Origin of the sequence: Candidatus Poriferisodalis sp. (assembly GCF_965237655.1) — a bacterium.
Lineage (GTDB): Bacteria > Actinomycetota > Acidimicrobiia > Acidimicrobiales > Poriferisodalaceae > Poriferisodalis.
Genome location: NZ_CBDEGB010000002.1, coordinates 1656613 through 1714283, shown reverse-complemented (window position 1 = coordinate 1714283; position 57671 = coordinate 1656613). Strand labels below are relative to the sequence as shown.

Sequence of the window (57671 nt, the reverse complement as noted above, 5' to 3'; positions counted from 1 at the left end):
GGGTGTGTCGGCGAATCCGGCGCGGCCGTCCAACTTCGTCGCGACCTACCTGCTCAGCTCCAGCACCGACTTTGACGTGTATTTCGTCAACCCGGTGGCCGATGAGATCTTGGGCAAGCCGTGCTACCCGAGCCTCGCCGACCTGCCGGTCATGCCCGATCTGGTGGATGTCTTCCGCCGACCGGCCGACCTGCCTGGCGTGGCGGCCGAGACAGTCGAAATCGGTGCCAAGGCCTTCTGGGTGCAGCTCGGCCTGTGGAGCTCAGAAGCCGCCAAGCTGGCCCACGACGCCGGCCTCGACGTCGTGATGGACCGCTGTCTCAAGATCGAGCACGCCAGATTCCATGGCGGCCTGCACCGCGCCGGGTTCGACACCGGCGTCGTGGACTCGCGCCGCGCTGTTCGCAGGGCCTAAAGGCGATGCGGGACGCCATGGGAGGCGTCGCTCGCAGGCCCCGCAGCTCACCTCGACATCGCTGGGCCCAACGCAGGTCGGCGCGGAGCTGGACCGCCGCGGCTGCCGCGGTGCTGCTGCTCGCAGGTGCCTGTGCCTCCCAAGAGGCCGGTGAACCAACGACCGCGACGACCGAGGTTGCCGAGAGCAGCACGAGCACATCTCAGCCGGCAACAGGCACCCCGGATGAAGAGGCGGATTCGGCAACTGCAGCGACGACAACCACCGAGGCCGGGCCAGTACCGCTGACCTACGAGGGAAACGTTGCCGCGCCGGAATTCCCAGCGGGTTACGACTGGTTCAACGTCAGCAGGCCGCTGTCGATGAGCGGCGATTTGCGTGGCAAGATCGTCATCCTCGATTTCTGGACCCAGGGCTGCATCAACTGCATCCACATCATCCCCGACCTCCATCGACTTGAGCGCGAGCACCCCGACGAGATCGTCGTTGTCGCCGTGCACTGGGCGAAGTTCGACACCGAGCGCACGTCCGAGGCTGTGCGCGAGGCATCGATCCGGTACGGCCGCCAGCACCCCATCGTGAACGACAACCTGGAGCTGCTGCGGACTGCCTACGGCGTGAACGCCTGGCCGACCGTGGCAGTCATCGACCCTACGGGCAAGGTGGTCGGCACGGTCGCTGGCGAAGGGGTCTACGACCGTCTGAAACCGGTCATCGCCACGATGGCCGCCGAGTATGGCCACAACGGGCTGATCGACCCCACTCCGCTCGGCGAACTGCTCAACATCACTCCCGCGTTGCCGACAGTGCTCAGTTTCCCTGGCAAGGTGCTTGCCGATGAAGCGGGTGACCGGCTCTTCATCGCCGACACGGGACGCCACAGGATCCTCGTAGCGAAGCTTGACGGCGAGCTCATCGATGTGATCGGCACAGGGGGAGAAGGCCGAGCCGACGGCGGGTTCGCCGCGGCCACGTTCCGAAGGCCGCAGGGCATGGCACTGGATGCCGACGGCAGCACGCTCTACATCGCGGACCGTGAGAACCATCTCATCCGGGCTGCCGACTTGCGTACTCGCCAGGTGACCACGGTGGCCGGGACCGGTGATCCCGTCACCGCCTTTGGGCCCGGCCCCGCAACCGGAACGGCCATAGCGTCGCCATGGGACCTGCATCTGCGAGGCGATCTTCTGTACATCGCTGGTGCTGGACGCCACCAGATCTGGTTGCTCAACTTGACGCGGGGCGCACTCGACTTCTTCGCCGGCACCGGGGCTGAAGGTCTCGACGACGGCTACCGGCTGACGGCCACCCTCTCGCAGCCATCAGGACTCACTTCAGATGAGGCCTCGCTCTACTTCACCGATCCCGAAGCAAGCGCGGTGAGGGAGGTCTCATTCGGCCCAGAAGGCCAGCTGGACACACTTGTCGGCCGACACCTCTTTGTGTGGGGGGACGAGGTCGGGAGCTTTGAAGAGACGCTCCTGCAGCACGCCATCGGCATCGAGTACGTCGGCGACGCTCCCGGGCGGGGCCTGCTCTATGTCGCAGACACGTACAACCATCGCATCAAGGTGCTGGACCTCGACACGATGACTTCGTCAGTCGTCGCGGGCGACGGGACGGCGGGGCTGCGGGACGGCAGCGGGACCCAAACCCAACTGGCCGAGCCGAGCGGTCTCAGCGCCACCTCGGACACGCTGTACGTGGCCGATACCAACAACCACCGCATACGGATGCTCGATCTCGCGACGGGAGAGTTGACCACCTTGGCGTTGTCGAACCTGGAGATCGCCGCAGTGACTGCCACCGGTGTGATCGACGACGAGGTCGTGCTGTTGCCACAGCGAGTCGCGCCGGGGCCCATCGAGATCGTGCTCGAACTCACGGTGCCCGAGGGCTACAAGTTCAATGTCGAGGGACTGTTCGAGTTCGAATGGTCACCAGACGACACTGCGTTGGTCCATCCACAAGGGAGCGCTCGCTACGAGGCCCGGGGTCCGGAGATGCCTGTGCGGCTCGCCGCCACAGTAGAAGCAGACTCGGGCACAGCCGTGCTCAGCGCCACCGCTGTCGTGTTCTACTGCCCGGCTGAGGACGAGACGTTCTGCCTTATCCGCGATGTGAACTTCACCGCACCGATCGAGGTGGATCCCGACGGCGCCAGCAGTGTCGAGTTGGGGCATCAGCTGCTGTCGGCCGAGGAGCTGGATCAACGCCTGTCGTCGCAATGACGCGTTGCGGCATCAGCGCGCCGGAGCAACCGCCGCCCGCAACTCGGCGGCAGCCGCCATCACGTTCGATGCGGGCAGCGCTCGGCCTCGCAGTGCTGGTCAGCGCGGTCAGTTGGCTGACTGCGCCGCCGGGTGCCGCAGCGCAGTCCAGCAGCGATTCCGAATTGCCGCCGCTGGTCACGGTGGCGCCCGAACAGGAGATCCCTGGGTCAGACGGGGCGCCAGCGGCGCCCCGGATCGTGTCAGTGCTGCGGGGACCGGGCGGCGTGGGCTACTGGGTGATCGGCGCCGACGGCTCGATCGAGCCCATCGGCACCACGATCCTGCCGATTGTCGGAGATCAGCCCCCGATCCATACCAATGTCGTCGGTGCGCGCCTCGGTGCGCCCGGGGCCCTGGGCGTGTGGTTGCAGCTCGCAGACAACAGCGAGGTAGCGATCGGCGATCCGGGACCGACCGTGCTCACCGGTGAGGAACGACCGTTGGGTTGGCTCTCGGGCGTCGGGGTTCGCCAGCTGCTCTCGGGGGCGTGGTGGACCGATGTCGATCAATGGTGCACAGCAGAGCTGTCGCTGCCGGTCCGGATCGGACAGACGATCATGACGGCGCTGGGCGAGCGCTCGCTTGGTTTCGCCGTCGAAGAAGCACGTGACCGTCGCATCGGCGGCATCCTGCTCCAGGGCCCTGTCACCGAGCATGTCTGGCGCCGTATTGCCGAGCTCCAGGACTTCGCTGACCGTATCCCGCTGATCTTCGCCGTCGACGAGGAGGGCGGCCGAGTGCAACGACTCGCTGGCGTCGTTGGTCGGTTGCCCTCAGCGGCTGCACAGACCGACAAATCCCCGGCTGAGGTAACCGACCAGGCAGCGAATCACGCCCGCAAAATGGCAGCGCTGGGCTTCACCATGAATTTTGCACCGGTCATCGATGTCGGAGCCGGGGAAGGCATCGGGGACCGGTCATTCGGCAACGATCCCGCCACGGTCACCGACTACGGCATGGCGACCGTGGAAGGCCTCAGTGCCGGGGGAGTGGTTCCCGTCGTGAAGCACTTCCCAGGTCACGGCGGGGCGACTGCGGACACTCACGAGGAACTCGCATCCACCGCGCCGCTGTCTGAGCTGCGCCAGCGCGACCTGATTCCCTTCGCAGCCGTCGTCGGGGCAACAGATGCGGCCGTCATGGTGGGACATCTCAACGTCCCCGGACTGACCGGCGGGATGCCGGCGTCCCTGTCGCCGGCGGCGATCAACGGCCTGCTGCGCGACGAGCTGGGTCATAGCGGGCTGATCGTGACCGACTCGCTGGTCATGGGCGCAATCCGCAGCCAGTGGTCGGTGAGCGAAGCTGCATTGCTGGCGATCACCGCCGGCGCAGATCTGGCTCTTGTCGGCGACCTTGAGGATGCTGCCGCCGCATTTTCCGAGATCGAGGCGGCGGTCGCCGAGGGCCGACTCAGCCTCGAACGCCTCAACGATGCAGCCACCCACGTGCTGCGTGCAAAGGGCGTTTTTGCATGCACGTTGGTCGGCCGCGACGGTCTTGGCAGGCCGGTGCTGTATGACCCGACTCTCGTCGGTCGTTGAGGAGCTGAGATCAGCGAACAACGTTTCGAGAGACGCCCAATTTGGGTCCGCCGCGACCATATAGTCGCGAATTGATGAGGTCGGGTCGGGCGCGGGCAACCGTGGTGCGAATGATGTCCATTGTCGCGGTCGTGCTCGTGGTCGCCGTCGTTCTGTACTGGCGATCACAGGTGACGTCCTCGTCGGCCAATGCTGCGGCTGGCGTTGTCGTGAGCGCGGGTGCGCCACCTGGAGCCGATATTCCTCAGGTAACCGCAACGGGCCTGTCCTTGGGGCCGGCGCAAGCACTCTCAGCTGAACTGCCGTCGCTCGAGCCTGCGGCGGTCCCGCTCGTCCAAAAGGCTCCAGCGATGGTGCCCGAGCACGAGTCCCCCCGGGACTCGCGAGCCGTTGTCGAGACGGACTCGGGAACAACGGCGGTGTGGAGCAACGACGAGATCGGACCGGCAGACGTCGAATCGGCTGGCGAGGAAACCAAGGAGCCGCCGCCGGAGCCACAACAGCCGACGTTGGGCCAGATGTACACGTGGGAGGACGGCGATCGCACCTTGGAGGTGTGGCGCGATCCGAACCTGGTCGTCCAACCCGACGGCGACGTCATCTCACGGGAGGACATCATTGCCACCGCCGGCGACGACGTGGTGGTGCGAGGCGCAGCCACAGAGGACTTGCGTGCCAAAGGCAACCCCGTCTTCTGGTCGGAGTCGGGCGAGCTGATGGCACTGCCCGGCGGTGCGGTGCTGGTGCTCGACCCGAGTTGGGACTATTCGGCGATCGACGCCTTCTTCGGGCGCAATGGGATCGACGCAGGCCGTCTGACCGAACTCGACTTTGTGACGAACGGCTACTTCATCGAGACCGAACCGGGCTTCGCGTCGCTCGACCTGGCCAATTCGCTTGCCGGCCAGGACGGCGTGGAGCTGTCGAGCCCCAACTGGTGGATCGAGCGCGTCACCAAGTGAAGACACCAGCACGGCGCCCCTCTCGTTCAGCGATAGCCCGGCTGGGGCGATCAGCGCTGGTCGTGTGCCTGGGGGCGGGGATGCTCTCATTGCCGGGGCTCGGGCACGGCCTCGCCGCAGCCCAGACGCCCGCAGCGCCCTCGATCACTGCGGTGGCATCCGGCGATCAGGCTCTGACGGTGGCCTGGGGCCACCCCGACGGTGTCACAGTTGCCGACATCACGGCCTATGACCTGCGCTACATCGAGACCAGCGCGAGCGACACCGACAAAGCCGATGACTCCGAGTGGACCGTCCTCGACAATGCATGGTCCGAAGGAGACTTGCGGATCATCGTGAGCCCGCTCACCAACGGCACCTCCTACGACGTGCAGGTGCGCGCTGTGACCTCGAGCGACGGGGCGTGGGCGACGAGCGTGGCAGGGACGCCGGGGGATCCGGGTTCATCACGCGGGACAGCGACGGCAATCGTGAACGAGCTGCCGGTGCGGGGCGTGCTCGACTCCGCCAGCGACGTGGACTACTTCCGGTTCCCGGTCAGCGGCACTCGGGAGTACTTCATCCTGACGACGGGCACCACCGACACCCACGGCAAGCTGTATCGCAGCAGCGGCAGCCTCATCGACAGCAACGACGACTCGTACCTCTCCAGCGGCCCCGAGAACTTCAAGCTCGACGGCAAGCTGACCGGCGGCACCTACTACATCGAGGTCACCGGTTACGGCGGCTCCACGGGTGCCTACACGCTGCACCTGCAAACCGCCGCCGACACGACCGGCCTCAGCGATGCGACCGACATCGAGCTCGGCAGCGTCACCAGGGCGGTCCTGCACGACACCGGGGCGAGGTCCCTGCTCGACGACGGCGACATCGACTACTTCAAGCTCGAACTGGCAGCCGAGACCACGATCACTGCACGTGCCAGCGGCTTCGTGGCCGACACCTACGGCGCAATTCTGAACGCCGACGGCTCGATCGTCGCGACGAACGACGACGCGTACTTGGAGCCGACTCGCCTCCAATTCGCCCTGCGCGAGACGCTCGCCGCGGGCACCTACTACATCAGGGTCGAGCCGTTCTTCGGCGACGACTCCGGCCTGTACTACCTGTTCGTCTACGAATCGCCGGAACCGGGCAGCTCTCGGGCGACAGCACACGAAATCGACATCAGCCAGACCGCCGGCGGTGAGATCAGCGCCACAGGCGACACCGACTTCTTCAGGTTCACGCTCGACGAATCCACCCGCGTGGCGCTGGTCGGGTCCAGCCGTGACCTGGATATCGAGGTAACGCTGCAGAACTCATTCGGCGCCGATCTCAACGTGAACAGCTACAGCATCTCGATTGGGTCAATCGACACCTTCGCCACCTACGACACGCTGTCGGCTGGCACCTATTACCTGCAAGTGCAGGCCGACCAGGCGGGCGACACCGGCACCTATCTCGTGCTCCTGCGGCCCGACGGCACCTTCGGACGGTTGACAGAAACCTGCCCCGCGGCACCGGCCGGCATTGACGACACGTTCTACGGGTGTCAATGGCACTTGAACAACACCGGGCAGTTCGGGGGCACGGCCGGTGAAGACATCAACCTCGGCACTGTGTGGGACACCTACAAGGGCACCGGCATCAACGTCGCCGTCGTGGACCAAGGCTTGGACTACTTCCACGAGGATCTGGCGGCCAACGTCGACAGGGCCAAGAATCACAGCTTTCGCAGCGTCGATGACGTCTTCGGCGAGCGGTCGAGCCACGGCACTGCGGTGGCGGGCCTCATCGCAGCGCGCGACAACAGCATCGGCATGCGCGGCGTGGCGCCCCGAGCGACCATTTACGCCTACGACCTGCACAGTGCATTCAGCTCGTTCAACGCTGTCAGGGCCGCGTCGCAAGGGCGCGTCACGACGTCGATTTCCAACAACAGCTGGGGACCCTCAGAGGGTCCGCGGGCCTCTCGTGTGGGACGGCTGTGGGAACGCGCGATCGACGCCGGCGTGACCGAGGGATCCGGCGGCCACGGCATCGTCTACATCTGGTCAGCCGGCAATGGCGACGACGACGGCGACTGGGCCTCGCTGGACGAGGTCGCCAACTACTACGGCGTCACCGCGGTCTGCGCCGTGGACAACGACGGCAAGCGCTCGGACTACTCCGAGCAAGGACCGAACCTGTGGGTCTGCGCGCCCTCCGACAGCACAGACAAGGTGTACCCGGGCATTGCGACCACCTGGCGCTACAGCCGCTACACCGACCGCTTCGGCGGCACGAGCTCGGCTGCTCCCATCGTGTCCGGCGTCGCTGCGCTTGTCCGAGATGTCGATTCCACGCTGTCGTGGCGCGATGTCAAGCTGATCCTGGCGGCATCGGCCCGCACGAACGACGACACCGACACGGGCTGGGAGACAGGCGCATCAAAGTACGGAACGACAGGCACCTACAGCTTCAATCACCAGTACGGCTTCGGTGTGGTGGATGCCTCGGCTGCGGTCGCGCTTGCCGGGAGCTGGTCCAAGGTGCCCGCGATGCGCACCGCGACCGCGTCGTACGACACTGCGCGCAGCATTCCCGATACCGGCAGCGCCGTCGCGAGCACTGTCCGTCTCGAAGGCGAGGCGGACTTCACCGAGTTCGTGGAGGTCAATGTCGACTTCAACGCGCCGAGTTTCCGCAATCTGGAGATCAAGCTGGAATCCCCGTCGGGCGCAACCTCGGTGCTGACGGTCCAGAACTCGACTGACTGCACCTCCAATCGCCCATGCCCGCTCACCGGCGTGTTCAGGTTCGGCTCGGCCAGGCACCTCGGCGAGGACCCCCGCGGCACCTGGACGTTGCGCGTCACCGACAAGGCGCGAGGCGGCGCCAGCAACACCGTGAACTCGTGGGACATCAAGGTGTACGGCCACCGCCAGTCTCCCGATGCCGTACCGCTGAGCTACGTGCAGCCCGGCTCCGGCTCGCTGACGGTGGCGTGGGAGGAGCCCGACTTCACGGGCGCTTCGGCGATCACCGGTTACGAGGTTCGACACATTCGCAGCGATGCGGCCGACAAGTCGGACGCTCGGTGGTCCTCTGACATGAGTTCGTGCACCGCCAGCAGCTGCACACATGTCCTGGACGGCTCGGAGGTGAGCGACGGGATCCGGCTCGACGTGCAGGTCCGAGCGCTGACCGGTGTGGCCGACCGGAAGGGCGACTGGTCGGTGACCGCACGAGGAACGCCAGGCGCAACCAACAGCGAGCCGTTCTTTGCCGACGGCGAGCGCACCACGCGCTCGATTGCAGAGAACTCCGGTTCGGGTGCAGCGGTCGGCTCAACCGTGCAAGCGCGTGACGCAGAGAACGACACGTTCACGTACACCCTGGGCGGGACCGACGCGGGCTCGTTCGCGATCGACTCGGCGGCGCAGATCACAACCGCGTTCGATCCCGACTACGAGGATCGCTCCACCTACACCATCACAGTGTCGGTCACTGACACCAAGGCAGACGACGGCACGGTCGACACAGCGGTCGACGACACCATCGAAGTGACCATCGAAGTGATTGATGCCGACGAGCCCCCAAAGGTGGTGCACTGCACGGAGCCAGGGGTCTGCGTCGACTTAGCAAGCCCGCACCAGATCGAATACCCCGAGGGCAACTACGCGGTGATCTTCGACTACGACGTCGACGACCCTGACACCGACATCGTCGAAGTCGACCTGGTGGGCACCGATGCTGCGGAGTTCGACATGGACAGCCTGGGCAGGCTCCATTTTGACGGCGTCCCCGATTATGAAGCGCCCACCGACAGCGGTCGCAACAACGTGTACGACCTGATTCTCGAGGTGTTCGATGGCACGACCACCGTCGAGTTCGAGATCGAGGTAACGGTCACCGACCAGAACGAGAAGCCGACGCTGACCGGCGACGGCATGGCCGCTGTCGACGAGAACAGCACCTCGACGGGGCTGTTCTTCAGCGCCGACGATCCTGAGAACGACAGGATCACGTGGACGCTTTCAGGCGATGACCGGCTCGACTTCGAGATCGCCGGGGGTTCCTTGAGGTTCAAGGATCCGCCGAACTATGAAATGCCCGACGACCGCGACCGCGACAACAAGTACCAGGTCGACGTCGAGGCCTCCGATGGCGAAAACGCCGACGTCGTCTCGGTGGAAGTCGAGGTGGAGGACGTGAACGAGCGACCGGACATCACCGGTCCATCCACCAGGAATTTCGCTGAGAACACCACAGGAAGCGTTGCGGATTACGAGGCGAACGACCCCGAAGACAAGGAGCGCGTCACCTGGACGCTTTCGGGCAGCGACCAGGTCGACTTTGAAATCGACCGCAACGGAGTCCTCAGATTCATGGACCTACCGGATCACGAGGCCCAGAGCGGGTATCGCGTCACTGTGGAAGCTTCCGACGGCAAAGACGCCCAGGGCAATGCTGACACGGCAGTCGATGACAGGTTCGACGTCTCGGTCACGGTAACCGATGTCGATGAAGCGCCGATGATCACGTTAGGGCCGACCAGCGAGAGCGTTGTCGAAGGTCACGCGGGTCAGGTGGCCAGGTTCGAAGCAGAAGATCCCGAAGGCGAGGATGTGATCTGGACGCTGGTTGGAACCGACCGCGAGGATCTGAGCATCGGGCGCTCTACGGGCGTCGTCACCTTCGCAGCCATGCCGGACTTCGAGGCTCCGGTGGATTCGGGGCGCAACAACTCCTATGTGGTGACCGTGCAGGCCTCCGACGGCCGGCTGACAGCAACCCAGCCGTTGACCGTGACGGTCACGAACGAAGACGAGGACGGCACGCTGTCGTTCTCGTCGCCCCCGCCGCAAGCCGGCACAACCCTGAGGGCGACGCTCAGCGACCCTGACGGCGGTGTGAGCGGCACAACATGGTTGTGGGAGCGCTCGCTGAACGGCGGACCTTGGGCGGCCGTCAGCGGGGCGACGTCATCGTCGTATACGCCCGCTGATGGCGATGTCGGCTACGACCTGCGCGCCACTGCGTCGTACCGGGATCGACACGGTCCGAGCAAGACGGTCAGCGCCGAGCCTGACAATGCCCTCCGTATGGCACCGCCAGGCAACCGAGCTCCGACGTTCCCATCGACGGAAAAGGGCGCTCGGTCCGTGGACGAGAACACGGCACCCGATCGTGACATTGGTCTGCCTGTTGCGGCGGACGATCTCGACAACGACGACCTGGCCTATGCGCTCGGGGGCCGCGATGCCGCATCGTTCGACATTGATCCCGGAGGCGGTCAGTTGCGGACGAAGGTGCTGCTCGACCACGAGCGCAAATCCTCCTACCAGGTGACCGTCACAGCGCGCGATCCATCGAATTTGACGGCGACTCAACGGGTGACCATCGCCGTCGAAGACATCGACGAGGCGCCGACGGTTACGGGTCCGCTGGTGCCGAGCTATGCCGAGACCCGCACCGACGCGGTTGCGAAATACACGGCACGTGACCCCGAGGGCGAGGAGGTCACCTGGTCGCTTGCCGGACCCGACCGGACCGATTTCGAGATCGACGAGGATTCGGGCGTGCTGAGCTTCAGGAACCAGCCGGATTTCGATACTGCATTCGACAACGACTACGAGATCACCGTCCGTGCCGACGACGGCACCCAGTCGCAGCACGGGACGCTCGACGTGACGGTCCGAGTCACCGGCGTGAACGAGCCGCCGGTGGTGACCGGGCAGACGAGCTTCACCTGGACCGAGAACAGTGATGGTGAGGTCGACCGCTACTCGGCGGTCGATCCGGAAGGTGTGGCGGTCACGTGGTCGCTCGCGGGAGCCGACCGTGGCGATTTCGAGATCGACGACTCCGGCGAGTTGAACTTCTTCCAGCCGCCCGATTACGAGCAACCCGCCGATTCGAACCGCCGCAATGACTACGAAATCACCGTGCGTGCCTTCGACGGCACCCACTACGGCACGCTTGCGGTGACGGTGACGGTCGAGAACGAAGACGAGCTCGGTATGTTGGAGCTCTCGGCGACGTTGCCTGGGGTGGGCTCGACGCTACGAGCGGTCCTGACTGAGCCCGATGTCCCGGTGACCGATCACGAGTGGATGTGGTGGCGTTCCGATGACCGGAACGACCCGAGCAGCTGGGAGCTGATCGACAGCGCCATGTCGTCGAGTTACCGGCCTGTCGCTGACGATCTGGGCTACTGGCTGAGAGTCCGAGTGAAGTACATCGACGCGTTTGACTCCAAGATCCTGGAGACCGTCTCGATCAACGCCGTGCAGGCGATGGCAGGTCCGACCCGCCCGGTCCGCCCGACAACTCCTACTGGCCCCACCGGTCCCAGCGGCGGCGGCGGCGGTGGCGGTGGTGGTGATTTTGATGTTGGCGTCGCGACGTTTGTGGTGGCGAATGGGTGGAGTCCTGCTGATGTGGGGGTGGCCTCGGTGATGGCGTCCCGAACCGATGGCGCGGTGGTGGTCTATACCGCGGGCGGCGAGCTGTCCGATGAAACGAGAGTGCTGCTGAGAGAGGCCTCGCCTGCAGAGGTGATCATCGTGGGCGGCACAGCGGCGGTGTCGCGCGATGTTCGCACCCAGATCCGCGCCGCATCACCCGATTCGGACATCTCGCGCGTCTCGGGGGCGGATCGCGCCGACACGGCGGCGGGCACGGCGCGTCGCATCCTCGGGGCGCCTTCGGGTGCGGGCCGGGTCACGCTGATCGTGGCCAATGGCTGGTCGCCGCCTGACATCGGGGCCGCTGCGGCGCTGGCTGCGCGCAGCGGCCGCTCGGCGGTGATCTACACCGAGCGCGACAGGCTGCCCGAAGCGTCGGCGGCGCTGCTGCGCGACTACCAGGTTGCGCGGGTAGTCCTCATCGGGGGCACTGCGGCGATCAGCGAGCAGGTGCACGACGAGATCGTCGCGGTGGCCAGCGGGGCCAGCGTCTCCCGTCTGACTGGCGCTGATCGCATCGACACTGCCGCGCAGGCAGCGCGGCGAGTGCTGGGCAACCCCGCCGCAGCCCCCGACGGCGTCACTCTGGTGATTGCCAACGGCTGGTCCGCTCCTGATGTGGGCGTCGCGGCGGCTTTGGCAGCAGCAACCGAGAACTCTGCGGTCGCCTACACCAACCAAGGAACGCTGCCCGAAGCGACCGCGGCGCTGATACTGGACTACCGACCTGGCCAGGTCATCATCGTGGGCGGCCGAGCAGCGGTCGCCAACGACGTGCGCGCAGCCATCACCGAAACCGCGCCCGACAGTGCCGACGTGCGGCGCATCACCGGCCGCACCCGCACCGACACCGCCGCCCGCGCCGCACGACGCATCCTCGCCAACCTCTGACCAGCCGCTCCGCGACGCCCTAGTTGTCGGGCAAGGTCACCGTCACCTCGGGCTCAGGTGGGGGAGGGCCAGTCTGGAAGTTCCGCACGACCTGACTCCAGGTGAGTTGCCACACCTTCCAGTTGGCGCCCACGTAGGCAGGATCGGGCCGATACGGGTGCACTCTCACCCCGAATTCCTGCCATTCCGGTGTGCTCACGATGTCGCTGCGCGCTGGGCGCGAGCCGAAGCGATCGCTCACGCCGAATTGGAAGAGCGGTTCACCCATGGCGTCGATCAGGCGCCCGCCGAGGGACTGGTTCTGCGCTCCGGCGACGACTCCGGCATAGAACCCGATGCGAACGCAGTCATCGGTGACCACCGCTATGTCGAGTGCTTCGGGCAGGCCGGGTTGGTACTCGGCATAGACCGACGGCAGCCCCGCTGTGCCCCACGTCATCGGCAGACGACCCCGCAGCGACTCCAGCGTCACAGGATCGGGAACATCCTGGCTGATCGGCCGCGGCGGGGGAGGCTCCCCGCCGGCAAAGCGCTCGAAGGTCGCGATCTCCCAACTCGGTGCGAGCTCGACGCCCCAACGCAGCATCTGGTCGAGAATCTGGGGCCACGGTGTCACCTCGTCACCGCCGCGTTCGGGATACAGCCGCTCGAGCGCAACCAGCAGGTACACGCCCATCCGGCTCGTTGCGGCGTCCGGGATCACCGCAGTTCCGGCGTGGGCCGGATCGTGGAGGGCGCCGAGGCCGCGCGGCACCGGTGGCGGCAGGCGTTCAGCGTCGGGCAATTCGTCAATGCGACGCTCGGGCACGACGTAGAACGACGGCAGATAGTTCAGGCAGGCATCGAGATAGCTGATCGGCGTCAATGCGTGGGCGTTGACAGCGAGGTCTTCGACCAGCGGACCGGGCGCCAGCGGCGCATAGGGCACGGTGAGGCCACTGTCGATGACGTACTGCAGGTCAAGCGTGTCGATGCCCACCACAACATCGGCCACGGGATGGGTGCGGCTGCGTTCCAGCAAGTCGATGACATCGTCGGGCGTGTCCTCCCGGAACACCACGATCTCGATGCCAGTCTCGGCGGTGAACGCTTCGAGGGCGTCGGCGGGCAGGTGGAAGTCGCGATATGTCAGGACGCGTACCGCAGCGGATCCCCGGTCCGTGTCCGCGCAGCCAGCGGCAAGGACGACCGCTGCGCACGCGACAGCGGCGAAGATCCGAACTCGCCGGGCCTCACTCCCGGCGAGTCGCTCACGGAAGCGGCTTGCCATGTGTCTGTATCGCAAGAACGGTGCCCGCTTGTACTCCAAGGCGGGCCGAAGGTGCAGTGAGTTCGTTGCTCAGTCCGAGCGACGCCGCGCTGGGGAGTGGCATCGATCCGGTCAGGTTCCATCGCAGCCCAGTCGTACGCAGACTGGCGGCTCCGCCCACGGCAAGCAGTGTCAGCAGGTTCCCATCGCTTGACGGCAATGCAATGGTCATGCCGGTGGTTGCAGCGCGTACGACGCTCGCGCCGACGTAGGCCACGAGCGGTAGCGCGGCATAGCGAGGCCGTGCGAGCATTGTCACCGAGATCACCATGTGGTCGAGCCTGCCGCCGGCACCGCTCGCCAGCGCGATCTCGGTGGGGTCGAGCCCCCACGCGAAGCTCAGGGCCAAGTCCAGATCGCTGTGCGCCTTATGACGATGGTGTCGCTGGACTACGAGGTCGGGCCACTCGTCACGCGTGCGCGCCAGCATTCCGGCATCGACCGAGTCGAAGTCTCCGACGGCAACGTGGGGTCGCAAGCCCAGCCGCAGCGTGTGGGCCAAGCCACGATCCACGGCAATCACGCAGGTGGGCTCGCCGGGCGGGAGTCGGCGAGGCGCGCTGGGACCGCCGTCGATGATCCAGACGCAGCGGGCATCGAGGTGTGCCCCGTCGGCGGACCACTCGCCAGATGCAGCCGGACTCATGGCACCAGTGTGATGCCCAGCGGCCGGCTTGTGGCGCGCCGGGCACGCGATGTCGGCCCGGTACCTTGCAGTTCAACGTGGACATCGCCCGCCGGCTGGCCCGGCTGCCCCTACTCGCCGTGATGATCGCGCTCTGCGCAGCCGTCGTCACGATCGGCGCCCGCGCCTCCGCGCCCCATGTCGCAAGCACCCTCGACGCCGTCGAACGCGACCGCGATCACATCACGATCGACTTGCGGCCCGGGGCTCAGCGGACCCAGGTATTTGACTCCGACGGCAATCCGATCGGCATCCTGCTGAATGACATCGACCGTGAGATCATCACGCTCGACCAGGTGCCCGACGAAGTCCTTGCCACGATCGTGGCGGTGGAGGACAGCAAGTTCTGGCTCCACAACGGTGTGGATCTGCGGGCGACTGCACGCGCACTGGTGTCGAACGTGTCCGCTGGCGGGATTGCGTCAGGTGGCTCCACGATCACCCAGCAGATCGTCAAGCTCCGTGTGGTGGGCAGCGAGCGCAGCTTCAACCGCAAGATCCGCGAGGCGGTGATTGCGGCCCGGCTCGAGGAAGATTTCTCCAAGGAACAGATCCTCGAGTTCTACGTCAACGAGGTGTATCTCGGAAACGGGGCGTACGGACTGCAAGCCGGGGCCGAGACCTACTTCGGCAAGGACGTTTCGACGCTCGACGTGGGCGATGCAGCATTCTTGGCAAGTCTCATTCGCAGCCCCGGCCTGTTTGACGGGTTCGATCAGAACATCTCCACGATGACCCGACGCCGCAGCAGGTCGCTGCAGCAAGCCGTCGATGCAAGGATCATCACGGAGGCCCAGCGGAACGCATTCGAACGGCGGCCGCTGCCAAGTCGCAACCTGTCGCCGCGTCGCACCGACGTGACGCTTCGACGTGACTACTTCTTGGTCGAAGTGCGGCGGGCACTGCTGGCCAACCCAGCTCTCGGAGACACCTACCAGGCCCGCTTCAGCCAGGTGTTCGGCGGCGGTCTGAGAGTGTGGACGACGCTGCGTCCCGAGTTGCAAAGGGCTATGCGCACCTCCGTGGCGGAGGTCCTGCCGGAGGGCACAGGCGAATTCGAGGTGTCCATCGTCAGCGTCGATCCATCGACCGGAGCGGTGCTCGCGTTCATCGGCGGCCCTGCCTTCAGCGATTCGGAATTCAACCTCGCCACCCAAGGCCGGCGCCAACCCGGATCGTCGTTCAAGCCCTACGTCCTCGCGGCCGCGATCGAGCGCGCCGGCCTCTATCCGTTCGACACGATCAGCGGGCAGGGGCCATGCGTGTTCCCCAATCCACCGCTCGAGGACTACAAGGTGAGCAACTTTGCCAACAGCCCAGGTCGGGTCGCCACGCTGGCCCAGCAGGCAACCGCCAGCTCGAACTGCGCGTTCGTCCGGCTGGGCCTGGTCACCGGTCTGGATGAGGTCGTCGGGATGGCGAATCGCCTCATCGGCCGGTCGGGCGAGGACAGCTACCTGCCGTATCCGTCCATCTCGCTGGGCGCGCAGGAGATCACCCCCCTCGAACAGGCCTTGGGTTTCGGCACGTTCGTCAACGGCGGAGTTCGGATGGAGCCGTTCTATGTGACCCGCATCGAGAACAACTTCGGGGAGGTGCTCTACGAGCATGCGCCGCACGGACGGCGGGTGGTGTCGTCGGTCACAGCCGATTGGGTGACTTCGGTTCTCGAGGAAAATGTGCGATCTGGCACCGGGACGCGGGCGCAGCTTGCGAGCGGACAGGCCGCCGCCGGCAAGACCGGCACGACGCAGTCATTTCATGACGCCTGGTTCGTGGGCTTCACGCCGCACATGTCGACCGCAGTGTGGATGGGCCATCCCGACGAGCAGGTCCCGATGGGCGAAATCCAGGGTCGGCGGGCCACCGGGGGCTGGATCCCGGCGCGCATCTGGTCCGCCTACATGGAGCGGGCTCTGGAGAACACCCAACTACGAGGATTCCCGCCGGCGCCGCCCCCGTCTCGAGCCAGCCAGTACCTGTTCCTGTCCGGGGATACCTGCTCGATCGCCGTAGCGGTGACGCCGTCGGAGCCTCCGCTCGAATTCGACCTGCCATGCAGCATGGTTCGCCCAACCGAGGACAACGAATTCGAGCCTCTGCCCGATGCACTCTGCAAAGTTGCTGTGCCAGCAACCGATGGCGAGACGAGGTTCGAGTGGATCCGCTGCACCCAGATCGCAACCGAGCTCAGGGCGCGAGCGACCGAACCCGTGGGCGATACTGACGAATCCATCCCGCAGGACAGCACAGATCAAACTGGTGGAGATCCCGGCGGGGACGGAACACAAGACGACCAGGCCTGAGCCCGATGCACGTTCACTCGACCACTGGACACCGATGACGTCAGACGCTTCCGAGCCAGGTGCTCAGACCGGTGAGCCCGGCTCCCGGTCGAGCGGGCTGGCAGCACTCGGCCGGCTCGCGGACCTCGACGTTCGACTGAATCAGATCGATCACCAGGTCAAGCACCTGCCGGAGCGCGAGACCCGCGCCGGCATCACGGCCGAGCTTGCCGAACTGGTATCTGAGGCAAGGCTGCTTGACGCTCAGATCCGGGACCTGGAACGCCAGCAGCGCCGGCACGAAGATGAGGTCGCACGCATCGAGGCCAAGCGTGCGCACAACTCCGAGCGACTGTACGACAGCCACCTGACGTCGCCCAAGGAGGCGGAAGCGCTCACTGCAGAGGCAGAGTCGCTCGGACGACGTCAGATAGAGATCGAGGACCAGATCCTCGAATTGATGGAACAGCTTGAGCCGCTCAGCAGCGCCCGAGCCGATCTGGCAAGGCGCCACGCAGCAGCGACGGAACGCATGGCAGCAGTGGACGCTGCAATCGCCGCCGCGGAGAGCGAGGCCAGCACTCAGCACAACGACGTGATCGCCGAGCGGGAGGCGCTCGTCGGCTCAGCCGATCCCGATCTGGTGTCGGTCTATGAGGAGCGCCGGGCGATTGCCCGGGGCGCTCCTGTCGTCGGCCGGCTCGTCGGCACCACCTGCAGCGCGTGTCACCTCGAAGTCCCCTCGGTCGAGTTCGAGCGCATCGTGCACCTCGAACCCGACGTGTTGGCCGAGTGTCCCCAGTGCGGGGCACTGCTCGTGCGCTGAGCCGGTGGATCCACTGGCTCAGCTACGCAGGGGAACGGACTGATGTTGCTGTGGTTCGTGGCGACATCACTGGTGGCAATGCGCTGGTGCTTCGGCGATCCTGCCATCGACCATCGCCTTATCGTGGCGGGGGCGCTGCTGCCCGACGTCATGCATGCTGCGACTGGCGGAGCGCCCTTCACTCACTCATTGGCGCTGCCGGCCAGTGGACTTGTGGCAGTGATGCTGGCGACCGTCGGGCGTCGGCGGACGCGTCGCCGCTGGCTGGCGCTGCCGATCGGTGTCTTCTGGCATCAGGTGTTCGAAGGTGCGTGGATCCAGCCCGCACTGTTCTGGTGGCCCGTGGGAGGCGACACGGCAGGCGCGACGTTGCCGCTTGCCGCTCGGAGCGTGTGGCTGATCGGCACCATGGAACTCGTAGGTCTCGCCGGCTGCTGGTGGATCTGGCGCGCCAGCGGCATGGCGCACAGCTCGGCGGCTCGGGCCGATTTCTGGCGAGCTGGACGTTTGGCCTACCGTGGCGGACCGCAGTACCGGCGAGGCGGAGGTGGCCCATGCTGATCCTCGTACGCCACGGGCGCCCATGCTGATCCTCGTGCGCCGGGCGCCCATGCTGATCCTCGTGCGCCATGGGCGCACGAGTGCCAACGCGGCGGGACTGTTGCAGGGGCGCGTCGACAACGAACTCGACGAGGTCGGCGTTCAGCAAGCCGATCAGATCGCTGCTGCGCTCTCGCGTGGCGATCACCGGCCCGACAGGATCGTGTCCTCGCCGCTGCTGCGAGCTCGCCAGACCGCAGATGCCACCAGTGAGCTGCTGGGGCTCGAGATGTCCATTGACGAGCGTTGGTCAGAGCTGGATTACGGCGAGTGGGACGGGATCCCAATCTCGGAGGTGCGAGCCGAGATGTGGGGGCAATGGCGTGCCGATCCCGGATTTACCTTGCCAGGAGGCGAGTCGCTGGCAGCTCTCAATGTTCGGGTCGCTGCAGCGTGCGATGTCGTGGCCGCCGAGGCAGCAGAGCTGAACATCGCGGTCTTCACGCACGTCTCACCGATCAAATCGGCGGTTCGGTGGGCCCTCGGCACCGCCGAAGAGATCGGCTGGCGCATGCATGTCGCCCAGGCCCAGATCACTCGGATCGGCTTCCGGTCAGGTGCGCCAGTGCTCAGTGCGTTCAACGACACGTCGCACTTGGAACCCGGCGGGCCTCGTACCAGCAGCTGAGCGTCGTAGCTCTCCGCTGGCCAGTGGGGGCGGTGAGCCGGCCTGTAGGCGGGATTCTGTCCGTCGGCTGACGCCGTCGGGGTGGCCATCCATCTGAGCGGCCTACCCGGAATCATTGGACGGGCCGTCCGATCCCTGCTTGGCCTTGCTCCGGGAGGGGTTTGCCGATCCGCCGGAGTCGCCCCCGGCGATGGTGCGCTCTTACCGCACCGTTTCACCCTTGCCTGTGACCGGACGGGTGGCCCGGTCCATCGGCGGTTTGCTCTCTGTTGCACTTTCCGTCGCCTCGCGGCGCCTGGTTGCGAGCCAGCTCCCTGCCCTGTGGAGTCCCGACCTTCCTCGGGCCAGCTTCGGGTCAATGACGCGATGCCGGACCGCGGCCACCCGGCCGACTCACCGCAGCCAACAAGGCTAGTCAGGGCCCGAGCGGCCCGTGAGCGCAGGGAACGAGAGCGGGCAATGGGCCACCATGGGGCCGGTCAGCGCTTACGCGAACGGCGTGACTCCTCTGGATCCAGCAACGAACGTCGACGCTGTCGCACGATGCCGGCGAGCACGCCGCCCAAAGTCGCCAGCGACGCCGCCAGCAGCATCACGAGCGGGAGCCCCAGGGGTGCAACCGTCTCGCCGGAACCGAAGCGACGGATCAGTTGCACCACCACGGCCAGGACCATCACGGGCCCCGAGGTCAGGATCGCCGACAACAGGTGATTGTCTCGAGCCTTGGCCGCAGCGACAGCGCCCCCGGCAATCAGTCCGACGAACAGCAGACCGTTGACGGCGTACGCCGCAGCAGTCCGCTCCGGCACCAGACTCCCGAGGGCGACGCCCACCACAAGCGCGGTACCAACCGAAACGAGCGCGCCAGGCACGACCGCTCGACGCTCGACGCTTTGACCGAAGACTTGCAAGAAACTGCGCATGGTGTGGCTTTCCGCCTGCGGCGTGAGGTATCAGGTTGTCGAGGGCCAAGGGTGTGTCCAAGGGCGTCGGGGATCAGTCTGCGCCCTCAGCGCAAGCCTCACGCATCAGGGTCCTTGAGGGCTACTGAACGCTCGATAAGCCCTTGACAAGACGCAATGCATCGGCAAGATTGCGCGTGATATGCCTTCTGTCACAGCAACAGCCCACGTCAGCCCACGGGCCGCGAGATCACAACCCGCGAGCACGGACCCCATCCGGGTCGTCGTGGATCAGCACGGTGGCCTCGCCACCGACTTGCTCGCATGGCAGCGTCACGCGGCGTGTCGAGGCCTCGAAGCCGAGATCTTCTACCCGCCTGACAGCGACGCAGCGGGCGACGAAGAGGGTGCCTTCGAGGCGAAAGCGGTCTGCGCGGCGTGCGCGGTATCGGGCGAGTGCCTCGAATACGCGCTTGCAGTTCGGGAGAAGGAGGGCGTCTGGGGCGGGCAGACGGCCGCCGAACGTGTACGCATCATTCGCCGGAGGCGCCGCGCCGCGGCGCGCGCTCGCAACGCGCAGGCGGCTGCCAGCTCGAACTGAACGACCTGATCCAGACCGCCGCGCCCGTGCCGCGCGCGGCGAGAGGCGCGACCAGGCGCTTTTGGACACATCGCTAGTCTCCGAACCGTGAACACTGACACCACAGAGACTGACGCTTCGGACATGGATGATCCTGACGGGGTCCCTGCACATCCGCTCGCACACTTCGGCGGCTGGAAGGCCGTCCTCACAGATCTGGTGGCAGGCATAGACCTGAGCCCAGAAGTGGCGCGCGCAGCGCTCGGCAGCATCCTGCGCGAGAGCGCCACCGATGCCCAGTTGGCCGGCTTCATCATCGCTCTGGGAATGAAGGGCGGTTCGGTCCCCGAGCTCACGGGTCTCGTGGACGCCATGCACGATGCGGCAGTCCCGCTGACGGCCCCCGACGGCGCGATCGACATCGTCGGCAGTGGCGGAGCCCCGGGACGGCAGCAACACGCACTCAGCGTGTCCACCATGGCGGCGTTCGTTGCGGCGGCCGCCGGCGCGGTGATCTGCAAGCACGGCTCGGTGGCAGCCACATCGTCGTCGGGTTCGTTCGACACCCTCAAAGCGCTGGGCCTTGCGATCGATCTGGACGGGCCCGCGGTCGAACGGTGTATCTCGGAGATCGGATTGGGATTCGCATTCGCCAAGAAATTTCATCCGGCAATGCGCTTCGCAGGGCCGGTGCGCACCGAGCTCGGTGTGCCCACCACATTTAACTTCCTAGGACCGCTGGCAAACCCCGCCCGCGTGAAACGCCAGGTGCTCGGGGTCAGCGACCCGGTGATGGCGCCACGCGTCGCCGGGGTGCTCGCGGCCCAGGGTGCGGAACTGGCGCTGATTGTCCATGGCGCAGACCGCCTCGATGAGATCACGTTGACGGACCTCACGCGCATTTACGAAGTGCGCGAGGGAGAGATCACCGACGAATTCCAGTTCGATCCGACGTCGATCGGCCTCGAACGCGTCAATCGAGCCGCTCTGTGGGGCGGCACCCCGCAGCAGAACGCAGACATCCTGCGGGCGATCGTTGCCGGTGAAGAGACCGGACCCAGAGCTCAGATCGTGGAGCTCAACGCCGGTGCGGGATTGATCGTCGCGGGGCTGGCTGAGGGTTTCGCGGAAGGCTTCGAGTTGGCCCGCGACGCTGTGGCTGACGGGCGTGCAGCCGCGAAGCTCGAAGCGGCGATCGAGCTCACGACGCGGCTGGCGGCAGACGGCGCCTAGCGTGGTTGTCGGCCTCTCGCTCCCTTTCGGCGTCGGTGACGTCGTTCGCTTGGCGGAGACAGCCGACGAGCGCCGTTCCTGCTTGGTCGGACGAACGGGCACTGTGGTCGGCGTACGACCGGGGGACCGTCGGGTGATGGCGATCGTCGCATTCGACGGCGGCCCACCGCAGACGGTGTTGGTGTACGGCGTCGACGAGGCGGAGCTCGTCGAGCGCTACCGCCACGGGGTCAGCTGAGTCCTCTGAGGGGCCGCGTGTGCCCGCTGCGGAGGCGGCAGTTATCCGCTCATGCCCCTATGCCCGGCTTGTCAGCCGGCGTAGGAGCCCCCGGCGGCGCTCGCCTTCGTGCTGGGGGATTTCCACTGCTGCCAGCGCAGCGGCGAGGTCGGCACCGCTCGCGAAGCGATCCTCGGGCGATTTCGCCATGGCGGTCAGGATGATCTCCGAAAGCGCGGCCGACACGCCACGTTCAGCGGGATCGGGCGGCGGTGTGCGCACGTGTGCGTGCAGAAGGTCGTTCCGCTCGCCGTAGAACGGCGCCGAGCCCACAGCCAGGACATACAGCGTCGACCCGAGACCGTAGATGTCGGTGCGAGGATCCACAGGTTTCGCCAACGCCTGCTCGGGGGAGAGGTACATCGGCGAGCCGTACACCCGGCCCGGTGGCGACGGAGGCCCGTCGAGGTCGTATGCCAGCCCGAAGTCGAAGAGCACCGCACGGTCGCTGCCGTCGGGCCGGGTCTCGAGCATGATGTTCGACGGCTTGACATCGCGATGAACGATCCGGTGCTCGTGGACGTGGTCGAGGGCCGCGCAGATCTGCTGGATCACGGCGATACCCGCGGTCAGGGTCGGGGGGTGGCGGCTGCCGCAGCGGTCGGCCAGGGTCTCGCCGTCCACAATCTCCATTTCCATGAAGTGAGCGCCGCCGATCACTCCGGCACCATGGACGGCGAGCACGTGCGGATGGTCCAAACGGGCCATCAGCTCGTATTCCTGCTCGAACAGCGACCGGATTTCCGCCCGGGCCTCAGCAAAGGGCATCAACACCTTGAGACCGATCTCGTCTCCTCGCATCGTCGTTGCCCGGTAGCAGTGCGCCACAGTGCCGCGACCCAGCAACCCCGTGATCTTGTAAGGGCCGTACTGGCGGCCAACCCAGACGTCAATTTGGTCTTCGTACATCGCACCGGCCGCGGCTTGAGCGCCGCTTCCAGCATAAGAGAACCGGTCTGAGCCGGGCCGCGACCCTGATCGGCGGCGTTCGGCGTGCAGCTCACGGCACACTTGAGAGATGGCTGCAGCCGCCGACCGAACCTTGCTGGCGCGGGTTCAACGGGCTGGCGCCGATGCCGGCCTCGATGCACTCGGCGTGACCGATGTCTCGCCGTTCGTCGAGGAGCGGCATGCAATCTCCGAGCGCAAGGCGGCCGGCCTGCATGCAGGCATGTGGTTCACCTACGGACGGCCCGAGCGTTCCACCACGCCGGCGGCCATCTTGGCGGGCGCACGCAGCGTCGTGGTGTGCGCACGCACCTACAGGCCACCCGACGAGCGCGGCGCACCAGATGATGCACCCTTGGCAGGCGTCCGCGGATCGGTGGCTGCTTACGTGGCGACCGATGCCTACGGCGCGCTGCGTGAAGGTCTTGAGCGCGTGAGCGAGGTCCTGCATGCCAGCGGCTTCGAGGCGGTTGCGGTCTACGACGACAACCGCTTGGTGGATAGAGCTGCCGCAGCCCGTGCGGGTCTGGGTTGGCTGGGCCGCAACACGATGCTGCTGTCTCGTGAGCTCGGCTCGTGGACCGTGCTCGGCTCGGTGGTCACGACTGCCGAACTCCCGATCCCGGGTGAAGTCGAGCCCGACGGCTGTGGCACCTGCCGTCGTTGCCAGGTGGCGTGCCCCACCGGTGCGCTGGACACCGCTGGGGTGCTCGATGCGAACCGCTGCCTGGCATGGCTGATCCAGGCCCCCGGTGCGTTCCCGACCGAGTTCCGCGTTGCCCTGGGGGACCGACTGTACGGCTGCGATGACTGCCAGGTTGTCTGCCCGTTCAACGATCCGGCGACGGGTACATCCCAGTCACGGCGCGTGGCGGTGTCGCTCGGAAACGCCCGCGCTGCGCGCAGCAGCTACGTCGATGTCGTCGAAGTGCTCCGGATGACTGACGATGCCCTCATGGCAACGTTCGGTCACTGGTACATCCCGCGCCGGCGACCCGAGTACCTGCGACGCAATGCGCTGGTTGTACTCGGAAACGTGGGCGATCCCGACTCGGCGGCCGTGCAAGACGTGTTGTGCCGATCCCTGGCGTCGCCGTCGGCTGTCGTCGCCGGCCATGCGGTGTGGGCAGCCCGCCGGCTCGGGCGGGAGGATCTCGTCGACCGTGCACGAGCTGAGGGCCTCGGCGAGCACGATCCGGACGGGCTGGTGGCTGCAGAGCTTGCGTCGGTGGTGCAGCCACGGCGCGTTGGCGGCTGATGCGACCTCATCTGCTGGTCACGAACGATTTTCCGCCCAAGATCGGAGGTATACAGAACTACCTGTGGGAGCTGTGGCGCCGCCTTCCGGCGGACGCCACGACGGTGCTCACGACACCCCACCGCAACGCGGCCCCATTTGACGCTGCCCAGCCCATGCGGATCGTGCGTACCCCCGACCCTGTCCTGCTTCCGCATCCGGGCCTTGGGAAGCGGATCCGTGCCCTGGCCGAAGAGGTCGGCGCCGAGATCGTGCTGCTTGACCCCGCCTTGCCCCTCGGCGCGCTGGGCCCGCGTCTCGGCATGCCCTATGGCGTGGTGCTCCATGGTGCCGAGGTCACCGTGCCGGCACGACTGCCCGGCCTGTCTGGCGTGCTGGCCCGCGTACTGCGATCGGCCTCGATGGTGATTTCAGCCGGCGGATATGCAGCAGCGGAGGCACAGCGATGTGCGTCGCGAGAGCTGCCCGTTACCGAGATTCCCCCCGGAGTCGATACGAATCGGTTCGTGCCGCTCGGGCCCGATGAGCGCCAAGCCGCTCGCCGCAGCTTCGGTCTGGGCTCGGGGCCACTCGTGGTGGGTCTGAGCAGGCTGGTGCCGCGCAAGGGCTTCGATGCAGTCATCGAAGCGGTGTCAGGCTTGGGCTCGAAGCATCCCGGACTCCAGTTGGCGATTGCGGGCGCGGGGCGAGATCGACCGCGGCTGGAACGGCTCGGGCGTCGCCTCAATGCTCCGGTCACGTTCCTGGGTCGCATCAGCGCCGATGCCGTGCCGCAGTTCATGGCGATGGGAGACGTCTTTGCTGCGCCGTGCCGCAGCAGGTGGGCAGGACTGGAGCAGGAAGGGTTCGGCATCGTGTTCGTCGAGGCGGCCGCGTGCGGCGTGGCAGCCGTTGCCGGTCGTTCGGGTGGCAGCCACGAGGCGGTCGCTCACGGCCGGACAGGACTCGTCGTTGATCGGCCTGCGAGCATCGACGAGGTGACTGCCGCCATCGACGAGCTGCTGTCGTCTCCCGCTCGCAGAGCGGAAATGGGTGCCGCCGCGCGTGCGGAGGCGGAACAGCGCTTCTCCTATGAACGTTTGGCAGCAGAACTCGAGGCGGCCCTGCGGTGAGTTTCGTGCCGCGAGTGTCAGCGGCCACGTCATCCTGCGAGAATGAGCCACGGTGGGGTTGGACCCTGAGACAATGGGAGCCGACAGCGCGCGAGACCAGGGACGCACAGATGATCGATGAGATGACAATGACCACAGTTGTGGCTGCGTCCCCCGAAGCCTGCTATGCGCTGATCACCGACATCGAGCGCTACCCCGAGTGGGCTACCGACATTTCTTCCGCGACCGTCATCGAGAGCGATCCGGTCGGCCGGATCGCGCAAGCCTCGTTCCGCGTCGAGGCGCTGGGGCGGACGGCCAGGTACACGCTCGCCTACGACCACGGCGGGGCTCCCCACCAGATCTCGTGGAAGCTCGTCGACGGCGATGTCGTCAAGCAGCTCGACGGCAGGTACGAGTTCAACCCCATGACCGAACCCGGTCGTACCGAGGTGCTGTACCAACTCGCCCTGGAGCTGGCGGTTCCCCTGCCCGGCTTCGTCAAGCGTCGTGCGGAGCGCCGTATCGCCCACACCGCGCTGGCTGACTTCGCGGCGCGGCTCGAGACCGGCCCCGTGGCCTAAGGGCCGAAGGTCCTCACACGCATCATGGAGTTTCGCCGCATCGGTGGCCTGCCGCCGTACGTCTTTACGATCATCGACACGCTGAAGATCGAGCGTCGGCGCGCAGGTGCCGATGTCATCGACTTGGGCTTCGGCAACCCTGATCTGCCGTCACCCGAGCGCGCCGTGAAGAAGCTGGCGGAGGCCGCGCTCAATCCACGCAACCACCGCTACTCGGCCAGCCGCGGCATTCCCAAGCTGCGCGCTGCGGCTGCCGACATGTACCAGCGCAAGTGGGGAGTCGAACTCGACCCTGACACCGAGGTCATCAACACCATCGGTGCGAAGGAGGGATTCTCTCACCTCATGTGGACACTGCTTGCGCCTGGCGACGCCTGCCTGGTACCAGCACCCTCCTACCCGATTCACATCTTCGGGCCGCTCTTCACGGGGGCCAGCGTGCGGGAAGTACCGCTCGACGTCGGCGAGACCTTCTTCGAACGCCTGGTGGAGCGCTTCGAGTACTCATGGCCTCGGCCACGGGTGATCGTGCTGTCGTTTCCGCACAATCCAACTACGGCGTGCGTCGATCTCGAGTTCATGCAGCGGATCGTGGACTTCGCTCGTGAGCGCGAGGTGCTGCTCGTGCACGATTTCGCATACGCCGAATTGGGCTTTGATGGCTACGAGCCACCCTCGATCCTGCAGGCCGAAGGCGCGAAGGAGGTCGCAGTCGAGTTCTACAGCTTGACGAAGTCGTTCTCGATGGCCGGCTGGCGAGTGGCGTTCTGCCTGGGAAACGCCGAGATGATCGCTGCGCTCGCCAAGCTCAAGAGCTATCTCGACTACGGCACCTTCCAGCCGATCCAGATTGCCGCCACGGTCGTCATGAACGAGGACCAAGACTTTCCCTCACAGGTGCGCGAGACGTACCGCGAACGGCGAGACGTTCTCGTGCGCGGCCTCGGCCGCATCGGCTGGGACATCGCACCGCCAAAGGGAACAATGTTTGCCTGGGCCAAGATTCCTGAGCCCTATCGCCACCTCGGATCGGTCGATTTCTGCAAGCTGCTGGTATCGGAGGCCAACGTCGCTCTGTCGCCGGGCGTGGGCTTCGGACCGGGGGGCGAGGGCCACGTACGGTTCGCACTCGTCGAGAATGAGCACCGCATTCGTCAGGCAACCAGCCAGCTACGCGTCGCCTTGGACAAGCTGACTCCCGCCGGCTGAGCACCTCCGGGGACGTTGCGGCCTCCGCCACGTCCCGTGCCGCTTACGAAGATTCCTCGCCGGGCGACCAGCGCAATGACCGTCCGAGTGCCTGCCGCCACAGCGCATGAAGTCTGTCTGGGGCCGCCCGGTCAACCGAAGGCTCGAAGCGCTGGTCGAGTCGCCACAGCGATGCAGCCTCGTCAGGCGAGGTCCAGACCCCTTCTGCCAGCCCGGCCAGCATTGCCGCCCCCAAGGCGGTGGTCTCGGTCACCACTGGTCGGCTGACGGGGACACCCAGCTGATCGGCTTGGACACTGCACAGCAGATCGTTGACTGCTGCCCCGCCGTCGATTCTCAGCTCGGCGATGTTCTCGGCCGGCACCCGCGCTCATTGCCTCGACGACGTCTCGGGTCTGCAACGCCATGGACTCGATCGTGGCGCGTGCGATGTGGGCCGGCTTGGCTGCGAACGTGAGGCCCATGATCGCTCCACGTGCGCTCGGATCCCACCAGGGGCTGCCGAGGCCGGCGAAGGCCGGCACCACGACGACCCCGGCGCTGTCGGGCACGCTGCGGGCCAGCGATTCGGTCCCCGCCGGATCGACCGCTCCGGCGAGGATCTCGGTGAGCCAGCTCACAGCGGCTCCGGTAGCGAAAATCGAGCCTTCCAGCGCATAGGTGGGACCCTCGCCCAGGTCCCAGGCCACGGTGGTCAGAATCCCCTCGATCGGCTCCGGGCACGCGCCGCCGATATTCATCAGCACGAACGATCCTGTGCCGTAGGTGTTCTTGGCCATACCGACCTCATGGCAGCCTTGGCCGAAGAGTGCCGCCTGCTGGTCGCCGGCGACGCCGCTCACCGGAATGCCCGGGCCGAGCGGAGTGGTGTCCGCAGTCCGGCAGAACCGACCTACCGATGGGCGCACCTCGGCCAGAACGGCTGTGGACACGGACAGCAGATCGCACATTGGCTGTGACCATCCGTTAGCTGCGATGTCGTACAGCAGGGTGCGCGAGGCATTCGTGACGTCTGTCGTGAACGCAATTCCGCCGCTCAGCTTCCATATCAGCCAGCTGTCCACAGTGCCCATGGCCAGATCACCGCTCGCTGGTAGGCCGCCGTGGCGCAGCAGCCATTCGATCTTGGTGCCACTGAAATACGGGCTGAGCACGAGACCAGTGAGGCGCCGAACCTCGGCGAGGTGTCCAGCAGCCTCCAGCTCGCCGCAGCGCGCCGCGGTGCGGACGTCCTGCCAGACGAGGGCCCGGGCGAGCGGTTCGGAGGTTCGACGATCCCATGCAACGACCGTCTCACGCTGGTTGGTGATGCCGATAGCGGCAACTGGGGGCATCTGCCCGTCACCAAGCGCTCGAAGCCGCGTGCACAGCTCATCGAGAGCGGCAACCGTGGCTTCCCAGATCTCATTCGGGTCGTGCTCGACCAGACCCGGCCCGGGATAGTGCTGCGGGAACGACCGGTAGGCGTAGGCCACTTCGTCGCCGGAATCACCTACTGCCATGGAGCGCACACCGGTTGTGCCGGCATCGATCGCTACCACGAGTGCCATGTCGTTCTCCTGCCCGTGATGTCCCTGCTCAAGATGAACGCCCCTCAGCATGCCCCGAAGTAGGGTCGCCAATTGTGAGGATTCTCGTGGTGGGGGCCGGCGAGGTCGGGAGCTACATCGCGGAGCGCCTGAGTCGAGAAGGAAATGACGTCATCGTCGTCGACCAGCATTCGGATCGGCTCGACGCCCTCGGGGCCGAATTCGACCTGCTGACTGTTCACGGAAGCGGTACCAACCCGGGAGTACTTGCTGAAGCCGGACTCGATCGAGCCGAGGTGGTCGTCGCGGTTACCGATTCGGACGAGGTGAACCTGCTTGCCTGCATGCAGGCAAAGCAGCGTGGTGTGCCAGCGACTGTGGCACGCCTGCAGGACAGCGATCTACGAGGCACAGCTGGCCGCAGCCTGCGCAACGCCATCGGGGTCGATCTGGTGCTCGATCCTGACGAGCAGACCGCCGACGCCATCATGGATTTGCTGGTGTACCACGGCGTGTCGGACATCAACGAGCTCGCGAACGGGGAAGTGCACGTCATCGGCGCACGCCTCGCCGAAGATGCTCCGCTGGTCGGCAAGACCATGGCCGAGGTCGGCGCGTACTACGAGCCCGAATGGGATTTCATTTTCGGCGTCCTCTCACGGGACGGCGAGGTCAACGTGATGCGGCGCGAAACGACACTGCAGCCTCACGACCTGTTGAGGGTCGTTTGCCGCCGCCAAGGCCGGCGCGAGCTCATGGAAATCATGGGATTGAGCCGCTCCGACCTGCGCCGGGTCATGATCCTGGGCGGCGGCCGTACCGCCGGACTGCTGGCAGGCCGCCTGCTCGAGCGCCACATCGACGTCGTCATCATCGAGCTTCTCCACGAACGGTGCCTCGAATTGAGCGAACGCTACGCCGGCGCGCTCGTGCTGCATGGAGACATCACCGACATCGACGTCCTCGCTCGTGAGGACATCGGCAGTTTCGATGCGGTCGTAGCCGTCACCGGCGAGGACGACGCGAACGTGCTGGCCTGCCTGTACGCCAAGTCCGAGGGCGCCAGCGAGACCATCGCGGTGGTGCATCGCCTGTCGCTGCTGCCACTGCTGGAGCAGGTAGGCATCGATGCAGCACTGTCGCCCCGCACTGCCAGCGCCAACATGGTGCTGCGGATGGTCCGCGGCGGTGTCACGGCCGTTGCGACGTTCCTCGAAGGCAATGTCGAGGTGCTCGAATTCGCGGTGAGTGCGGGTTCGAGGGCCGACGGATCGCTGGTCCGGGATCTTCACCTGCCCGGCCAGATGCTGCTGGCAGCCATCGTGCGCGACGGCAAGGCCCGAATTGCCCGGGGCCGTAGTGAACTCAGGGCGCGGGACCACGTGGTCGCCTTCGTGACGCCTGACTGCGTGGACGAGGTCAAGCAGGCCTTTCGGTGACACCCCGTCCGGCTCGCCGGGCCCCGCAGCGCCAGAGAATCCGCCGCCTCGTCGTGCGGATGGTGCGCGCCGCCAACGGCGCGCTCCATCGGTGGGCGTGCGGGCCGTACGAGTCGACGCTCGCAGTTACTGCCCTCGTAGTGCTGGCCACCTCACTTCCAGTATTCGTCGCCTGCGCTGGATTCGACCTGCTGTTCGGGGGGCGCGTGGCCGCGAGCGGCGAGTCCGGCTCGGATGCGCTGGCGCTGCTGATCTCGGGCTGTGCCATTGCGGTTGTCGCCTTGGCCCTGCTGAGACTGTGCCGGTTCGAGCGGCGCATCACCGAACGCCAGTCGCTGACCGCGCTCGTGTTGGGGTCGTTCGCCGCGGTGTTCATGATCGCTGTGGCTCATATCGCAACCGGTGCAGTAGAGCCCACTTCGGTCGCCACTGCATTTGCAGAGGCTGCAGCGACGGTTACCGGGACGAACAGCACGTCGATTGCTCCGGCTGATCTCGGCGGCGGGATGCTGGCGTTGCGGGCGGCAGGGCAATGGCTCGGCGGTGCTGCCTTCATCGTCGTGCTGGTGCAGGTGCTGCCGCATCTGGGCGTCGGGGGCCTTGACTCCGACGGGGGAGTGGCGACCCGGTCGGCCCGACGGCTGGCACCGCGCAGCGCCGGCACTATGGGCCGCCTGCTGCTCCTCTACGGAGCCCTCACCGTTGTGATCGCCGTCGGATACGCGTTGGCAGGAATGCCGCTGCTGCAAAGTGGGTTGCATGCGCTGACCACCGCCTCGACGGGCGGCTTCTCCACGCAAGCGGGTTCGCTGGGTGCGTACAACTCTGCCGCTGTCGAGTGGGTGGCGATCTTCGGCATGGCAGCTGGAGGTGTGAGCCTCCCGCTCATGTTCCTGGCGATCCGGCGTCGAGATCCAGCTCGATTCTTGCGCAGCTACGAATTCCGTCTCTATGTCACCCTGATTGTGTTGGCCGCAGCGTCAGTGGCGTTGTGGACAAGCGGCGACTTCGGTCTGACCCATGTGCGTCGGTCACTGTTCGCCGTGGTGTCGATGATCTCGACAACCGGTTTCGAAGCGGCTCAGATCGTCGACTTGTCGACCGGCAGCCAAGCGGTCCTCATGGTGCTCATGCTTGTGGGCGGCATGAGCGCGTCCATGGCCGGCGGCTTCAAGGTCGTGCGCATCCTGACGCTCGTGTCGTACATCGGGCGCGAGCTGCGTCGCGCTGTTCATCCCTCACTCGCCGAGCGATTGCACCTGGGACGCTCCACCATCTCCGAGACGACGATGAGCCGCATCGTCGGAGAGTTGCTGCTGGCGGCATTGCTCGTCATCCCAGCTGCGATCGCGTTGGGCGCCAGCGGGCTCGATGTCACAGATGCGTTGACCTATACGGTGTCTGCGCTCTCGAACGTTGGGCCGGCCTTGGGGGCTGCAGGGTCGAGCGGGCATCTGGCTGCCGTCGACTGGCTCGGCAAAGTCACCGCAGGACTGCTCATGCTGGGTGGGCGAATGTCGGTCACCGCCGCGGTCGTGGCGATCAGCGTCGCCGTGCATCCCGTCACGAACGCCATGCGCCACGGCTATTGGCGGCGCCGTGATGAGGCGGTCAGGATGCAATGAACGCCGGAGTCGCGTTGTTCGGAGGGCGCATCGAGTCCACTCCCGTGCGAGTGAGCGGGGCGGCGCTGGTGTTCGTCGCCACTGGCATGGTGATCTCAGCTGGCGTCGCCTTCTTCGACGGCGGGGGAGGCACGCTGGCGCTGCTGGTCGCCGCAGCGGTGACCGCCGGCGTGGGCAGCACCATGATGGCCAGCGCGAAGGCCTCGGAGCGACCGGATTCCCCGCTGGCATTCGCGTCGGTGGCGTGGGCGTGGCTGGCGGTATCGGTGGCGGGAGCATTGCCGTTCCTGTTCAGCGGCGTGATCGGTTGGCGCCGGTTCGACGACGCGCTCTTCGAATCCATCTCGGGCTTCACCTGCACTGGAGCCACGATCCTCGATGACATCGACGGTGTGTCCCACGGAATTCTCTTCTTCCGCAGCATGATCCAGTGGTTCGGCGGCATGGGCCTGATCGTGCTGGCGGTCGGCGTTCTGCCGGCTCTGAAGGTCGGCGGGTTGGAGCTCATCGCCAATGAGGCGCCTGGACCCACCGCAGACCGCTTCACACCGCGCATTGCAGCCACCGCCCGCCGGTTGTGGCTGCTCTATGGAGGACTGACGCTGGCAGTTGCCGTCGGCTTGTTGATAGCCGGGATGAGCCTGTTCGACGCAGTCGCACACGCCTTCACCACAGTGGCCACCGGCGGCTATTCGACTCATTCGGCATCGATCGCCTACTTCGACTCGCTGGCGATCGAGCTCGTGCTGATCGTGGGCATGATCATCTGCGCCGCGAACTTCTCGCTCCACTGGCACACCATCATGCGGACCAGATCGATGCTGCGCGGCTACTCGGAGCTGCGTTGGTACCTAGGCATGCTGGGCGGAGCTGCGATCGCCTTGGTGATCCTGAACGCGCCCAAGCTCAGCCTGGGCGCGAACGTTCGGGAGGCGATCTTCTACGCGGCTTCGCTGGGGACGACCACCGGCTATGGCACGACCGATTACACCCATGAGACCTTCTGGACGCCATCAGCCCAGATGGTGCTGCTCGTGCTGATGCTGGTCGGGGGAATGACCGGCTCGACAGCGGGCGGCATGAAGGTCCTGCGCTTGCAGGTGATCGCCCGCTACGCAGTTCGCGAAGTGATCCGGGCACGCCATCCGCGAGCGGTCCTGTCGATGCGGATTGGCGACATGACCGTGGCCGAGGAAGTGGCTGCCCGCGCACTGGGATTCGTGCTGCTGTACCTGGGCTTGATCGTTGTCGGCGGGATGATGATGACGGCCCTCGGGGCCGATCTTGAGACTGGCTTCTCGGGCGCCGTCTCGGCGATCGGGAATGCCGGCCCGGCACTGGGGGAGGCGGGTCCGACCGCGACCGCGCTCGAGTTTCCACGCCAGGCACGACCAGTGCTGATGGCGCTCATGCTGTTCGGTCGGCTTGAAGTCTTCCCGACCATGCTGATGTTCGTCGCAGCAATGCGTGCCGGCACGCGCGCTCACTACGGACGTCTGGCCGTTCATCGGGGATCCCGGCGTATGCACCGGCGCCTCAGCTGAACCCCGCCGTCAAGCCCTCGAGACAGCACGCAGCGGAGTGAGCGGCATCAATTCGCTGAAGTCCTCGACCTGCAGCACACGCGGCAGCTGACCAGCTTGTACCTGGGCGATGGTCCCCGCTCCGTCGGGCAGTGACTGTGGCACGCCGTCGAGGTAGAACAGCACGCCCTGACTGTCACGTGCCAGCGCGGAAGCGGTGAACACAAGCTGTGCCACGGCGCGGACTCGCTGTGCACCTTCCACCTCGAAGAACACCTCATTGAGGTGGATCGACACGACGTTGTTGCGCAGCAGCTGCACGTCCACCACTTCGGTGCCTGCTGGGATTGCGGATTCGAGGCCGTTCTCGGCTTCAGTCGGCGTCGGGCCGGCCAGCAGATTGTTGAGCGGCGCATCGAGAAAGACAGGTGCGGCGAGCGGCCGCTGCAGCTCCACCAGAAGACCGTCGCGCAGGAAATACACCGCATGCAGCGATGTCGTGGGGGTTTCGGCCGCCGCACCCACGACCGGCTGGGCATCACGCTCGGGGAAGACACCCGCTGGCACATCGACACCCCTCGGGGTCTCGTCGGTCGGCAGGCCGCAACCCGCCAGCGCGATGACACATCCCAGGGACACACCCAGGCACCTCAGTGCGCCTTTCGGACATCTCACCGGTGCCCCGCAATCGGCAGCTCGACGACGAAACGTGCACCACGCTGGCCGTCGACGCGGGATTCGACGTGCACTGAGCCGCCATGGCGCCGGGTGTGCTCGTACACCAGCGCCAGCCCGAGACCCGCGCCGGTGCCGGCGCCTCGCTTGCGCGCCGCGGTGCCGCGGGTGAAGCGTTCAAAGACCAATTCGCGCTCCGAGGGCGCGACACCTGGACCGTCGTCCTCCACGGCAACCCGCACGGAGTAACCCGGCCGGGAGATTTCCACTCTGGTGACACCGCCACCGTGCTTCTCGGCATTGCGCAGCAAGTTGTCGAAGACCTGTGCGAGACCTCGCTTGTCGCCGATCACGACTGCATCTGTTGCGGCGGGGCTGATGGCGAGCTCCACCTCCGGGCCGAGCTCGCCGGAACGGTGCTCGCCGACACGATGCTGTACCAATTCGGTGACGTTGACGAGCCCTCGTTCGAAGACCGATCCTTCGGCATCGGGCCGGGAGATCTCCAAGAGGTCCTGCACCAGCTGCTGGAACCTGTCAACTTCTGAAGCGAGCAGATCGAGCGCCGTGGCTCCCTGCGCCGACAGCTCGTCGCGATGTCCGTTCAGGTAGTCGATCGAACTTCGCAGCGTCTGCAAGGGTGATCTCAGCTCGTGGCTCACATCGGATGCGAATCGGGCATCACGAGCGATGCGGCGCTCCATGGCATCGGCCATGTCGTTGAACGACTCCACGATCACGGCGAGGTCGGGATCGTCGCTGCGCTCGACGCGTGTGTCGAAACGGCCGTGAGCAATCGAATTCGCAGCGTCGGAGACGGTCGCAAGCGGTCGCAGCAGCCGCCCGCCAGCCCATGCCCCAACTGCCACGCCGATCAGAACTACGAGCGCTGCTCCGACACCCAGGATGAGGCGCAGGCTTGCGAGGGTGGCCTCGATCTCCGAGAGCGGGACAACTTCGAAATACAGCGTCTCGCTGAGCTGGGAAACCGCCGAGGGACGCAACCGCAGACCGAGCGCGAGCTGCGGGACGCCGTCGAGCCGGTACCGCATCGCGTGGGCCTGGTCGGATCGCTCCACCGCAGCCACCAACTCGTCGGGAAGATCGTTGGGAACGAGCGATGGGGATCGCCAGGTATCCGGTCCGGTGCGGACGATGGAACGGCTGCCGCTGAGACTTGGCAGCGACTCGAGCAACACGGCGAAGTCGGGACTCTCCGCACGCAGCGAACTCTGCACCTGCGTCGCGTTGGCGAAGAACTGGCCCTCGGAGGAATCGTGGCGCAGACCCAGCATCGAACCCCGGGAGAGGCTGTACGTCATCACGACGAGCAAGAACGCCGCCAGCATCGCACCGAGCGTGAAGGCACCGACGACGCGGGCGCGAAGCGGCAGCCGGCGCAGCGGGCGCGGCCAGCGAGGCCTCATGGTTCTCGCCTGCGATCGGCTGCCGCCATTCGACACAGCAGCCGGCGCAGCGGGCGCGGCCAGCGAGGCCTCATGTCAGGCTCGCAGCTTGTAGCCCATGCCGCGTGCTGTCGCTACGTAACGGGGGTTGGCCGGGTCATCCTCAATCTTGAGGCGCAGCCTGCGCACGTGCACGTCGACGAGACGGCCGTCCCCGAAGTAGTCGTACCCCCAGACTCGCTCAAGCAGCTGCTCGCGGCTCATCACTTTGCCGGGATTGTCCGACAGCTCGCAGAGCAGGCGAAATTCGGTCTTGGTCAGGTGCAACTCTTCACCGCCCTTGCGGACCACACCCTCGTCGGGATAGATCTCGAGATCGCCGACAGTTCGGGGCAGTCCGTTGCCGTCCACGGTCCGGCTTCGCCGCAACAGGGCTCTGATGCGCGCAGACAGCTCTTTGGGAGCGAAAGGCTTCGTGAGATAGTCGTCCGCGCCCGCCTCGAGCCCGGCTACGACGTCATGGGTGTCATCGCGGGCTGTGACCATGATGATCGGCACATGACTGATCCGTCGGATGGCCCGGCACAGCTCGAACCCGTCGAGACCGGGCAGCATGATGTCGACAAGCACGACGTCAGTGCCGTCGGGCGTAAAGCGCTCCAAGGCCTCCTCGCAGGACTCTGCCTCGCTGACTCGCCAGCCCTCGTCCTCAAGTGCAAGGCGCAGCGCCGTCCGGATCCGTTCGTCGTCTTCGACTGCGAGAACGTTGGTCGTCAATGCCGTACCGCCTTGTCGTCGGACTGCGCGTCGCGTGGACCCCGCCGCGTTCGCGAACCGTGCCGGCGGAGCCTCGCTGAGCTGTGCTGGCGGCGCCGTGCTGGGGCTTGGTCAGCCCATTCGCTCATCGAGCGCAGCACCAGAGCCGCGAGTGCAGCGACTCCTGCTGCAGCCGCCAGAGCACCGATGGCTGCACCGATGGCTGAACCGCCAAGCGTCGGGCCGATGCACCCCTCAGCGCACTGAAGGATGCTCGTCGCATAGCCCGCGAGGCCTCCGCACACTGCGGCAATGACGATCGCACCGAAGGCGACAGCCCGGGCCAGCACCGACGGCAGAGCGGTCGGCGCCGCAGTAAGCAGAGCATCGTCGGCACCCATTGCGGTGACCGGCGTACTTGCACGACTGTGCCGCTCGTTGTCGCCCTGCGTGCTCACCCGTGCCATGGTACGGCCACGCACGTGACGGGCTGTCACCCCTGAGACGGTCTGCCCCCAAGACAACGAACCGCCAGATGCAACCCAGACCACCCGGCAGTCAACACCTCCGTGGCAGACTTCCTGAGTGCCGACCGATATGCACCGATGGGCAGTTGCCGGGGGGATCCTCGCGCGGGACGGCGCGGTGCTCATGGTCAACAACCGGCGGCGCAATGGCAGCACCGACTGGAGCACGCCGGGCGGGGTGGTGGATCCGGGTGAGACGGTGCTCGGAGCGCTGACCCGTGAGGTCGCAGAAGAAACTGGCTTGCAGGTCTCGGCCTGGGATGGCCCGCTGTACACCGTCGAAGCGGATGGTCGAGATGGACCTGGTTGGATACTGAAGGTGGAGGTTCACGAGGCTCAGCAGTGGAGCGGCGAACTGGATGTCGCGGATCCCGACGGCATCGTGTTCGATGCCCGATGGGTACAAGTCGGTGAAGTCGAAGAACTGCTCAGCGGTCAGTACGCCTGGATGGCTGAGCCGCTGCTGGCCTACCTGGACGGAGGTGCTCCACGAGGCCATGAGTTCCGGTACTCCGTGACTGGCGACCACCGGACCGGTCTGGTGGTAGCGCCCACGACGCCCTAAGAGCGGCCGATGCGACTTGGGGATCGGTGCCCGAAGGCGAACTCGTCCAGATCAGTCCGATTGCGCAGTCCATGAGTCGAGCGCGCCATGACCTCCCCGGTGGGTCGGATTCCGACGAGCTTCCGATCCTGCATGTCGATATGGACGCGTTCTACGTGGAGGTCGAACGCAACCGTGACCCGTCACTGAACCGACGCCCGGTGATCGTCGGAGGATCCGGCAGGCGCGGCGTCGTGGCCTCGGCCAGCTATGAAGCGCGCGTGTCGGGCGTGCACGCCGCTATGCCGACCGCCCAGGCGCGCCGTCTTTGCCCCACCGCCGTCGTCGTCACTTCTGACTTCTCCGGCTACATCGAGGCCTCGTCGGCCATCGCAGAGGTCTTCGAATCGATCACACCCCACGTGGAACCGATAGCGCTGGACGAGGCTTTTCTGGATGTCTCCGGAGCTCACCGGCTATTCGGCACATCTCGGGAGATTGCGTGGCTTCTCCGCGATGCCGTACGCGAAGCCGTGGGACTCGACTGCTCTGTCGGCGTCGCGTCCAACAAGACCTTGGCGAAGCTTGCCTCGGTTGCGGCGAAACCGACCGTGCGATCGACCGGACCGGAGCCGGGACTCGGCGTTCGAGTGGTCGGTGTTGCCGAACAGCTGGATTTCCTGTGGGCTCACCGTGTGGAGGCGCTCTGGGGCGTGGGCCCGGTGACGCTCAGACGGCTCAACGAGATCGACGCGTTCACGGTCGGCGACTTGGCGGACAAGTCGGTGGAGCAGCTCGTCGCGGCCGTGGGCGCTGCCCACGGCGCGCACCTCGCCGCGCTGGCACAGGGAATCGACGACCGGCCTGTGCACCCAGGCGGGATCCCGCGTTCAGTCAGCCACGAGGAAACATTCGAGACCGACCTCGACGATCCCGATCTCATACGGGGCGAAACGGTTCGCCTCGCCGATGCCGTCGCATCTCGACTCCGGGCCAACGGGCTGTCCGGGCAGACGGTGACGGTCAAGATCAGGCATCCCGACTTTGCGATGCAAACGCGGGCTCACACGCTCCCAGAGCCGTTCCAGACTGGCCGGACGCTCGCCCACGTGGCGCACCGGCTGGTCGGCACACTGGACACCAGCGGGGGGATCCGCCTGCTGGGGGTCGGAGTGTCGAATCTGTCCGAGACGGCATCGGCCGAATCGGTGGCCGGGGTGGGACTTCGGGGGGAAAACCTGGCAGAGTCGCCAGAGCCGTGCCAGCTTGCATTCGATTTGGGTCTGCCTCCAGATGGTGAGAGTGGGCCCGGCGGCGATGCGCACCACGGCCCGACTGGTGATTCCGAACTCGATCGCAAGCTGGCCGAAGCTCTCGATGCCATTCGCGGCCGATTCGGCCGAGCTGTGATCGCTCACGGCTCGGCGGCCCTGCGCGACGGTGTGCCAGGCGAACGCCGATGGGGCCGCTGAAGACGTCGCTGTGCACTTCGCGCTACAGGCGCAGCGCAACAGGGGTGCGTGGCAGTAGCACTGAGCGCGGTCCTACACTGGCAGCAACATAGGCAATACAGCATTTGGAGTCTGTGCGTGCCGCTTTCAGACGACGAACAACGCATCCTCCTCGAGATTGAGAAGGAATTCTACGACACCGACCCGGAATTCGCGCGGGAGGTCTCGGAGACAACGCTGACCCGCCATGCCCTGCGCAACATCCGATGGGCAGTGCTCGGCGGAGTCTTGGGCTTGGTCGGCATCGGCTTGGGTCTGCAAATCCATTTCGCGTTGTCGTTTGTTGCGTTTCTGGTGGTGTTCGCGAGCGCCGTCGTGATCGAGCGCAACGTTCGCAAGATGGGCAAGCTGGGTCTCGAGAAAGTCTCGGATTCCATCGCGAAGCGCTCTCGACCGAACAGCGCCGACTCATTCGGCGACCGCATGCGGCGCCGCTTCCGCAACGACCCCAGCTAGACCACCTTCGACCAACGCTGCCGCGCTGAGACCGCGCGTGCCGTCAGTGGCTGCCCACTTCCGCGCCGTTGAGGTATGCGCGGTCGCGGCGGCGCGAGCGAGGTCCTGCCACCAGGGCAGCAGGACGGCACGCGGTGCCGATGCGATCCCACCTGCTGCGCGCAGATCGGATACGCATTTCGAGGTGATGAGCGTTCAGCCTCGCCCCCACGACGGTCTGCGGTGACGGAGGCTCCGCCGCGTAGGCGGCCTCCTGGGTAGCAATGGCCAGTGAGTACAGCTCGCCTGAATCGATCCGCAGCCGGTGGTCGACACGACCGGCGAATTCGGTATGCGTCTCGGTGGCTCGCTGGTCGATGCCGAGGCTGAAGAGTGTCTCTGCGACGTCGTCCCAGGCAGCGCCGACCGCAGCGCGCGCATCGTGACGTGCGCGGCGATGGTGCAGCGCTCGGCGGATTCGTACAGCCGACGGCACCGTGATGAGCCACAGCACGCCGACCGCCAGCACCGCATAGAAGGGAACGACGAGCCACTCCGACCAACTCCCGGTAGGCGCTGCCGAGCCTTCGAAGTCGAGCACGTCCACGAAGCCTTCGAGGTCGCCCGACAGTCCCTCGAGGTCTTCGAGACCCAGCGCACCGATGAAGCCTGAGCCTTCCTCGCCCGCTGCGGTCGGATCTCCGGGCACGACTTGCTGGGCAAGCACTCCTGTGTAGACGACTGCCCCAGGGGCGCCCCGCCCTGGAGTCGGCTCGAAGTACACCCAGCGGCCACCAATCCAGATCTCGGGCCACGCGTGGTAATGCTCGCCCCTGACCACGTATTCGCCTTCGACCAATTCCCCTGGGGTGAAGCCCACGGCAACACGCGAAGGCAACCCGATCGCCCGGGCCATCGCCGCGTAGGTGCCGGCGAACTGCTCGCAATAGCCGCGCCGCTCGGAGAACAAGAATTGCTCCATGCGATCGGTGTCATGCCCGCTTGGCACCCTCAACGCATATACGAAGTTCTCGAGGAAGAAATTCTGCAGAACCAGGGCCTTTGCGTAGGGGCCCGTGGCATCCGCCGTGACGTCAGCAGCGAGGTCTGCCACACGTTGGTTGAAACCTTCGGGCAGGGCCAGGTAATTCTCTGCAATGTCGGGCGGAACGTCGCCGCTTGCAGCCACGAGCCCTGCAACTGATGGAATGTCGACGTTCGAGCTGACGGTGTAGGTCAACCCCGGCTCGAGCACGCTGCTGTGCTCGGTGACCAGGGTGCCGGACTCGGGGTCGTATAGCGCCTCGGGACCGTCAAAGGCGACCGGCTCGTATGCAGCGGGCAGCCAGATGCTGTCGAGCGCCCCGATCGTGAACTGTTGGGTGAGCAGCTCCGAAGACGAGCGCCCGTCCAAGTGTTCAGACGCATCGCCATACAGCTGCTCGGATCCCCAGAAGGTTCCGTCGAACTGCCCGAGACCCGAGACACGCCAGTACGCGGGTGCATCCGCTCGGACACGGAACAGCTCAGCGCCCGAAGTGCCCACCAGGCGGCCTTGAGCATTGACGAGCGGGCTGATCGTCACCCTCGATGCCGGTGCGGTTCCGTCGAGGTCCTTCCACGAGACGATCGCCCGGGCGTCGCTGCCGGGCAGCAACGGTACGAGTAGCGCCGCGCCCACGGCGGCAGCAGTTCCCAACCGCAGTGCAGTGCGCATGGGCACGGTTGCCCGACGCCGCTCCGACGCGCCGACCGGCATCCGGTTCCCGGTGTGGTGAATGCCGTGAGCAGCCACGAACGCCACCGCGCACACGACCATCGCCGCAGCACTGCGGACACGCCATGCGTCGGTGCCCAATGCCCCGATGAAGGCCAGCACGATCAAGGCGGGAAGCAGCGCTTCGCCGATGGCTTTCGCACGCAACGCTGCTGCGTCCGCGATGAAGGCCGTGAGCCAGATTGCCGCGCCGCCGACCAGCAGGAATCCTGCAGTGGCAGGCGTCGGCGCTTCCACGATGCCGAACGCCTCCCATGCGGCGGCCACATCGGTCGACGCTTGCCGCAGTGTCTCGGCGCTGGGAAGCAGTCGCAGCCACAAGGTGTCGGAGTACAGCGCCAGCCCCTCGACGATGATCAGCAGCACCACAGATGCCGTAGCGGCGGTTGCCAGCGGCCAGCGCTGCCGTCTCGTCACCGCCGCTGTTGCATGACCTCCCATGGCCAAGATGAGCCACAAGGGCGCGTAGTCCCACGAGTCGAACAGGCGACGAGCCATCAGCACGGCCAGCAGCGTGAGCAGCCACAGCGAGGTCTCGACCTGCCACAGGCTTCGCCGCGTCATGCGCGCACCGCCCCCGACTCTTGGGCCGTCTGGGCTGCAGCCCACTTCGGCGCCAGCTCGGCAGCAGTAGCGATGTCGACATAGGCCGAACCGGCCGATGGGAGCACTTCGCCGGTTCCGCCCACGCGGATGACCGTCAGCGACGAGCTGCGCGAACCCGCTGCCGCGATCGCTTCGATATCTCGAGTTGCGTCAAAGGCTGTACCCCCGAGCACCACAACCACTGCACCCACCACCGAGGCTGTCGCCGCTGCCAGCACGCCACGCAGCGAGCCCGTGCCTGACGTGGACACCTCGGCGAGGTGATCGAACAGCTGCGCCAGGCCTTCCCCAGAGGTGACGAAACCGGTGTCTGCTCCGGCCACCGTCAACAGCCGCAGCGGATCATGTCTCGAGGCGCTGGCGAGGACGACGCTGGCGGCCGCGGACACCGCGATCTCGAAGCGCTCGGTGTCGAAGGCTGTGCTGCGAGTGTCGAGCACCACCGTCACCCGGCTCCGGCGGGGAACCTCGTCTTCCCGCACCATGGGACGACCCAGGCGCGCCGTCGACGGCCAGTGGATCCGGCGGACGTCGTCGCCAGCCGTGTAGTCGCGCAGGGCGTAGAAATCCTCGCCAATGCGCTGCAACGTGTGAACGTCAGCAGCAATTCCCAGCGGTTCGGGACCACGGGCCAGTCGAGGCGGTACGAGTGTCTGGGTGGCGGGGTAGACGACGAGCGTCGTCAGCGGTCCGGCACCGATGGGCGTGCGCGACAACCCCAGCGGATCGACAACCGCAACATCGGCGGGACCAACCCTCAGCCGACCTCGGCGCTCGGTGGGCAGCAAGTACGTGGCGTTCACGCGCTCCGCCCCGAGCAGCGGGCCCACTCCCAAGCGCGCGCCGAGCGTGCCGGTGACGGGGTCGGTCAGCTGAAGTACCGGGGTCGGTCCGCCGAGGTTGGTGACGGCGAGCTCCACCCGCGCTTGCCCGCCGGCGTGAACGCGTACAGGCTGGACTGAACGCTGGATCCTGAGGCGGATCCTTCGCGTACGCGTCCAGATGGTGGCCCCCGAGACCAGCGCGATTCCGGCGACTGCGAGCACGAAGAGCTCCCCGATGCCAAAAAGGCGCCCGGCGCCAGCGGCGACGAATGAACCGATCCCGACGGCCCAGCCCCGCCGAGTCAGCATGCGGGCCCTCGGGGCATCGCAGCGAGCCTCAGCGGGTGGCGGTGGGGACCGCGACGGCCTCGAAGACGTCGCGCAGTGCTGATTGCGGGGTTAGTCCCTGCAGTTGCGCGTCGGGGCTCAGTCGGATTCTGTGGCCGAGTACCGGTTCGGCCACAGCTTTCACATCGTCGGGCACCACGTAGTTCCGACCGGCGGCGAGCGCACGCGCCTGTGCCATGCGCTGCAGATCGAGCGTGGCTCGCGGGCTGATACCTAGCGTGATCGTGCCGCGCCGTCGTGACGCATCGGCTACCGCCACGATGTAGCGGCGCAATACCGGCGCGACGTGTACTTCGGTGACGGTGCGCGCCATTGCCAGCACCTCGCCGGCCGTCGCGACCGCTTCGAGCGTGATTTCCGTTGTGCCGTCGTGGAGGTCGAGCACCTCGACGGCCGAGTCGGCGTCGGGGTAGCCGACGCTGATGCGCATGAGAAATCGGTCCAGTTGGGACTCAGGCAACGGGTAGGTGCCCTCGTGCTCGATCGGGTTCTGCGTAGCAATGACCATGAACGGCTGGCCGAGCGGGCGCGTGGTGCGGTCAGTGGTGACCTGCCGTTCCTGCATCGCCTCGAGCAGCGCCGCTTGCGTCTTGGGCGAGGCCCGGTTGATCTCGTCGACCAGCACGATGCTCGAGAAGAGTGCACCGGGCCGGAAGTCGAATACGCGCTCGCGCTCGTCCCACACATTCACGCCGATGACGTCGGACGGCAGCACGTCAGGGGTGAACTGGATACGGCCGAACGGTGCATCAATCGAAGACGCCAACGATTTCGCAAGGCTCGTCTTGCCGACGCCTGGCACGTCCTCGATCAGCAGGTGCCCATCACACAGCAAGCACAGCAGCGAGAGGCCGACGGCGTCGGGCTTGCCGCGAATGACACGCTCCACGTTGGCAGTGATGCGTTCGAATGTGCGGCGGAACGTTTCAGCATCGGCCGGGTGCGTTTGTGGGGGTGTGTGATTACGCACAGCAGTCAACTCTCTGGGATCCCAGCCTCCCGAACGCTCTGAGGCTACTCAGCGTCCGTTGACCGTCGCCGTCGGGGGCACGTTCGCTTCTAGAGTGGCCCGGTGCGCCGACATCGGACACCGCGCCGCCCCCGCTTGTTCGGGGCGCTGTCTGCGGTGGTGGCGCGCCCTCGACTGTGGGTTGCGGCTGCTGGCGCCATGAGACGGCTGGTGCCAATGCGTTGGTGGACCCGGCCGCCGTTCCTGCCGGTTCCTCACCGCGACTACGTGCGATTCCGACTGTTGACTGCCCTCGGTGACGATGGCACTGCATCTGCTGAACCCGAAGATCTGATCCAATGGCTGGAATGGTGCCGACGCTGGCCAGCCGCCGCTGCGGCATCACGGTGACATGACCTCCCCAGGAGCCGTCGCGTATGCGCGGCGATCTGTCGCCGATCCGGTCAACGGACGCGCTGGCGCGAACGGCCACCCGGCTCGTCCCCACGGCAAGGTCTCACGGGTCCGCTCGGTTCTGTCCCAACGGGCACTGGTGCTCAACGTCACCTACCAGCCGTTGTCCATCACGACCGTGCGACGAGCTCTTCTGCTGGTGCTGGCGGGCAAGGCCGACGTCATCCACACCCGGCCGGGGAGCGTTCGCTCACCGCGTATGTCGATGTCGGTGCCCTCGATCGTCCGGCTGACATACCACGTACGGGCGCCGTACCGCCGCCGAGCTCCACTCCACCGGCGAGCAGTCTTTGCACGTGATGCATACCGGTGCCAGTACTGCAGGCGCCGGGCGGAGTGCATCGACCATGTCCACCCGCGAAGCCGTGGTGGGGAACACACGTGGGAAAACGTGGTGGCTTGCTGCCGGTCCTGCAACGTGGGCAAGGGAGACTCGCTCCTGTCGGAAGGCCGATACCGGCTGCGCAGGACGCCGTACGCTCCCGAACCGCTCGCCGTCGTGGCCGCCATGCGAGGCGACGCTCCAACGGAGTGGACCGACTACCTGCCCGAATTGCGTCCTCAGCTCGTCTGACCAGCTCGTCTGACCAGCTCGTCTGACCAGCTCGTCTGACCAACTCGTCTGACCAGTCCGGCTGATCAGCCCCGCGCACAGTCCTTGGTGACCAACGTCGCCGGCGGTCTGTCATCGTGGACCGGTGGGCGAGTGGATACGCGAGAAATGGCAGGCGAGCGCCGAACTGCTGCACGCCCGCCCAATGCCGCAGGACCGCCGTAGGCGCGTCTCATGGCTGCGCCCGACGAAGCCAGCACTGATCCTGGGATCTGCGACTGTCGACCCCTTCAGCGGCACGCGCACCGATGTCGTGCGGCGTCGCAGCGGTGGGGGACTTGTGTGGCTGGATCCCGATGTGTGCACATGGGTGGATGTGTTCGTACCGGCCGATGATCCGCTCTGGCGTGCAGACGTCGGCGAGGCCTTCGATTGGCTAGGCCGCCGATTGGCTGCGGCGTTCTCCTCGGTCGGCATGCCGGCCAACGTGCATCGTGGCCACTACGAGGCTGGCCCGTCGGGCGGCCTGGTGTGCTTCGCCTCGCTTGGCCCAGGCGAGGTGGCAGTGAACGGCCGGAAACTGGTCGGTATCTCGCAGCGCCGCACCCGCGAGGGCAGCCGTTTCCAGTGCGCCGCCTACGAGCGATTCGATCTCGGGCCGTTGGCGCCTCTGCTGGACCCAGACACTGCCGCACGGGTCCGCGACCGAGCCGTTGGCTGGGCAGACCTCGGCGTCGACATCACTCCGTCGGGGATAGCCGAACTGGTCGTGAGCTTCATTGCCGCGCACGACACCTGAGCACGTCACCGGGCCTGACCGACAGCCCTGATGCCGGGATCTGCGCCGGGGCCTGGTTTTCGGGACGGTGCTGGCAGCCGACTTGGGTGATCTGACACACGTGGGGTGGACATTGTGGGTGTTTTACCCATAAAGTGGTGCGAAGTGGTTTGTAGGGGTACATATGCCCATACAATCCAGGTTCCCAATCGGACGCTGCGGAGGCCCTGCGGTGGAGAGTCTTTTCGTCGGCCGGCATGAGCACTCGCTCGATGCCAAGGGCCGCATCGTGCTCCCAGCGGGTTTCCGCGGCGCGTTCGAGCCATCGGGCTTCCTCATCAAGCACAGCGAAGGCTGTCTCGCACTGATGACACCAGACCGATTCGGCGAGATCGCAGCACAGATGTCCGAGCGTTCACATTCGGGTGGGCCCTATGGACGTGCCGCCAAGCGCTCATTCGGCGCGGGGGCGGCACGGGTCCTGCCTGACAAGCAGGGTCGGATCGCCATTCCCGAGGAACTGCGACGATTTGCAGGCCTGCAGCGCGAATGCGTGGTGATCGGCGCCATCGACGAGGTCGAGATCTGGGATGCCGGTCGCTGGCAGGAGATGAACGCCCAAGGCGAATCGCTCCTGGCGGCGCCCGAGAGCGGCGGCACAGCATCGGAGCAGTCATGAGCGCTGCGGCGGCCACCAGGTCGTTTCACCAACCGGTCATGGTCTCCGAGATCGCCGAGGTGTTCGCGCCGCTTGACGGCGGGTTGTTCGTCGACGCGACCCTGGGAGGCGGCGGCCACGCGGAGGTACTCCTGGGGCAGCACTCCGAACGGCGACTGCTCGGCATCGACCGCGATCCCGCGGCGATCGCGGCCGCACGACAACGGCTCGCGCCCTTCGGTGATCGCGTCACCTACTGCTGCGAACCCTTCGATCTTCTGGGCGAGCTGATCGATGCCAGCAAGGAAGGACCCCTCGTCGGCGCACTGTTCGACTTCGGCGTCAGCAGCCACCAACTGGATGCCGCCGAGCGTGGTTTCTCGCACCGTTACGACGCCCCGCTGGACATGCGCATGGACCCCCGGGCGGGACTCGATGCGGGAACCGTCGTCAACACCTATGACCTCGAAGAGTTGCGCAATCTGTTGCGGCACAACGCCGGAGAGCGTCATGGGAACCGCATCGCTGCGGCGATCGTCGCAGCACGACCGCTGCACACCACTGCGCAACTGGCCGACACCGTTCGGGCAGCTGTGCCCGCAGCGGCTCGACGTGGCCGGCGCCATCCGGCGATGCGCACGTTCGCAGCGATCCGCATCGAAGTGAATGACGAACTCAACCTCATCGAACCCGCAATGCGAGCTGCGCTCGCGCGCCTGCAACCACGTGGGCGCCTTGCAACTCTCGCCTATCACTCAGGAGAAGACAGCATCGTGAAGATCATTCTGCGAGAAGCAGCAGACGGCGTCTGCGAGTGCCCGTCGACGTTGCCGTGCATCTGCGGCGCCGCACCCACGGTTCGGCTGTTGCGTCGCAAGGTTGTGCGGCCGAGCGCAACCGAGGTCGAGAACAACTCCCGCGCCTCCAGCGCCATGATGCGGGCCGCTGAGCGGCTCGAGCACGCCAGCCGCTGATCTGCAAGCGGCCCCTGAACCGAGCAGCGTTCGATGGCTCTCGCCACCGCCCACCTCACCGTCGCGGATACGCCACCAGAGTTGGTGCGCATCGGCGGACGTCGCGCCGTGGGCCTGCGGCTCGTGGGCGTCACCGCGCTCCTGGCGGCTGCGACGATCGCCCTGCTTGCGGGACTAGGTGTGTTCCACTCGATGCTGGCTGCAGGCCAGTACCGCCTCTCCGAGCTGGAATCGGAGATCGCGGTCGAGCGGGAACGCCTGATCGATCTTCGCTACGAGCTGCAGACACTTCATGGTCCGGCGGAAATCGAGTTGATGGGAATTGGCGCGCTCGGCCTCGTCAACGCGGCGGATCCGATCGACGTGCGGATCGAGCCGCGTTACATCGCTGCGGTGTCGCCCCCGTCACGCACCGTCCACCAGGGCGGAGATTGGCTCTCGATCAAGACGCTGCTGACCGATGCGTCTACAGCGCATGACCGACGTTCTTGACCGAGACGAACGCCGCGTAGCCCGGGCGCCCTGGCACCCATCGATGGGTGCCCCGCCAGGGTTGCGTCCGCCTGTTGCGCACGCCGATTCCACAACCACTCGGCGATCTCATGCACCAGCCGAACTGCACTGGCACCCATCGGTCGGCGCGCCTGGATCGGCCCTCGAATCCGGGCGCACGGCTGATACTGACTCTGCGCCGCCCAAGTCGCACCGACGCAAGGTTCGAACCGGCCCGCCGCGTCGCCGAGCGCTCCTGCTCATCATCGCGACAGCCATTGCCCTGGCCACCCTTGCGGCCCGCCTGGTCCAAGTACAGGTGCTCGACCGCGAGACCTACGCCGCGCTGGGGGAGCGCCAGGGGACCGCTCAGTGGGAACTCGAATCGGTACGTGGAGCGATCCTGGATCGAAACCTGAACCTCCTCGCAGTGTCCCACAACCTGCCCACAATCTGGGCTGACCCTCGCCTCGTCACCGACCCGCATCAGACTGCGACAGCCTTGGCGTCAGTGTTGGACATTGACATCGGTGTCATCGCCGAACGGCTCGCGAGCGATCGGCACTTCGTCTACGTGGCGCGCCAGGTCAGTCCATCGGAAGGGCTGGCCGTACAGGAGCTGCAGCTCGAAGGTGTCGGTGTGCGCGGTGAATCCTCACGGTTGCGGCCCAACGGAGACGATTTCGCTCGCGGTCTGCTCGGAGCTGTCGACATCGACCAGAACCCGCTGGGAGGTGCCGAGAAGCAGTTCACCGAAGTACTCGACGGAACAGACGGTCTCGAGGTCGCTCGGATCACTCAGAGCGGGATGCCGCTCCCAACGGGGACCGAGCTCTTTGAGCCGGTCAGCCACGGCGACGACGTGGTCCTCACCTTGCATACCCAGATGCAGTGGGTTGCCGAGCGCTCGCTGAGCGCCGCTGTCCACTCGACCGGTGCGCGCGGCGGCATGGTGGTAGTGATGCAGACCGACACAGGCGATGTGCTTGCACTGGCTGGCGTGGCCCGCGACTCCGAGACTGGACAGATCGGGCCGGTGGCATACAACCCGGCATACACCGACGCATTCGAGCCAGGCTCGGTCGCGAAGAGCTTCACGGTCGCCGCCGTGCTGGAAGCGGGCGTGACCACGCCCACTGAGAGCCATTCGACACCAGCCGCCTACATGTTCGCCGACAAGGAATTCACCGAGCCGTACTCCGACGTTGACCGCCAGATGACGACGGCGGAAATCCTCATCCACTCGTCAAACATCGGCACGATCAGGCTGGCCGAACGACTCGGCGCAGCCGAGTTGCAGCGCTCCTTGCGGGCGTTCGGCTTCGGTCGCCTGACCGGGGCTGAGGGCGCCCCAGCGCTGCCCGGCGAGAGCCGCGGCATCTTGCGTGCCGCGAACCAATGGCGAGGCACGGACTTGGCCACGATTGCGTTCGGTCAGGGCATCGCAGTGACAGCGGTGCAACTCGCCGCCGCCTACAACACCATTGCCAACGACGGCGTCTATGTCACGCCTAGGCTCGTCCTGGGAAGCGTGGACAGCAACGGAGCGCTGCGGCCGGCTGACCCTGCTGTGACGCGCCGTGTCCTATCGCCACATACAGCTGGGGAATTGAAATCGATCCTGGCCGACGTGGTCGCTGAAGGAACGGGCAAGCGGGCCGCCATTGACGGTTACCGGGTAGCCGGCAAGACCGGCACGGCGCAGAAGCCCAGTCCCGACGGCGGGTACAGCTCCGACGCGTACACGAGCTCGTTTGCAGGTTTCCTCCCGGCTGATCGTCCAGAACTCACCGTGGTTGTCGTCCTCGATGAACCCGACGAGTACCGGGCCGGCATAGTGGCGGCACCGGTGTTCGCTGAAGTTGCCGAGTACGCGTTGCGGATGCTGCAGGTCTCGCCCGATGCATGAGAACGGCCCATGAGCTCGCCGCGCTCTGCGATCCCGATCCCGGTGCAGCGCTTGGCCTCCGAGATCGGCGGAACCTATGTTGCGCCGTCGGGTCGCCACGCCGACGAGACGGACGGTGGAGCCGCGCTCGTGCACGGCATCACCCACGACAGTCGCTCAGTCGCGCCCGGGATGCTGTTCTGCTGCGTGGTGGGTCGGCACCACGACGGTCACGCGTTTGCGTCTGAGGCGATCACGGCAGGCGCCGCTGCGCTGATGGTCGAGCGCGTCCTCGACGTTGGTGTGCCCCAGATCGCCGTGCCCAGTGTGCGAGGTGCGCTGGGCCCCGCTTCAGCTGCGGTATGGGGCCAGCCGTGGCGCCGCTGCGCGGTCGTCGGCGTTACCGGGACCTCTGGCAAGACCACGGTGGCGCACGCGATCGGCGCCATCGCTCGCGCTTGCGGAACCTCATGCGAGGTGATGGGCACCCTGGTTGGGCCGCACACCACACCGGAGGCGCCAGAGGTGTGCCGACGCCTCAGCGAAGCCGCAGATGCGGGAACTGAGATGGTCGTGCTCGAAGTGTCATCGCACGCCCTCGCACTCGGCAGGGTCGACGGTGCCAGCTTCACGGCCGGTGTCTTCACCAACCTGAGTCATGAACATCTCGACTTCCACATCACGATGGAGGACTACTTCGACGCAAAGGCGCGACTCTTTGACGGCCGCTGCGAAATAGCACTGGTGAACGTGGCCGACAGATGGGGTCGCCGGTTGGCAGCCATGGCCGCTGGTACAACCGGCACAGTGGTCGAATGGCAGCCCTCCGACATTGAGGACGTCACCGTGAGCGTCAATGGGCTCAGCGGTCGATGGCGCGGCCGACCGATCCAGTGCGGGCTGCTCGGACGATTCAACGCGGCGAACGTGGCGGCTGCAGCGGCAACAGCGAGCGCGCTCGGATTCGACAACAGTGCCATTGCACCCGCTATCGCCGCGGTGAAACCGGTGCGAGGGCGTTTGTGGCCCGTGAACGGTCCCGGCGATGACATCACCGTCCTCGTCGACTATGCCCACAAGCCCGAAGCACTCGCCGCGGCGCTGGCGAGTGCTCGCGAACTGAGTGGTCCCGATGGCCGCCTCTGGGCGGTCTTCGGTGCGGGTGGCGATCGTGATCCATCCAAGAGGGCACCCATGGGCGCCGCAGCAGATCACCACGCGGACATGCTGGTCCTGACCTCCGACAACCCTCGCAGCGAGGATCCCGCCGACATCGCGGCAGAGATCGCCACTGGTGCCGGCGGGCGACATGACACCGGCGACGGCCTGTACGTCGAACTCGATCGATCCCTGGCCATCTCGCTTGCCATCGAGGGTGCGCGGGCTGGGGACGTCGTCGTGGTGGCAGGGAAGGGTCACGAGACCACCCAGGTGACCGCAGGCCGCTCAACGCCGTTCGACGACGCAACCGTCGCGGCCGACGCACTGCAGATTCGCAGGAGTGCGAAGCAATGATCGCCCTGCTCATCGCCTCCAGCTCCGCGATGTTCGTATCGCTCATCGGCACGCGATATCTCGTGCCGTGGCTGCAGGCACGCGGCGTCGGCCAGCCGATTCGCCTCGACGGTCCCCGGGGGCACATCACAAAGGCCGGCACGCCGACAATGGGAGGTGCCGCAGTCGTGGCTGCCGCCGTGGTGGGCTACGTGGTCAGTCACCTGCGCGCCGAGACGGTCATGACGCGCTCGGGCATCGTGCTGCTAGCGGCAGTCAGCGCTGCGGGCCTCGTCGGCTTGGCCGACGACTGGATCAAGGTGAGCCGTGAACGCAATCTGGGGTTGAACAAGCGGGCCAAGCTGATCGGTTTGATCGCAGTGGGCGTCGGATTCGCGGCTGCGTCGGTGTGGTGGGTAAATCTCGACGCGGCGATTGGCTTCACTCGGCTGAGCGGAAACGCACTGCGAGTCCCCGCCGCTGTGTGGATCCTGTGGGCTGTGCTCATCATTCTGGGCACTTCCAACGCCGTGAACCTGACCGACGGCCTGGACGGCCTTGCCGCAGGCGCCGCTTCAGTGGCTTTCGCCGCGTTCGTGGTCGTCGGCTACTGGGCATTCCGTCACCCGATCTCCTATGACGTCAAGCATCCGCTGGATCTCGCCATCGTCGCTGCTGCCATGGCTGGCGCCTGCGTGGGGTTCCTGTGGTGGAACGCGCCGCCGGCGAGGATCTTCATGGGCGACACGGGCTCGCTGGCCATCGGCACCGCCATGGGCGGGCTCGCGATGCTTCTGCACGTAGATCTGCTGCTGCCCGTCATCGGCGGCCTGTACGTCATCGAGACGGCGTCTGTCATCGTCCAGGTCGGCTCGTTCCGGCTCTTCGGCCGCCGCCTGCTCCGGATGGCCCCCATGCACCATCACCTCGAGTTAGGCGGGTGGCCAGAGACCACCGTGCTCATCCGCCTCTGGGTCGTGAACAGCCTGCTCGTGGCACTCGCGCTCGGCCTTTACTACGCCGACTTCTTGAGTCTCGACCTGGTCGAACTGCCGGCAGGTTCGCTGTGAGCCCCAATCATCCCTCGGATGCCCGCCGCCCGATGCTCGACGCCCTACGTCCTGACGACGGACCGGTGCTGGTCGTCGGCATGGGCGTGACGGGATGCGCGGTGGCAACGGCGCTGGGGGCTCGAGGCCATGAGATCATCGTGGCTGACGACCGCCCCGAGGGGGCTGCCGCGAGGGTTGCCTCCGCAGGGCTCGCTTCCGTGGAGATCCACGACTCCACCGATCACGGTCTGCTCAGCGCTCTGGTGTCGAACGCTGCCGCTGTGGTCCCCTCACCAGGAGTCCCGCCACGGCACCCCAGTTACACGTTCGCCGATGCGACCGGAGTGCCGGTAGTGAGCGAGCTGGATCTGGCGGCACAGTGGGACAACCGCCCGCTTGCCGCAATCACGGGTACGAATGGCAAGACGACGGTCACGGTGCTGACCGAACGAATGCTGAACCGGAGCGGCATCAGTGCAGTGGGCGCCGGGAACACCGATGTTGCCTTGGTGGATGCGATCGACCGGGACGTCTCAACCTTCGTCGTGGAGGCCTCGTCGTTCAGGCTTCACCGAGCCCTCAACTTTGCCCCTGCTGTGGCCGCGTGGCTGAATCTGGCACCCGACCATCTCGACTGGCATGTCGATCTCGGGGACTATGCCGCTTCCAAGGCGCGAATTTGGGCCGCCCAAGGCCCTGACGATGTCGCGGTGGTGCCGTTCGACGATCCCGACGTCGAGCCATGGACGTCGGGGATCCGCTCACGCCGTGTGACATTTGCGACGCCTCAGTCGCTCGATGCAGCCTGCGATGTGCGCTACGAGCACGGCGTCCTGGTAGCGCATCACACAGCGCTCGTGGCAGCTGGGGAACTGCCGCGGCGTCGGCCGCACGACCTGTCGAACGCCGCAGCAGCAGCGGCGATCGCATTGGAGATGGGGGCCTCCGCAGAGGCAGTGGCGGCTGAATTGCACTCGTTCGACGGTCTACCGCACCGACTCGCGCTCGCAGGGCGAATCGGAGCGGTGAGCTTCCATGACGACAGCAAAGCGACAGCACCTCATGCCACCGTGGCCGCGCTCCGGGGATTCCCCGATGCGGTCCTCATCGCGGGAGGGCGGAACAAGGGTCTCGATCTCGGCGACCTCGCTGCGGTGGCTGCCCATGTACGCGGTGTCGTCGCGATCGGCGAGGCTGCCTCTGATGTGATCGCCTGCTTCAGCCGACCCGTGCATGGTCGGATCGAGCTCTCCGTGGCGGACTCGATGTCCGATGCCGTGGAAATCGCCTACCGGATGGCCCAACCGGCCGGAGACGTCGTGCTGTCACCCGGATGTGCGTCGTTCGACTGGTACTCGAGCTACCACGAACGGGGCGAGCACTTCATCGCAGCCGTATCGGATCTCGCATCGCGCCTTGACCCCCAGACCTGCTCCGGAGACGTGCGATGAGCCGGCTGGATCTTCCTCGCGCGCAATCGGGGCCTTCGGTGCGGTACGCCGCACTCCTGTCCGCGGTCTTCCTGCTGCTCCTCACCGGGGTGGTCCTGGTGCTGTCTGCCACCTCAGCGACCGGGGTCGAGGGGCCCGACCGCCCCCTGCAGTACTTCACACGACATCTGTGGTCGGCGGCCATCGCCGTGGGCGTGCTGCTGGTGACGCTTCGCATCGACTACCGGCGCTGGCGATGCCTGGCGCTGCCCCTTGTAGCCCTCAGCGTGAGTCTGCTGGTCATCGTGCTGGCGGTGGGCAAACGCGCGGGTGGTGCTCGTCGCTGGATCGAGATCGGGCAACTCAGTGTTCAGCCGTCGGAGATCGCGAAGCTGGCTCTGATCGTTGCGATGGCCGCGTTCCTCGACGCTCGCAAAGATCAGATCGACCGTCCCGATCGGATCCTGCGCCCGACGATGCTCCTGCTGACCGCTGGCTGTTCCCTCGTGCTGCTGCAGCCGGACCTAGGGACCACACTGATCTTGGTCGGCATCGGGGTCGGGATGCTGTTCGTCGCAGGCTTGCCAGGCCGGGACCTCGGCAAGATTGCCCTGATGGTCGGAATTGCAGCGCCTCTGCTGGTGTATGCGGCGCCGTACCGCCGAGCGCGCCTCGCGGGCTTTCTCGATCCGATCTCCGAGCGTGCCTCGAGCGGCTACCAGACGTTCCAGAGCCTGGTCGGCCTGGCACAGGGCGGACTGCGCGGCACCGGACTCGGAGCAGGCCAGGCGAAGTGGGGATGGGTGCCCAATGCCCCCACCGACTTCATCTTTGTCATCGTCGGCGAAGAGATGGGGCTTCTTGGTGCGCTGGGGCTCCTGACACTATTGGGAGTCGTCGGCATCGGCGGTTTCCGGACGAGTCAGAAGGCGCCTGACCTGTTCGGCTCGCTGCTGGCCGCCGGCATCTCGATCTGGTTTGTGCTGCAGACGCTGGTGAACGTCGGCGGTGTGGTTGGATTGCTGCCGGTGACCGGTGTGACGCTGCCATTCCTCTCTTTTGGCGGCTCCTCTTTGGTGGTCACCTCAGCGGCCGCAGGGTTGCTGCTGAACGTCACCCGGCGGTCCGACTGAGCCGTGCCCGCACCCGACAGAGCCTCTGCCGCACCAAGCGTGCTGATCGCCGGGGGTGGAACTGCCGGACATCTCATGCCGGGCTTGGCCGTGGCCGCCGCACTGACTGAACGCGGGTGGCCCGCCGGCGCGATCCATTTCGTCGGCAGCACCAGAGGAATGGACGCACAAATCGTGCCGGCAGCGGGCTTCGGTCTGACCGCACTTGGTGGCCGAGGCCTCACTGCGAGGCAAATCAACCTGACGAATGCACTGGCGGCAGCGAGCTTGGCCTGGGCAACGTTGCGCGGGATCGCGCTCGTCGGAAGACGCCGACCTGCCGCTGTGCTGTCGCTCGGCGGCTACGCCGCGCTGCCCGCGACGGTCGGCGCCGTGGTTTGGAGAGTGCCGTTGGTGATCGCAGAGCAGAATGCTGTCGCCTCGGCAACGAACCGACTGCTGGGTCGCTTCGCACGGGCGGCTGCGGTGCCAGTACATGGAACCGGCTTGCAGCGCGAGGTGGTGACGGGCAATCCCGTGCGCCCCGAGGTCACCCAGGCAGCGCTCGAGGCGGCCGATGCCCGCATCCGGCTCGGCTGGCCCACCGATGCGACCGTCATCGTGGTGTTCGGCGGCTCGCTGGGTTCGCTTCGAATCAACACAGCCGTGTGGTCGGCGCTTCCGTCACTGCGCGGCCGCGACGGCGTATTCGTGTATCACGTCGTAGGCAAACGAGATTGGGATGACCGCCCGCCGCACCCAGCGCCGCGCCCCGACGGTTCGGACGTCACCGAGTGGTACCGAACTGTGCCCTTTGACGAGCAGTTGCCCTTGGCGCTGGCTGCAGCTGACCTGGTGATCTGCCGCGCCGGAGCTTCCACCGTTGCCGAGTTGTCGGTGATCGGCACTCCGGCGGTGCTCGTGCCCTTGCCCATCGCAACCAACGACCATCAGCGCCGCAATGCCGAACACTTGGTGTCGACCGGTCAGGCACGCGCGGTGCCGGATGCCGAACTCGATGCGCAGCGGGTGCTTGCCGAGATCGACCAGATGTCGGAACTCGGCGGCCCCAGAGGAATTGACAGGGGAACGCAAGCTGCCCCCGCTGCGACCTTCGGTCGTCGAGACTCTGCAGAACGCGTCGCACAACTCGTGATCGAGCACAGCTCGGTGGTCCCGGGCTCTGTCGTGATGAGGGAGCGCTCGCCGAAGGAACCCACATCGTGACCAGGACGCAGCCCGATCTGGCCGAATCTCGCAGCATCCACCTGGTAGGGGCTGGGGGTGCGGGAATGAATGCGATCGGGCTGGTGCTCGCGGAGATGGGTCATGCCCTCAGCGGCAGTGATCTGAGACCGGGCCCGGGAATGACGCGGCTCGCCGCCCACGGAGCTCGAACAGCAATCGGCCACGACGCCGTCAATGTGGGGTCCGCGGACATCGTGGCGCATTCGAGCGCTGTGCCCTCGAGCAATGTGGAGCTCGCCGAAGCCCGGCGCCGGGGGATACCGGTCCTCAGTCGAGCCGAACTGCTCAGCCAGATCTGCCAGCGCAAGAGGACACTGGCGGTCGGAGGGACCCATGGCAAGACGACCACGTCGTCGATGCTGGCGCTCTGTCTCGTTGCTGCCGGAGAGCACCCGTCGTTCTTGGTTGGCGGTGAGCTCAACGAGATCGGCTCGGGCGCCGTCTGGGACATGGCGGGGGAGTGGTTCGTTGTCGAGGCCGACGAGTCCGACGGAACGTTCCTCCAACTCGGCGCCGACGCGGTGCTCGTGACAAACATCGAGCCCGATCACCTTGATCACTACGGCAGCTTCGACTCGCTCACGGGGGCATTCGAACGCTTCTGCAGCAGCGCGAACGGGCCGCGCGTGGTGTGCGCCGATGACCCACAGGCCGCCGCGATGGCAGAGCGCGTCGGCGGCTGCGTGACGTACGGAAGATCTGAGCAGGCGAAATACCGGATCATTGGCGCACGAAGTTCGCGCAGCGGTGCAGAGTTCGAGTTGTTCGCGGGCACCACCTCGATCGGGCGCTGCGAACTGCCGCTGCCTGGGCTGCACAACGTCACGAACGCCGCTGGTGCGCTGGCCGCAGCACTCGAACTCGGCGCCACAGCTTCACCGATGATCGAGGCACTGGGGCGCTTTGCGGGTGTGGCCAGGCGATTCGAACGGCGGGGCGAGCGCGACGGCATCTCGTTCATCGACGACTATGCGCACCTTCCGGCTGAAGTGACGGCCGCAATCGCTGCGGCTCGCAGCGGGGACTGGAATCGCATCGTTGCGGTTTTCCAACCCCATCGCTACTCGCGGATCGCGGCGCTGTGGCAGGACTTCGCGGACTCATTCGGAGGCGCCGACCAGTTGGTCCTCACCGACATCTACCCCGCCGGCGAGGTGCCACGGCCTGGCGTGTCCACAGAACTTGTGCTCGGCGTCGTTCTCGACTCGCATCCCTACGCCTCCGTGGCGTATCTCCCGGGGCGGGCTGAGCTGCGTTCGTACCTGCGTGCGAACCTGCGAGCAGGTGACTTGTGCCTCACCTTGGGAGCGGGAGACCTGACGACGCTCGCAGATGAGTTGCTGCATGCCCACTGAGCGATGGTCCGATCCCGATGCGGTCCGACGAGCCGCAGCAGCCTTGGGCTACGACGCTCGCATCGATGCACCGTTGGGCTCGATCACCACGTCGCGAGTCGGAGGGCCTGCTGCGGTGGCATTCGTGGCCAATGGCCTCGCCGACCTGCAACGGGCGCGAGAAGCCGGTGCCGCCTCCGGGCTGGAAATCCTCGTTGTCGGACGAGGATCGAACCTGCTGGTCGCGGACCGGGGTTTTGAAGGAATCGCACTGCTGCTTGGAGATGCCTACAACACCATCGAATTCGATCACGCGAACGCCACGCTCACCGCTGGTGCAGCGGTGGCATTGCCCGTGCTCGCGCGCCAATGCGCCGCAGCAGGGATCGGCGGGCTCGAATGGGCTGTGGGAGTCCCGGGTTCTGTTGGCGGGGCCGTGCGCATGAACGCAGGCGGGCATGGCAGCGATATTGCGTCCTGCCTGATCGACGCCGACATTGCCGACCTGGAAGGCCCCTCAGCACCCCCAGTGCAGCAGCCTCGCCCCGTCGATGCTCTCGATCTGGGCTACCGCCACAGTGGTTTGGCGAACCGCCATGTCGTGGTGAGTGCGCGATTGCAAGGGCATCGCGCACTTCCCTCAAAGGTGACCGACCAGATCGCGGAGATCGTCCGCTGGCGCAGAGAACACCAGCCAGGCGGCCAGAACTCCGGCTCGGTCTTCATGAACCCGCCACAAGAGTCCGCAGGCGCACGCATCGATCAAGCAGGGCTGC

Annotated in this window: 47 protein-coding genes, 1 other RNA gene and 1 pseudogene (2 of these 49 only partly in view); 35 read left to right on the top strand and 14 right to left on the bottom strand. The window is 66.3% G+C overall.

The genetic code is table 11. From position 1 onward, the window contains the following. The 5 genes from ACPXYO_RS15980 to ACPXYO_RS15960 all read left to right on the top strand — a co-directional run. Positions 1-415, top strand: the 3' portion of a protein-coding gene (locus ACPXYO_RS15980; protein WP_423922605.1) for a CoA-binding protein. Its footprint begins 95 nt before the window's first position; 415 of the gene's 510 nt are visible here — the last part of the coding sequence; its start codon lies beyond the left edge, outside the window; the stop codon is at positions 413-415. A 110-nt stretch (positions 416-525) separates the two neighbouring features. Continuing rightward, positions 526-2646, top strand: a complete 2121-nt coding sequence (locus tag ACPXYO_RS15975; protein ID WP_423922602.1) for a thioredoxin-like domain-containing protein — start codon at positions 526-528, stop codon at positions 2644-2646. A gap of 68 nt (positions 2647-2714) precedes the next feature. After that, on the top strand, positions 2715-4232 hold the full coding sequence (locus ACPXYO_RS15970) for a glycoside hydrolase family 3 protein (protein ID WP_423922600.1): 1518 nt from the start codon (positions 2715-2717) through the stop codon (positions 4230-4232). Between the two features lie 113 nt (positions 4233-4345). Next, the gene (locus tag ACPXYO_RS15965) at positions 4346-5194 is read left to right on the top strand and encodes a hypothetical protein (RefSeq protein WP_423922597.1); all 849 of its coding nucleotides are present in this window, start codon (positions 4346-4348) and stop codon (positions 5192-5194) included. A gap of 80 nt (positions 5195-5274) precedes the next feature. Continuing rightward, positions 5275-12519, top strand: coding sequence for a S8 family serine peptidase (locus tag ACPXYO_RS15960; protein ID WP_423922595.1), 7245 nt, complete (start codon positions 5275-5277; stop codon positions 12517-12519). Positions 12520-12538: 19 nt separating this feature from the next. On the opposite strand, the gene ACPXYO_RS15955 is transcribed toward ACPXYO_RS15960, so the two are convergent. Next, positions 12539-13789, bottom strand: coding sequence for a hypothetical protein (locus ACPXYO_RS15955; RefSeq protein WP_423922592.1), 1251 nt, complete (start codon positions 13787-13789; stop codon positions 12539-12541). Beyond that, positions 13770-14474 (bottom strand): thiamine diphosphokinase, encoded by a 705-nt coding sequence (locus ACPXYO_RS15950; RefSeq protein WP_423922589.1) that lies wholly within the window; start codon positions 14472-14474, stop codon positions 13770-13772. The genes ACPXYO_RS15955 and ACPXYO_RS15950 overlap by 20 nt, the downstream gene beginning before the upstream one ends. Before the next feature lie 77 nt (positions 14475-14551). Here ACPXYO_RS15950 and ACPXYO_RS15945 point away from each other — a divergent pair, with 77 nt between their 5' ends. The 4 genes from ACPXYO_RS15945 to ACPXYO_RS15930 are packed head-to-tail and all read left to right on the top strand — an operon-like array spanning position 14552 to position 18852. Next, positions 14552-16819, top strand: coding sequence for a transglycosylase domain-containing protein (locus ACPXYO_RS15945; RefSeq protein ID WP_423922586.1), 2268 nt, complete (start codon positions 14552-14554; stop codon positions 16817-16819). Positions 16820-16853: 34 nt separating this feature from the next. Continuing rightward, on the top strand, positions 16854-17624 hold the full coding sequence (locus ACPXYO_RS15940; RefSeq protein ID WP_423922584.1) for a zinc ribbon domain-containing protein: 771 nt from the start codon (positions 16854-16856) through the stop codon (positions 17622-17624). A gap of 42 nt (positions 17625-17666) precedes the next feature. After that, a complete protein-coding gene (locus ACPXYO_RS15935) occupies positions 17667-18185 on the top strand; it encodes a hypothetical protein (RefSeq protein WP_423922581.1) in 519 nt (172 codons plus the stop codon). Next, entirely contained in the window at positions 18142-18852 is a 711-nt protein-coding gene (locus ACPXYO_RS15930) for a histidine phosphatase family protein (protein WP_423922579.1), read from the top strand. Before ACPXYO_RS15935 ends, ACPXYO_RS15930 begins: the two co-directional genes overlap by 44 nt. Before the next feature lie 29 nt (positions 18853-18881). On the opposite strand, the gene rnpB is transcribed toward ACPXYO_RS15930, so the two are convergent. Both rnpB and ACPXYO_RS15920 read right to left on the bottom strand, forming a co-directional pair. After that, an RNA gene (gene rnpB, locus ACPXYO_RS15925) (RNase P RNA component class A) lies at positions 18882-19248 on the bottom strand. Between the two features lie 83 nt (positions 19249-19331). Further along, positions 19332-19775, bottom strand: coding sequence for a hypothetical protein (locus tag ACPXYO_RS15920; protein WP_420626618.1), 444 nt, complete (start codon positions 19773-19775; stop codon positions 19332-19334). Between the two features lie 265 nt (positions 19776-20040). Here ACPXYO_RS15920 and ACPXYO_RS15915 point away from each other — a divergent pair, with 265 nt between their 5' ends. Next, the gene (locus ACPXYO_RS15915) at positions 20041-20355 is read left to right on the top strand and encodes a WhiB family transcriptional regulator (RefSeq protein ID WP_423922576.1); all 315 of its coding nucleotides are present in this window, start codon (positions 20041-20043) and stop codon (positions 20353-20355) included. Between the two features lie 87 nt (positions 20356-20442). Continuing rightward, positions 20443-21567, top strand: coding sequence for an anthranilate phosphoribosyltransferase (gene trpD / locus ACPXYO_RS15910; protein ID WP_423922573.1), 1125 nt, complete (start codon positions 20443-20445; stop codon positions 21565-21567). A 295-nt stretch (positions 21568-21862) separates the two neighbouring features. On the opposite strand, the gene ACPXYO_RS15905 is transcribed toward trpD, so the two are convergent. Then, positions 21863-22753 carry a serine/threonine-protein kinase gene (locus ACPXYO_RS15905; protein ID WP_423922570.1) on the bottom strand — a complete coding sequence of 297 codons (891 nt, stop codon included), beginning with the start codon at positions 22751-22753 and terminating at the stop codon, positions 21863-21865. 109 nt (positions 22754-22862) lie between these two features. On the opposite strand from ACPXYO_RS15905, the gene queG reads away from it, so the two are divergent. From queG to ACPXYO_RS15885, 4 genes are all read left to right on the top strand, one after another. Beyond that, positions 22863-24050 (top strand): tRNA epoxyqueuosine(34) reductase QueG, encoded by a 1188-nt coding sequence (queG, locus tag ACPXYO_RS15900; RefSeq protein ID WP_423922567.1) that lies wholly within the window; start codon positions 22863-22865, stop codon positions 24048-24050. Beyond that, positions 24050-25162, top strand: a complete 1113-nt coding sequence (locus tag ACPXYO_RS15895) for a glycosyltransferase family 4 protein (RefSeq protein WP_423922564.1) — start codon at positions 24050-24052, stop codon at positions 25160-25162. The genes queG and ACPXYO_RS15895 overlap by 1 nt, the downstream gene beginning before the upstream one ends. A gap of 122 nt (positions 25163-25284) precedes the next feature. Beyond that, positions 25285-25725: an SRPBCC family protein gene (locus ACPXYO_RS15890; protein WP_423922562.1), complete on the top strand. Its 441-nt coding sequence runs from the start codon at positions 25285-25287 to the stop codon at positions 25723-25725. Between the two features lie 24 nt (positions 25726-25749). Next, positions 25750-26934 carry an aminotransferase class I/II-fold pyridoxal phosphate-dependent enzyme gene (locus ACPXYO_RS15885; protein WP_423922559.1) on the top strand — a complete coding sequence of 395 codons (1185 nt, stop codon included), beginning with the start codon at positions 25750-25752 and terminating at the stop codon, positions 26932-26934. Positions 26935-26977: 43 nt separating this feature from the next. Here the strand turns inward: ACPXYO_RS15885 and ACPXYO_RS15880 are convergent, their stop codons facing one another. Both ACPXYO_RS15880 and ACPXYO_RS15875 read right to left on the bottom strand, forming a co-directional pair. Then, positions 26978-27298: an FGGY-family carbohydrate kinase gene (locus ACPXYO_RS15880; protein ID WP_423922556.1), complete on the bottom strand. Its 321-nt coding sequence runs from the start codon at positions 27296-27298 to the stop codon at positions 26978-26980. 52 nt (positions 27299-27350) lie between these two features. Then, positions 27351-28436: pseudogene (locus ACPXYO_RS15875) on the bottom strand (FGGY family carbohydrate kinase); the annotation flags it as partial. 122 nt (positions 28437-28558) lie between these two features. Here ACPXYO_RS15875 and trkA point away from each other — a divergent pair. The 3 genes from trkA to ACPXYO_RS15860 are packed head-to-tail and all read left to right on the top strand — an operon-like array spanning position 28559 to position 33071. Further along, complete coding sequence (gene trkA, locus ACPXYO_RS15870) at positions 28559-29902, top strand: Trk system potassium transporter TrkA (protein WP_423922553.1); 1344 nt, start codon at positions 28559-28561, stop codon at positions 29900-29902. Further along, the gene (locus tag ACPXYO_RS15865; RefSeq protein ID WP_423922550.1) at positions 29899-31527 is read left to right on the top strand and encodes a TrkH family potassium uptake protein; all 1629 of its coding nucleotides are present in this window, start codon (positions 29899-29901) and stop codon (positions 31525-31527) included. The genes trkA and ACPXYO_RS15865 overlap by 4 nt, the downstream gene beginning before the upstream one ends. Beyond that, positions 31524-33071 carry a TrkH family potassium uptake protein gene (locus ACPXYO_RS15860; protein WP_423922548.1) on the top strand — a complete coding sequence of 516 codons (1548 nt, stop codon included), beginning with the start codon at positions 31524-31526 and terminating at the stop codon, positions 33069-33071. The genes ACPXYO_RS15865 and ACPXYO_RS15860 overlap by 4 nt, the downstream gene beginning before the upstream one ends. A 9-nt stretch (positions 33072-33080) precedes the next feature. On the opposite strand, the gene ACPXYO_RS15855 is transcribed toward ACPXYO_RS15860, so the two are convergent. The 4 genes from ACPXYO_RS15855 to ACPXYO_RS15840 all read right to left on the bottom strand — a co-directional run bounded on the left by ACPXYO_RS15855 (position 33081) and on the right by ACPXYO_RS15840 (position 36345). Next, positions 33081-33689 carry a GerMN domain-containing protein gene (locus tag ACPXYO_RS15855; protein ID WP_423922545.1) on the bottom strand — a complete coding sequence of 203 codons (609 nt, stop codon included), beginning with the start codon at positions 33687-33689 and terminating at the stop codon, positions 33081-33083. A 32-nt stretch (positions 33690-33721) separates the two neighbouring features. Then, complete coding sequence (locus ACPXYO_RS15850; protein ID WP_423922543.1) at positions 33722-35152, bottom strand: sensor histidine kinase; 1431 nt, start codon at positions 35150-35152, stop codon at positions 33722-33724. A gap of 75 nt (positions 35153-35227) precedes the next feature. Continuing rightward, positions 35228-35908: a response regulator gene (locus ACPXYO_RS15845; protein ID WP_420623769.1), complete on the bottom strand. Its 681-nt coding sequence runs from the start codon at positions 35906-35908 to the stop codon at positions 35228-35230. Continuing rightward, the gene (locus tag ACPXYO_RS15840) at positions 35905-36345 is read right to left on the bottom strand and encodes a hypothetical protein (protein WP_423922540.1); all 441 of its coding nucleotides are present in this window, start codon (positions 36343-36345) and stop codon (positions 35905-35907) included. Before ACPXYO_RS15840 ends, ACPXYO_RS15845 begins: the two co-directional genes overlap by 4 nt. Positions 36346-36472: 127 nt before the next feature. Here ACPXYO_RS15840 and ACPXYO_RS15835 point away from each other — a divergent pair, with 127 nt between their 5' ends. The 3 genes from ACPXYO_RS15835 (at position 36473) to ACPXYO_RS15825 (ending at position 38925) form a co-directional block, all read left to right on the top strand. After that, positions 36473-36979, top strand: a complete 507-nt coding sequence (locus tag ACPXYO_RS15835) for an NUDIX hydrolase (RefSeq protein WP_423922537.1) — start codon at positions 36473-36475, stop codon at positions 36977-36979. Positions 36980-37005: 26 nt separating this feature from the next. Further along, the gene (gene dinB, locus ACPXYO_RS15830; protein ID WP_423922534.1) at positions 37006-38430 is read left to right on the top strand and encodes a DNA polymerase IV; all 1425 of its coding nucleotides are present in this window, start codon (positions 37006-37008) and stop codon (positions 38428-38430) included. A gap of 117 nt (positions 38431-38547) precedes the next feature. After that, positions 38548-38925, top strand: a complete 378-nt coding sequence (locus tag ACPXYO_RS15825; protein ID WP_423922531.1) for a DUF3040 domain-containing protein — start codon at positions 38548-38550, stop codon at positions 38923-38925. A gap of 43 nt (positions 38926-38968) precedes the next feature. Here the strand turns inward: ACPXYO_RS15825 and ACPXYO_RS15820 are convergent, their stop codons facing one another. From ACPXYO_RS15820 to ACPXYO_RS15810, 3 genes are read right to left on the bottom strand one after another with little or no spacing between them, the layout of a single operon-like run. After that, positions 38969-41245, bottom strand: coding sequence for a transglutaminaseTgpA domain-containing protein (locus ACPXYO_RS15820; RefSeq protein WP_423922528.1), 2277 nt, complete (start codon positions 41243-41245; stop codon positions 38969-38971). After that, complete coding sequence (locus ACPXYO_RS15815; RefSeq protein WP_423922525.1) at positions 41242-42420, bottom strand: DUF58 domain-containing protein; 1179 nt, start codon at positions 42418-42420, stop codon at positions 41242-41244. Before ACPXYO_RS15815 ends, ACPXYO_RS15820 begins: the two co-directional genes overlap by 4 nt. A 28-nt stretch (positions 42421-42448) precedes the next feature. Beyond that, positions 42449-43429 carry an AAA family ATPase gene (locus tag ACPXYO_RS15810; protein WP_423922523.1) on the bottom strand — a complete coding sequence of 327 codons (981 nt, stop codon included), beginning with the start codon at positions 43427-43429 and terminating at the stop codon, positions 42449-42451. Between the two features lie 102 nt (positions 43430-43531). Between ACPXYO_RS15810 and ACPXYO_RS15805 the strand changes: the two genes are divergently transcribed. The 14 genes from ACPXYO_RS15805 to murB form a co-directional block, all read left to right on the top strand. Continuing rightward, positions 43532-43819 carry a hypothetical protein gene (locus ACPXYO_RS15805; RefSeq protein WP_423922520.1) on the top strand — a complete coding sequence of 96 codons (288 nt, stop codon included), beginning with the start codon at positions 43532-43534 and terminating at the stop codon, positions 43817-43819. A 1-nt stretch (position 43820) separates the two neighbouring features. Further along, entirely contained in the window at positions 43821-44456 is a 636-nt protein-coding gene (locus ACPXYO_RS15800) for an HNH endonuclease (protein ID WP_423922518.1), read from the top strand. 124 nt (positions 44457-44580) lie between these two features. Next, the gene (locus ACPXYO_RS15795; RefSeq protein WP_423922515.1) at positions 44581-45234 is read left to right on the top strand and encodes a lipoyl protein ligase domain-containing protein; all 654 of its coding nucleotides are present in this window, start codon (positions 44581-44583) and stop codon (positions 45232-45234) included. A 211-nt stretch (positions 45235-45445) separates the two neighbouring features. Next, a complete protein-coding gene (locus ACPXYO_RS15790) occupies positions 45446-45892 on the top strand; it encodes a division/cell wall cluster transcriptional repressor MraZ (RefSeq protein WP_419553174.1) in 447 nt (148 codons plus the stop codon). Next, positions 45889-46845 carry a 16S rRNA (cytosine(1402)-N(4))-methyltransferase RsmH gene (gene rsmH / locus ACPXYO_RS15785; RefSeq protein WP_423922511.1) on the top strand — a complete coding sequence of 319 codons (957 nt, stop codon included), beginning with the start codon at positions 45889-45891 and terminating at the stop codon, positions 46843-46845. The genes ACPXYO_RS15790 and rsmH overlap by 4 nt, the downstream gene beginning before the upstream one ends. A gap of 33 nt (positions 46846-46878) precedes the next feature. Further along, positions 46879-47337 carry a hypothetical protein gene (locus ACPXYO_RS15780; RefSeq protein ID WP_423922509.1) on the top strand — a complete coding sequence of 153 codons (459 nt, stop codon included), beginning with the start codon at positions 46879-46881 and terminating at the stop codon, positions 47335-47337. Next, positions 47321-49246, top strand: a complete 1926-nt coding sequence (locus ACPXYO_RS15775) for a peptidoglycan D,D-transpeptidase FtsI family protein (protein WP_423922506.1) — start codon at positions 47321-47323, stop codon at positions 49244-49246. Before ACPXYO_RS15780 ends, ACPXYO_RS15775 begins: the two co-directional genes overlap by 17 nt. Before the next feature lie 9 nt (positions 49247-49255). Next, positions 49256-50740 carry a UDP-N-acetylmuramoyl-L-alanyl-D-glutamate--2,6-diaminopimelate ligase gene (locus tag ACPXYO_RS15770; protein ID WP_423922503.1) on the top strand — a complete coding sequence of 495 codons (1485 nt, stop codon included), beginning with the start codon at positions 49256-49258 and terminating at the stop codon, positions 50738-50740. Further along, positions 50737-51789 (top strand): phospho-N-acetylmuramoyl-pentapeptide-transferase, encoded by a 1053-nt coding sequence (mraY, locus tag ACPXYO_RS15765; protein ID WP_420623783.1) that lies wholly within the window; start codon positions 50737-50739, stop codon positions 51787-51789. Before ACPXYO_RS15770 ends, mraY begins: the two co-directional genes overlap by 4 nt. Beyond that, positions 51786-53222: a UDP-N-acetylmuramoyl-L-alanine--D-glutamate ligase gene (gene murD, locus ACPXYO_RS15760; protein ID WP_423922500.1), complete on the top strand. Its 1437-nt coding sequence runs from the start codon at positions 51786-51788 to the stop codon at positions 53220-53222. The genes mraY and murD overlap by 4 nt, the downstream gene beginning before the upstream one ends. Continuing rightward, positions 53219-54334: a putative lipid II flippase FtsW gene (gene ftsW / locus ACPXYO_RS15755; RefSeq protein ID WP_423922497.1), complete on the top strand. Its 1116-nt coding sequence runs from the start codon at positions 53219-53221 to the stop codon at positions 54332-54334. Before murD ends, ftsW begins: the two co-directional genes overlap by 4 nt. Before the next feature lie 39 nt (positions 54335-54373). Continuing rightward, on the top strand, positions 54374-55540 hold the full coding sequence (locus ACPXYO_RS15750) for a UDP-N-acetylglucosamine--N-acetylmuramyl-(pentapeptide) pyrophosphoryl-undecaprenol N-acetylglucosamine transferase (protein ID WP_423922494.1): 1167 nt from the start codon (positions 54374-54376) through the stop codon (positions 55538-55540). Continuing rightward, positions 55537-56916, top strand: coding sequence for a UDP-N-acetylmuramate--L-alanine ligase (gene murC / locus ACPXYO_RS15745; protein ID WP_423922491.1), 1380 nt, complete (start codon positions 55537-55539; stop codon positions 56914-56916). The genes ACPXYO_RS15750 and murC overlap by 4 nt, the downstream gene beginning before the upstream one ends. After that, a protein-coding gene (gene murB / locus ACPXYO_RS15740) for a UDP-N-acetylmuramate dehydrogenase (protein ID WP_423922488.1) crosses the window boundary here: on the top strand, positions 56906-57671 show its 5' portion. 194 nt of this gene lie beyond the right edge of the window; the window shows 766 of its 960 coding nt (coding positions 1-766); it begins with the start codon at positions 56906-56908; its stop codon lies off the right edge, out of view. The genes murC and murB overlap by 11 nt, the downstream gene beginning before the upstream one ends.

Bases quoted from the DNA above. Each gene is read 5' to 3' on its own strand.
- ACPXYO_RS15955 (WP_423922592.1), bottom strand. From the start codon at position 13,789: ATGGCAAGCCGCTTCCGTGAGCGACTCGCCGGGAGTGAGGCCCGGCGA.
- ACPXYO_RS15885 (WP_423922559.1), top strand. From the start codon at position 25,750: ATGGAGTTTCGCCGCATCGGTGGCCTGCCGCCGTACGTCTTTACGATC.
- rsmH (WP_423922511.1), top strand. From the start codon at position 45,889: ATGAGCGCTGCGGCGGCCACCAGGTCGTTTCACCAACCGGTCATGGTC.
- ACPXYO_RS15770 (WP_423922503.1), top strand. From the start codon at position 49,256: ATGAGCTCGCCGCGCTCTGCGATCCCGATCCCGGTGCAGCGCTTGGCC.
- ACPXYO_RS15935 (WP_423922581.1), top strand. From the start codon at position 17,667: ATGTTGCTGTGGTTCGTGGCGACATCACTGGTGGCAATGCGCTGGTGC.
- ACPXYO_RS15780 (WP_423922509.1), top strand. From the start codon at position 46,879: ATGGCTCTCGCCACCGCCCACCTCACCGTCGCGGATACGCCACCAGAG.
- ACPXYO_RS15815 (WP_423922525.1), bottom strand. From the start codon at position 42,420: ATGCTGACTCGGCGGGGCTGGGCCGTCGGGATCGGTTCATTCGTCGCC.
- mraY (WP_420623783.1), top strand. From the start codon at position 50,737: ATGATCGCCCTGCTCATCGCCTCCAGCTCCGCGATGTTCGTATCGCTC.
- ACPXYO_RS15850 (WP_423922543.1), bottom strand. From the start codon at position 35,152: ATGAGGCCTCGCTGGCCGCGCCCGCTGCGCCGGCTGCCGCTTCGCGCC.
- queG (WP_423922567.1), top strand. From the start codon at position 22,863: ATGGCTGCAGCCGCCGACCGAACCTTGCTGGCGCGGGTTCAACGGGCT.
- ACPXYO_RS15965 (WP_423922597.1), top strand. From the start codon at position 4,346: ATGTCCATTGTCGCGGTCGTGCTCGTGGTCGCCGTCGTTCTGTACTGG.
- ACPXYO_RS15940 (WP_423922584.1), top strand. From the start codon at position 16,854: ATGACGTCAGACGCTTCCGAGCCAGGTGCTCAGACCGGTGAGCCCGGC.
- ACPXYO_RS15890 (WP_423922562.1), top strand. From the start codon at position 25,285: ATGACAATGACCACAGTTGTGGCTGCGTCCCCCGAAGCCTGCTATGCG.
- ftsW (WP_423922497.1), top strand. From the start codon at position 53,219: ATGAGCCGGCTGGATCTTCCTCGCGCGCAATCGGGGCCTTCGGTGCGG.
- ACPXYO_RS15960 (WP_423922595.1), top strand. From the start codon at position 5,275: ATGCTCTCATTGCCGGGGCTCGGGCACGGCCTCGCCGCAGCCCAGACG.
- ACPXYO_RS15895 (WP_423922564.1), top strand. From the start codon at position 24,050: ATGCGACCTCATCTGCTGGTCACGAACGATTTTCCGCCCAAGATCGGA.
- ACPXYO_RS15920 (WP_420626618.1), bottom strand. From the start codon at position 19,775: ATGCGCAGTTTCTTGCAAGTCTTCGGTCAAAGCGTCGAGCGTCGAGCG.
- ACPXYO_RS15905 (WP_423922570.1), bottom strand. From the start codon at position 22,753: ATGTACGAAGACCAAATTGACGTCTGGGTTGGCCGCCAGTACGGCCCT.
- ACPXYO_RS15775 (WP_423922506.1), top strand. From the start codon at position 47,321: ATGACCGACGTTCTTGACCGAGACGAACGCCGCGTAGCCCGGGCGCCC.
- ACPXYO_RS15860 (WP_423922548.1), top strand. From the start codon at position 31,524: ATGAACGCCGGAGTCGCGTTGTTCGGAGGGCGCATCGAGTCCACTCCC.
- ACPXYO_RS15820 (WP_423922528.1), bottom strand. From the start codon at position 41,245: ATGACGCGGCGAAGCCTGTGGCAGGTCGAGACCTCGCTGTGGCTGCTC.
- ACPXYO_RS15800 (WP_423922518.1), top strand. From the start codon at position 43,821: ATGACCTCCCCAGGAGCCGTCGCGTATGCGCGGCGATCTGTCGCCGAT.
- ACPXYO_RS15970 (WP_423922600.1), top strand. From the start codon at position 2,715: ATGCGGGCAGCGCTCGGCCTCGCAGTGCTGGTCAGCGCGGTCAGTTGG.
- ACPXYO_RS15950 (WP_423922589.1), bottom strand. From the start codon at position 14,474: ATGAGTCCGGCTGCATCTGGCGAGTGGTCCGCCGACGGGGCACACCTC.